Below are 40918 nucleotides of genomic sequence, written 5' to 3' on the forward strand. Positions count from 1 at the left end.
TCTAATGAGAACCTAAAATAACAAAGCAAATCATGTTCATTTACTAGTGTAGGGTATTTAATGTATGAATTTAAATTGATACTGTAAAAACGATTTCTTTTATTTTATAATTAGAGTAAAGTTATAAGTCTTAAGTGTATTGGAAAGGATTTTGTCTCATGTACGATGTTGTTCAATTTATTTCAATAGATGAATTAACGTTATCTGAAGATAGGTATCGTCAGTTTGCTAGTGCACCGAAAAAGAAAGTAGACTACAAACATACACCAGGATTTTGGCCTCCTCCAGATGATGGTTTAGATGGATTGGATGGACATGAAGGAAAAAAAGGTCGTTCTGGACGTGAGGGACGACAGGGTAGAAAAGGGACTGGTGGCGATGTAGGTCATATGGGTAAGACTGGAAAACAGATTAATCTAGTTGATTTTTTTATCCCAGACAATAAAACATCTAAAATTAATAAATTACTTGAAGAAAAGTTAGAAATAGAATTTACATTATCCTTTTTCGTATTAGCAATAACAATAGCAGGTGTTTCGATATCAATGATTAAGAAAAAACCACGTGGGCATATTATTCATAAAGGACAAAAAAAGAGACGGTAATTTTATCGTCTCTTTTTTTGTGAAATAATAGAATGAAAGCCTTTACTCATGATAGTGAATTAGGTTCACATAGTATTTATAAAAGTTAAAAATTAATGATAAAAATGTCTGATAACTTATTTTTTTGCCATTAAATTGCTTGACTTTTAAAAAAAAGAGTCTATACTCGTAATCAAGCAAGACATTTGGATTAGTAAAGGACAACACACACAGAGATGAGATTGAGTGCTGAGAAATCTCAAGACGGACCTTGAACCTACCAAATTTTAAAACGTGTGTAATGCATGTTCGGTTTGATACCGTTAAGATCGTATGAGACGTAAAGCAATGCTTTGAAAAAGGGTGGTACCGCCGGTTATTCCGGTCCCTTATCAAAGTGTTGCTTTTTTGTTTTTATAAAATAAAAAATGATTAAGGATGTGGCAGTATGTCAAAAGAATTTGTTAAAGAAATTACAACACGCGATGAAGATTTCGCCCAATGGTATACGGATATTGTATTAAAAGCAGAACTATGTGACTACTCTAGTGTAAAGGGCTGTATGGTTCTTCGTCCTACTGGATATGCCTTATGGGAAAACATTCAAAAAATTGTAGATGAAAGACTTAAAAAAACAGAACATGAAAATGTGATGATGCCAATGCTGATTCCTGAGCATTTATTATTAAAAGAAGCAGAACACGTGGAAGGCTTCGCACCAGAAGTTGCTTGGGTAACGCATGGTGGTAACAACGAACTTCAAGAACGTCTAGCGATTCGTCCGACTTCAGAAGTGATGTTTGCAGAACACTTCAAAAACGTGATTCATTCATATAGAGATCTACCTAAATTATATAACCAATGGGTGAGTGTTGTTCGTTGGGAAAAAAATACACGTCCGTTCCTTAGAACGACAGAATTTTTCTGGCAAGAAGGTCATACATGCCATAACGGGTATGAAGATGCTGACCGAGAGGCACGTGAGATTTTAGAAATGTATAAAGATGTTTGCGAAAACATCCTAGCAATCCCAGTTGTACGTGGGGTGAAAACTGAAAGTGAGCGTTTTGCTGGTGCAGTTCATACTTACACAAATGAAACACTTATGTATGATGGAAAGGCACTGCAAATCACGACTTCTCACCATTTAGGTCAAAACTTCAGTTCAGCTTTTGATATCACGTTCTTAAATAAAGAAGGTAAAAAAGAAGCTGTACATCAGACATCTTGGGCAATTACAACCCGCTCTATTGGTGGAATGATTATGGTTCACGGTGATGATCGTGGATTAGTAATGCCTCCTCGTATTGCACCAACACAAATTATGATTGTGCCAATTGCTCAACATAAAGAGGGTGTGTTAGATAAAGCTTTTGATTTAAAAGAACAGCTATTAGCTGATTTCAAAGTTAAAGTAGATGATTCAGATAAACAACCTGGGTGGAAATTTAACGATTGCGAAATGAAAGGTATTCCAGTTCGTATTGAAATTGGTCCTCGTGATATCGAAAATGGTGAAGTTGTAGTTGTTCGTCGCGATACGCTAGAAAAAGTGACAATGGCATTAGATGAGTCACTAAACGAAAATATTGCTACTCTTATGGATAAGATCCATGACAATATGTTTGAACAAGCTAAAAAACGTGCCGATGATAAAACACTCGAAACAGAAGATAAAGACGAGTTTGCTGCACATATTAAAGAAGGTGGTTTTGCAATCTCACCTTGGTGTGGCGAAGAAAGTTGTGAAGAGAAAATTAAAGAAGATACAATGGCAACGTCTCGCTGTATGAGTTTTGAAAACTTAGATAAAGACATGTCAGGCAAAAAATGTATCTGCTGTGGTGGTCAAGCGAAACACTTGGTTCACTGGGCAAGAGCATATTAATAAAACGTGTGTGTCATAACCTTAATAGCGAGTTGTCGAATTCTTGCTTCTAATTGGTGATACTATATATGTTGGCTAATATAGCAACGAAAACACCTTCCCAAATACGGGAGGGTGTTTTTTTATATACTATAGTAGAAACTCATTAATCTGTTATTTTTCATGAAACATATTGTTAATGTTTGCACAACATATATGTATATATTGTGAAATGTTTCTATAACAAAAGAAAGCTTTCATGATAAAAGAAAAAAGCTACTGAAAATTTTCAGTAGCTTTTTGATAGTTTAATTGGCGGGAAAGTGTGGGAATCGAACCCACCCAAGAAGCTCTTAACTCCTCATACTGGTTTTGAAGACCAGAGGGAACACCAGAACCCATCCATTCCCAAATGTTTTAACACATAAAAATATAACATAGCTCTAAACACAATGCAAGAAAATAATGGGATATTTTTTTGATGAATTTATCTCACAAAAAGATTGTGAAATGTATTGCAATTATATTGTGAAGATGTTATCATTCTGTTGTAGTGAGGGAGATATTCTAATTGAACTTACTTTGAAAGTCACTCTATATATAAGGAGGTGAAAAAAATGACAAGTCTAATGATTTCATTAAAACAACACGTTGGAGCCCCGTGCGAACCGATTGTATCAGTTGGTGACGAGGTAAAAAGAGGACAATTAATTGCTAAACCGCAAGGATTAGGTGCTAATATTCACGCAAGTGTTAACGGAAAAGTTGTAGCAATCACAGATCAAGGTGTTCAAATTGAACAAATTGGTGAATTTACAACAGATTTCATGAAAATCCCTGAGACAGCAACAAAACTTGAAGCAATTGAAGCAGCAGGTATTGTAGGAGCTGGTGGTGCAGGTTTCCCGACACATGTAAAATTAAGTACTAAAATTCCTGGTGGTTATATTTTAGCCAATGCAGCTGAATGTGAACCATTACTTTCGCATAACGTGGAACAAATGGAAACTCATCCTGAAACTGTTATTGACGGTTTGATTCATTGTTTAGATATTACAGAAGCAAAAGCAGCATATATCGCAATCAAACCTAAAAATAAAAAAGCAATGATCGCCTTGAGTAAAGCAGCTAAAAAAGATGACCGTATTCAACTTAAGTATTTATCAGATATGTACCCTGCTGGTGATGAACGAGTGATTGTACGTGAAATCCTAGGTATTACGCTTGAACCTGGTGAATTACCACTTAAAGCTAATGCTGTAGTTGTCAACGTGGAAACACTTAAACACATTTCAGAAGCGATTGACCTTAGAAAACCCGTAATTGATAAAGATTTAACAGTAGGTGGCCGTGTGGTAGATGAATTAAAAGTATTCATGAATCAACCGATTGGCTTACCATTAAAACACTTTATCGATGAAGCTGGTGGGTACATTCATCCCCACGGTGAGATCGTTGTTGGCGGACCATTCACTGGTCAAAGTGGCTCAGAAGACACACCTGTTACTAAAACAACTGGTGGTGCTTTAGTTGCTATGCCATATCCAAACGACAAACGTAAAGTAGGTATCCTAATTTGCGAATGTGGTGCTGGTAGAGAACGATTACACGAAATTGCTGAAGGTATGGGCGCAGAGGTAGTCTCTGAACAAATGTGTAAACGTATGGTTGAAGTAAATGGAAGATATAGATGTAGCTTACCAGGCATTTGCCCGGGACAAGCTGAGAAAGTACTCGCTATGAAGAAAGACGGCGCAGAAACTGTTCTTGCTGGTACATGCCAGGATTGAACAAACACCGTCATGGGTGTAGCTCCTAGGTTAGGAGTTCCAGTTTATCACAGTACCGATCACGTTTTACGCGGAGCAAGCCACAAGCTATACAGAAGACTTCCATCGAACTAAGATTAATCAATTAGAAACAAAAAAATTCGATAAAAACTAATAGGAGGTTTTGACAATATGTCAATTACTGTAGAAACAGCTAAAGAGCATGCGAAAGATCCAGCGGTATTGTGTTGTCGCGCAGAAGGTGGTATCGTAATCGAACCATCAAACTTAGAAGATCCAGCTTTATTCGATGATTTAATCGATTCAGGTTTACTAACATTACCTGAAGATACATTAACAATTGAGGAAGTTTTAGGTGCTAAATTAACTAAAACAACGGACGCTCTTGTTCCGTTAACTCCATCAATCGTAGACGGCATTGTAAAAGCAGAAACTGAAGAGACAGTTGAAGTTAAAGAAAAAGCAGTTAGTGAAGCAGTAGCGACACCAGCAGCTCCAGTTGCACCAGTAGCAGTAGCTAACGGTCAAGTTCTTAAAATTCAAATTGCTGAAGGTAAAGGAATTAACTTAGAAATTCCAATGCCACAAGCAGCACCAGTCGCTCCAGTTGCAAGCGGAGTTGTACCTGCTCAAGCAGCCGCAGAAGTACAAACAACAACAGCTCCAATGGCTACAGAACCTGAAGTTAAAGAAACAGTAGTTCGTAGCTTAATCAAGAAATATTACAAAATCAACAAAGTAGAGTTTGCTGAAGAAACTAAAATCGAAGGGAATACATTATATTTACGTAACCCTAAAGAAATTTGTGACGAAGCAATTGCTTTACACGAACTTGTTGAAGACATGAGCATGGAAATCATCACACCTGATAACTATAATACTTATAGTGAAACAGTAATGGATGTTCAACCAATTGCTACTAAAGAAGAAGGCGACTTAGGCCATGGTGTTACACGTGTGGTTGATGGCGTTGTTATGATCTTAACTGGTACTGACGCAAACGGCGTTCAAATCGGTGAGTTCGGTTCATCTGAAGGTGAATTAGACAAAAACATCATGTGGAACCGTCCAGGTGCTCCAGATAAAGGCGATATCTTTATCAAAACACAAGTAACAATCAAAGCTGGTACTAACATGGAACGTGTTGGACCATTAGCCGCTCATAAAGCATCAGACTATGTGACTGAAGAAATCCGTAAAGTATTAAAAACAATTGATGATTCAATCGTAGTAAATACTGAAGAAATCGTTCAAAAACGTCGTCATGGTAACAAAAAAGTCCTTATTGTTAAAGAAATTATGGGACAAGGCGCAATGCATGATAACTTAATCATGCCAGTTGAGCCAGTTGGTACTTTAGGCGCGAAACCAAACGTTGACTTAGGTAACTTACCAGTTATCTTAGCACCAACAGAAGTATTAGATGGTGGTATCCATGCGTTAACATGTATTGGACCTGCATCTAAAGAATGTTCTCGTCATTACTTCAGAGAACCTTTAGTTATTGAAGCAATGAATGACCCTGAAATTGATTTAGTAGGTGTGGCATTTGTCGGATCTCCTCAAGCTAACTCAGAGAAATTCTACGTATCAAAACGCTTAGGTATGATGATTGAAGCAATGGACTTAGATGGTGCTATCGTAACAACTGAAGGATTTGGTAATAACCATATCGACTTCGCTTCACATATCGAACAAATCGGTAGTCGTGGCGTTAGTGTTGTAGGTGTTACATATTCAGCAGTCCAAGGTGCATTAGTAGTTGGTAACAAATACATGAACTGTATGGTGGATAATAATAAATCAATGCAAGGTATTGAAAATGAAATTTTAGAAAACAATACATTGTGTGAAGAAGATGCAGTCCGTTCAATGGCTATGTTAAAAACATCAATGGCTGGCGGAGAAATCAAAAAACCTGAACGTAAATGGAATGCAAATGTTAAACAAAATAACATCGATGCAATCGAAAAAGCAACAGGTAGAAAAATTGAATTAGTAGACAATGAACAATCATTACCTAAGAGTAAAAAACGTTTAGAAGTTTACGAAAAAGAATAATAGACGAAGGTAGCTGACAGAACAATGGAAAGATTAAAATATATCTCAACAGAACGAATGTTTGAAGGGATTCTTGTTGAAATCACTGATGGTGGCGTTACAATCGACTTAAAAGGTCGCTTGGGCCAATTCAAAATTCCTAAACGAATGATTATTTCAGAACATGAACTACAAATAGGTCAAGAAGTTGGATTTATGTTATCTTATCCAGAAGTTCTTGATGAAAAACCTAATCAAGAGTATGTAAATGCCCTTGAAGAAAACCAAAGACGTCAAAAAGAAATGCAAGAAAAAAATAAAGAACAACATGTGGAAGGAGAAATTTAGATGACTTTAACATCAATTGAAGGCTTACAATCAGAAATTTTTGTTCCGATTACGCCTAACCCAGTCTTCACTCCAGTAACTAAAGAGTTGAAAGAAATGCGCGTTGCTTTAGCGACAGCTGCAGGGGTTCACTTAAAATCAGACGAACGTTTTAACTTAGCAGGGGATACAGGTTACCGCGAAATTCCAGGTAACGCTCCTAGCGATGATTTAATGGTATCACACGGAGGATATGATAACGGAGACGTAAATAAAGACGTTAACTGCATGTTCCCAATCGACCGTTTAAATGAATTAGCAGCAGAAGGATTTATTAAAGAAGTTGCTCCAATGCACTTTGGCTTTATGGGAGGCGGGGGAGACCAAGATGCGTTTACTAACGTAACTGGTCCAGAAATCGCTGAAAAACTTAAGGCTGAAGAAGTTGACGCAGTTGTCTTAACCGCTGGTTGAGGGACTTGTCATAGAACTGCCGTGATCGTGCAGAGAGCCATTGAAGAAGCTGGAATTCCTACAATTTTAATTGCAGCGTTACCTCCAGTAGTAAGACAAAACGGAACACCTAGATCTGTTGCACCACTTGTACCAATGGGTGCCAACGCTGGGGAACCAAATAACATTGAAATGCAAACTGGTATCTTAAAAGATACTTTAACTCAATTAGTTGAAATTCCAAGTGCAGGTAAAATCGTTTCATTACCATACGAATATATTGCGCACGTGTAATAAAATAACTATCTAATGATGAAAATAAGAGTGGAGAATGTAAGTTGTTACTTCACCACTCTTATTTTTTATAAGGTGAGGATTATGAAAAAAGTTCAAAGAGAATTACGTATTAAAGCGTATCATATGACGTCAGTCGAATTCTCTGAAACAAGTGCAATCAATGAACACACTCTTTCAATACCAACGTCGGTTGACTATGATGACTCACTCTTTGAAGATGTTTCGATTAATATCATTCGTCCAAGAGAGCATGATGTCAAGATCAATACGATTATGGATATTGTTCCTATTTCCACTAAGGTTCTGGGACGTTTAGGTGAAGGAATTACTCACACCTTAACAGGGGCGTATGTCATGATTACAGGTGCAGATACTGACGGTGTCCAAATGCATGAATTTGGTTCTTCAGAAGGTATTTTATCTGAGCAGTTAGTTTTAAATCGAGCTGGCTCACCAGGATCAGATGATTATATTATTCACGTCGACATGATCTTAAAGCCAAATCAAAGCTATACCAGAGAGTTAGCAACTACTATGTTTAAAGTTTCAGATGACTATATTCAACCAATTAGAGAAAAATTAAAACTATTAAATGGTCGAGAAGCCGATGAAGTTCATATTTTTGAAGATAAAGTAAGAGATGGAAAACCTAAAGTTGCTATTGTTAAACAGATAGCAGGCCAAGGTGCGATGTATGATAACCTTTTATTCCCTGGTGAACCAAGCGGGTTTGCAGGAGGGTTATCAATTATTGATTTAAATAACATGCCTGTTTTACTTTCTCCAAATGAATACCGAGACGGTGCCATTCGAGCAATGGTTTAATTTTTTAGAAAGAAGTGAGTTTATGGGAATCGGACCTTCAACAAAAGAAACCTCTTTGCATCATTTTAGAGACCCATTATTAGATGTGGTTGGAAATGATCCAGATGTTGATTTACAAGGGGTCATGTTAATCGGAACACCTCAAGATAATCGTATGAAACACCTTGTGGGCCACCGCGCAGCGGTTTGGTTGGAAGGCATGCGTACAGATGGTGCAATTGTATCAGCTGATGGATGGGGAAATTCAGACGTTGATTTTGCTAATACCCTAGAAGAAATAGGGACAAGAGGCATCAGCGTGGTTGGCATGAAATTTATTGGACAGCAAGCCAAATTTGTCGTCACTAATAAGCATACAGAATTGATGGTAGACATTAATAAGTCTGAAAAAGGGATTGAAACTGAGGTTGTTTGTGAAAACAATCTCAATGTTTTGGATGCTAGAAAAGCTCTAGCATTTTTAAAACTTAAAATCCGAAAAGATCACAGTGAAACTAAATAACCTAAACAATGGGAGGAAAAACTAATGAAATTTTCTAGAATGTTACAAGCGATTGACACACATACAGCAGGGGAAGCAGCTCGTTTAATTACAGGTGGTATTCCATTTATTCCTGGTAAATCAATGGCTGAAAAGAAACAATATTTACTTGACCATAACGATGTTTTAAGAACATCTTTAATGTTAGAGCCACGTGGACATAACGATATGTTTGGGGCATTTATCTTAGCACCAACAATTGATGATGCTGATTTCGGAATTATCTTTATGGATGCAGGAGGTTACTTAAACATGTGTGGACATAACAGTATTGCCGCTGTAACTGCTGCAGTAGAAACTGGTATGGTTAAACCAAGTGGTGAAGAAATCACACCTGTTAACTTAGATACGCCAGCAGGACTTGTTCGTGCTAAAGCCTTTATGAAAGATGATTACAAAGTTGAAAAAGTATCATTTGAAAACGTAGAGTCATTCCTTTATAAAGAAAATCAAACACTTGACGTTGAAGGTGTTGGAACAGTTAAATTCGATATTTCATTCGGTGGTAGTTTCTTCGTTATTATTCATGCAAGTGAATTAGGCTTAGAAATCAAACCTGAAAACGGAACTAAAATTTCTGAAATCGGCATGAAAGTCTTAAATGCTGTTAACGAAAATATTGAAATTCAACATCCAACATTAGAACATATTAAATCAGCTGATTTAATTGAAATTTATGACAAACCAACACATCCAGAAGCGACTCATAAAAATGTTGTAGTCTTCGGTGATGGCCAAATTGACCGTTCACCATGTGGAACTGGTACGTCAGCTAAAGTCGCAACATTATTTGCTAAAGGTGAATTAAAAGTTGGCGAAAGTATTGTTTATGAAAGTATCTTAGGAACATTATTCACTGGTAAAGTAGTGCGTGAAGCTGAATTAGCTGGTTACAATGCAATTATTCCTGAAATTTCTGGTTCTGCTTATATTACTGGATTCAATACGTTCTTATTTGACCCAGAAGATCCATTGTCAGATGGTTTCGTACTAGCATAGGCAGACACATAGAAGAAGGAGTGATTACACATGGTTTTAGCTATTCAAATTATATTAATCGCCTTAGTTGCGTACTTTGCTGCAATCTTTATTAAAGATATTATTGCACATAAAGACAATCTAGGTAGTGGAAATTGGGCAGTAGCCTTTGTTATTGGATTTATTACAGATGCACTTGATACACTAGGAATTGGTAGTTTTGCCCCAACAACATTATTACTAGATGCAACTAAGCAATTAGAAAATGATAGACAGTTACCAGGGACACTTAATGTTGCCCACTCTATTCCGGTTATTGTTGAAGCATTATTATTCTTAACTGTTGTTGAAGTTCAACCTGTGACATTATTTTCATTAGTTATCGCTGCGGCAGTGGGGTCATTATTAGGCTCTAAAATTATCGCTAAAATGCCTGAACGTAAAATTCAGTTCATCATGGGTATTGCGTTAATCGTTACAGCTGTTTTAATGGGTATGAAACAAGTAGGTTGGTTAGACATGTTAGGTACTGATAATACAGCAACAGGTTTGACTGGTATTAAATTAATCATCGGTATTGTAGGTAATGCAGTATTTGGCGCTCTTATGACAGCAGGTGTTGGTCTGTATGCTCCTTGTATGGCTATGGTTTACATGCTAGGTGTTAGCCCAATCGTTGCAATGCCTATTATGATGACAAGTTGTGCGGCTTTAATGCCCGTAGCAAGTCGTGAATTCATTAAAACTGGTAACTACGCACGTAAAGTATCTTTAGGTATTACACTTGGTGGTGTTATCGGGGTTGTCTTAGCAGTTAACTTTGTTAAAGGCTTAGATATGAACATCTTGACTTGGGTTATTATCGCAGTTGTTATCTACACAGGTATCAATATGTTACTTAAATCAAAAAAAGCGCCTAGTGCTGCTTAATTTGGTATAATAATAATTGTTATGGCTCGTCTTGATGGCTTTAATCAAGGCGAGCCATCTAGAGTTATTATTTTGTTTTGAAGGAGAGGACTAATATGTCAGAAGAACAGCTATTTATATGTGGTGGATGTAATGCCAAAATTGGACCAGGTGATTTAAGTAAAATACTTAAAGATATTCCAAAAACATCATCGGATAAATTATTAGTCGGCTTTGATACGGCAGATGATGCTGCCGTTTTAAAAATAAATGATGATACAGCTATTATTCAAACCTTAGACTTTTTTCCAACAATGGTTGCTGATCCTTACTTATATGGAAAAATTGCAGCTGCAAATGCATTAAGCGATGTGTATGCTATGGGTGGTGAGGTTATGTCAGCTATGAATATTGTGTGCTTCCCAGAAGAAAAAAATATCGAAATTTTAGGTGAGATTTTAAAAGGTGGTGCAGAGAAGGTCAAAGAGGCAGGTGGCGTTCTAGTCGGTGGCCATTCTATCCATGACAGTACACCTAAATATGGTCTATCTGTAACAGGCACTATTCACCCTGATAAGATTTTACAAAATAATAATTGTAAAGAAGATGATGTTTTAATTTTGACTAAACCGATAGGAGTTGGAATTATTACAACAGCCTATAGTGTCGGAGAAGTTGATGAAGCATCATTTAGTGAAGCCACAGATGCTATGCAGACTCTAAATAAATATGCAGCAGAAGTCTTCACTAAGTATCCGGTTAACAGTTGTACAGACGTAACTGGTTTTGGTTTAATCGGTCATTTATTAGAAATGTTAGATGACAACTACAGTGCCGAACTTATTTTTGAGGATATTCCTTACATTAAGGCAGCATATGACTGTGCGAAAGAATTTTTAATCACTGCTGGTGGCCAGCGTAATCGTAATCAGTTTGAGCAATTTGTTGATAATAAAACAAATGATTTCGCTGTCGAAGAATTAATTTTTGACCCACAAACATCAGGTGGATTGCTTATCAGTGTACCTCAAGCAATCGCAAATGACCTATTAACTGAGTTGAAAGAGAATAATGTGACAGCTTCTATCATCGGGAAAGTTACAGCAGCAAAACCAACAAAAATCACAATTAACTAATTAAAATTTAAGGGAGTGTTTTATCATGGAAATGATTAACTGCATCGGAGAAGCGTGTCCATTACCCGTTATTAAAACAAAGAAAGCCTTAAGAGAAAATAATCAAGTAACCGTTCTTGTTGATAATGAAATAGCGACACAAAACTTGGCTAAAATGTCAAAACAATTGGGGTTTACATGTCAAACCACTCAATTAGATGAAAAAAAATACAACGTTGTGATTTCGAAAGATGGCACTATCGAAGAGGAAGCGTGTGAGGTTATGACATCACCATTATCTGAAACAGGAGAATATATTGTTGCAGTTTCTTCAAATCAGATGGGTGGCGGTGAAGAAGAATTGGGTAAAATCTTAATCAAAGGATTCTTATATGCTTTAACTGAGCAAGACGTTTTACCTAAAAAGATTTTATTCTACAATTCAGGTGTCTATTTAGCAACGAAAGACTCTGAATCTTTAGAAGACTTACGTCAATTAGCTGATAAAGGTGTGGAAATAGAGTCATGCGGTTTATGTGCTGATTATTATCAAGTTAAAGACAAGTTAGCAGTAGGGTCAGTTACAAATATGTACAGCATTTTAGAAACAATGCGTCAGTACCATACTGTAAAACCCTCATAAGGAGAAAAGCAATGGATGAGTATTATTTACTATCATTTGATTCAACCCATCAGGCTATTAAGTCTGAAACCTTATTAAAAGGAACAGATTATACGTTTCGATTAATCCCAACTCCGGGAGAAATTACGGCAGGATGCGGTTTAACCTTAAAAACAGAACAAGACGTACACGATATTGTAGCCTTCCTAAAAGAACGCTCTATCACGTGGCACGGCCTTTATCAGGTAATAAGTGAATCGGGAACAAAAATTTATAAAGAAATTAAGTAAGCAAGAGGTAAGGAGAAATTATGTCTAATATCGTAATCGGAACAGCTGGTCATATTGACCACGGAAAATCAACCTTAATCAAAACTCTGACAGGGATTGAAACAGATAAAACAAAAGAAGAAAAACTAAGAGGGATGTCGATTAATCTAGGGTTCGCTTATTTTGATTTACCAAATGGAGAGCGTGTCGGTGTTGTTGATGTTCCGGGTCATGAAAAATTTATCAAAAATATGTTAGCAGGGTCTGCTGGTCTCAATCTTGTATTACTGGTCATTGATGCTAATGAAGGGATTATGCCACAAACACGTGAGCATATGGATATATTAACCTTACTAGGTGTAAAAGATTTTATTATCGTGTTAACAAAAATAGATACTGTAGATGAAGAGTTAATGATGCTTGTAAAAGAAGATATTGAGCAACAATTAGAAGGCACAGTCTTAGAGGACGCCCCTGTAGTTGAGGTGGATTCTATTAGTGGGACGGGTATTCCGACTTTACTTGATACAATCGAAAAAAAATGTGAAACAATCGAACCGACGAAAGCGACTGGACAACCTCGTTTAAATATCGACCGTTCGTTCTCTTTAAAAGGATTCGGAACAATCGTTACGGGAACGCTACTTGAAGGGGAGTTGCATGTCGGCGATGATGTGATTATCTATCCTCAAGAAATCAAAACTCGTGTTCGTAGCTTGCAAGTTCATGAACAGGATGAAGAGATGTCTGGACCAGGAAAACGTACGGCCATTAACTTAACCAATGTTACTCTTGAAGATGTTGGCCGCGGTGATGTTCTTACAACAAAAGATAACGTTACAGTATCATGGATGCTAAACGTTAAAATCAACTTACTGCCAAGTGCTACTGAAGGTCTTAAATTATGGGACAGAGTTCGATTAGGAATTGGAACAACGGAAACATTTGCTCGCGTGGTTCCGCTTGGTGTCGAACAATTAGAGGCTGGGGAAGAGGGATTTGTACAACTCCGATTAGAAGAGCAAGTCGTTGCTCGTGACGGCGACCGTTTTATTATCCGTTCGTACTCACCTGTCCATACAATCGGTGGTGGTGTTATTTTAGATAGCCAACCTAAGAAAAATAAACGTTATGATGACTCTGTTTTAGCTAGTCTTGCGATTAAAGAAGAAGGATCTATTCAAGATATCTTAGTTGAGTTACTCGATCAACAAGGAAAAGGACTGTCTCCTAAAGGCTTTATCGCAACAAATATTGGTAAGAGTGAAGCCGAAGTGGCAGACATTCTAGTCGATTTGATAGCTGAGGGGACTATTAAAGAGATTAATGGTAAGTTCATCAGTATCAATCAGTACAATCGTATTGCAAACGATTTAGTAGCTGTATTAGATAAATACCACAAGAACTTCCGACTCCGTCAAGGAATGCCAAAGGAAGAACTTAAGTCTCGTAGTGAATTAGAGATGAAAGGGAAAGAGTTTGATACGTTACTGGGCTATTATTTAGCTGATAATCTGTTAAAAGAAACAAACGGATCGCTGTCACTTAAAGACTTTGAAGTTGTGTATAATAAATACAATCAGGCACACCGAGATAAAATCGAAAGTACACTTTTAAAAGCTAAATTTACACCTCCTTCAGATGAGGATTTGACTAAAGGAGACGAACAAATTCAGGAAGTGATTAATTCTTTAGTCGGTATTAGTGTTATTAGATTAGATCATACAACTGTTATTCATAAAAACTATTACGATGAAGCGGTTAACAGCGCACGAGATTTTATTACTAAAAATGGTAGTATGACTTTAGCAGATTTCCGTGACATGACTGGTTCAAGTCGTAAATATTCAATGCTGATTTTAGAGTATATGGATAAAATGCATGTCACAAAACGTGTTGAAAATACACGTGAACTATACTAGATGAAAGCAGATAAAAGAGAGGGGAATAGAGATGGTTTATTATTTTGATAATGCAGCAACAACCTTAAAAAAACCTGCTAGTGTAGCGACTGCTGTATTTGAAGCTATACAGTCAGAGACATTAGGAAACCCGTCTAGAGGTGCTCACGAACCCTCTCTTAATGCTTTTAGAAGCTTGTATCAAACTCGACTTAAAGTAGCAGAACTGTTCCACGTATCTAATGAGTTAAATATAGGCTTTACAATGAATGCGACAATGGCTTTAAATATCGCGATTAAAGGATTAATACCAGACAATAGTCATGTTATTTCGACCGTATTAGAACACAATTCAGTCTTACGCCCCCTTTATCAGTTAGAAGCTAAAGGTGTTACGACATCTTTTGTAAGCTATGATAGAGAAGCCAATCAGTTGAACTATGATGATTTTGAAAAGTTGCTAACACCTGAAACTAAAGCGGTCGTTTGTACTCATGGTTCAAATGTATTGGGAGATATTCTTGATTTGACTTTTATTTCAGAATTTTGTCAAAAGCATGAGTTGATGTTACTAGTAGATGCTTCACAAACAGCTGGTGTTTGCGACATTAATTTTGATGAATTAAATTTAACTGTGTTATGTTTCACTGGTCATAAATCACTGTATGGGCCTCAAGGAACGGGTGGTTTAATTGTAAATGATGACGCTGCGGTAACACCGTTACTTGTCGGCGGCAGTGGGTCACACTCTTTTTCAAAAACACAACCATCTGAACTACCAGACTTGTTAGAAGCGGGTACAGCAAATATCCATAGTTTAATGGGTCTTAATGCAGGACTTGATTATGTCACTGATAATACAGTGACCAAGTTACATCATACGCAAAAAGAGTTAGCTAGAACATTTTATGAGAGCTTATGTCTTATTCCTGAACTTATCTTTTACGGGACAACTAATTTCGACAATAAGACAGGAATAGTGTCATTAAATATCAAAGATATTTCCGCTGCAACTGTAGCAAATGATCTTTCAGAATATTATAATATAGCCGTAAGGCCAGGAGCACACTGTGCACCTCTTGTTCATCAGACCTTCGGCACTGAAGAACAAGGTATGGTTCGATTTTCTTTCTCTAGTTTTAATACAGTAGAAGAAGTTAACTATGCCGTGAATGCGATGAAGGAATTGGTTGAAAAATATAAATAAAACACTTAAAACCGATTCTCAAAATAAGCGAGTATCGGTTTTAAGTGTTTTATAAGCTATACGTCTAGTGTATGCTAATGGTGTTGTATAATTAAATGAAAGATTATGTTTCATTATTATGGTAATCCCTTCTTTTATTTGGTAATCTATTAGATAGTAAAGATAGGGTTGGAAAGGATAGCTAAATGACTAGATCAAAATATCAAGTAATTGCTGATGATATTAGAGATAGAATTATATCTGATAAATATCAAATTGATAAAGCAATTCCGCCAGAGTTACAGCTACAAAAAGATTACAATGTTAGCAGACACACGGTTCGTCAAGCTATTGCCCAATTAGTTAATGAAGGCTATTTACGGAAAGAAAAGGGTTCTGGAACATACGTTGACTCAAAGTATAAAAGTGATAATGATAGTTCTCAGCAAATGAAAACGATAGGGGTAGTAACCACCTATTTATCAGACTATATTTTTCCATCTATTATTAGGGGGATTGAAAATAAACTTAGAGAGAAAGGGTATTCATTATTACTTGCTAGCACAAATAATGACTATGAGCTTGAAAAGCATTGTTTAGAAAAAATGGTAGATTATCACGTTGATGGTTTGATTATAGAACCTACCAAAAGTAATCAATACAACCCCAATCTAGGTTTATATGTTAACTTACGTGAAAAGGGGATTCCTATGGTGATGATTGATGCTGTATATGAAGAACTTAATGCCTCATATATCTGTGTAGATGATGTCAAAAGTGGGTTTTTAGCTACCGAATATCTTATTAAGAATAATCATAAAAATTTACTTTTTATAACTAAAATTGATGATCTCCAAGGAAAATACCGTATGAAAGGTTTTATAAAAGCCTGTGAGGAACATGATGTTACATTCTCTTCAGATACGATTATTACTTATACTACCGAGACTCGAAAAGAAGTAGTGGCTCAAGCTATTGACTGTATTAAGAAAAACAACTCTATAACAGGAATTGTTTGTTACAATGATCAAATTGCAAACTCGTTAGCTCTCTCATTAACAGAGTTAGGCTATAGTATTCCGGATGATTATTCAATTGTTGGAAATGATGATTCTTCGTTAAGTCGTTTTGGTAATATAAAATTGACTACTCTAAATCATCCGAAAGAAGTTATGGGAAAAGATGCTGCTAACTGGATTATTCAAACTATTGAACAAGGAAAACCGTCAGAAAATATTTTGTATGACCCGGAATTAATAATTCGAGAATCTGTAAAAGAAATATAAAAAGCATGTAGAATTCATAATTCTACATGCTTTTTCATTAGTTTAGATTTTTTGCAGCTTCTGTTTCGATTTCTTCTAATGTACGTCCACGTGTTTCAGGAACAAAGAAGTGAACAAATAGAACACCTAGAATACAAATAATTCCAAAAATTGCGAAAACCATTTCTTGAGACATTGATGCGATCATAACTGGGAATAAAAGACCTACCAGGAATGAACCTATCCAGTTGAATGAAGAAGCAAGTCCCGATGCGCGACCTCGAATTGCTAGCGGGAAAATCTCTCCAACAAGAACCCATGTTAATGGTGCCCATGTACATGAATAGAAAGCGACATATATACATAAGAAGACGACAATTAACATAGGATTTGTTTCGGTTTTTATAACACTGTTCAAAATTGCAGGAAGTATAAAAGAAAGACCCATGACAGTCCCACCAATTTTTAAGAGTGTTTTTCTGTTAAATTTATCAGCAATAACTAAGAAGAACAATGCTCCGATAACAAGGATAATTCCTTGGATAATAGGCCACATAAGTGCTTCACTTGCAGCATGTCCCGTAGCATTCTCAATAATTAATGGAATATAATAGAAAATTGCATTAGCTCCTTGAAATTGTTGAAAGGCAGCAACGCCAATTCCAGCAATCACTAATGGGCGGTATTTACCGGTAGTCAATGTTTTCCAACTTGTTATTTCCATAGCATGTTCTTCTTGTTTAGCAGTCGCTATTATTTGTTTTAATTCTGATTCAACTTCTTCAGGTTTTCTAATATAACTAAGTACTCTTTTAGCTTCATCTAATTTATTCATTTTAACTAAGAATCTAGGAGATTCTGGAAGAGCGAGTACACCAAAAACTAAAATTATTGCTGGAACTGCAGCTAAACCTAACATCAAACGCCATGCTAATGTTTCAGGGAGACCTTTGAGTAAATAGTCAACAATATAAGATAAAAGCATTCCTGATACAATCATAACTTGGTTTATTCCTGATAACCGTCCACGCATATGAGCTGGAGCCATCTCAGACATATAAGATGGGACAAGTGCTGATGCAGCACCAACTGCTAATCCTAGTAAAACCCTTACAATAATTAAATACATTTGACCATTGTGAGGGGAAAGTGCAGATAATACAGATCCTATAATAAAAAGGACTGCTGCTATTAATATCATCTTTCGACGTCCCAATTTATCAGATAAAAGACCAGCCAAAGCGCCACCAGCAATAGCCCCTAACATTAGCGAAGAGGTTATCCATCCAATTATTAAAGCATTTCCTTCTAATCCCCAGTCACTCTGTAGAAAAGGTAGAGCACCTGTCATTACACCAATATCATATCCGAATAAAATACCACCAAATGCTCCAAAAAAGTAAATAAATGAAGCAGAGATTTTTTTTTCTTGTTCCATAGTAGATTTACAACTCCTTAAATTTTTACTTTCAATTTGATCGTCTTTCGTAAGCGCTTTAATCATACAATATTTGTACGTACAAAACAATGCTTTTTAAGATATTTTTGAAATAAAATAGATTATATGTTGACATGTACGTACAAAAGTTGTAAATTAACGTTGTGAGCGTTTCACAAAAAAACAATTTGATCGTTGTATTAATACATAAGGGGGGGCGTTATTATCAATAAAAATGAGTTGAAAGCACAAACGATGTTAGATATCATAGATGGCCGTACATCTTTAGGCGTTGAGTTTGGATCAACAAGAATAAAAGCCGTTTTGATAGATTCTAACTTCAATACTATTGCAACAGGTAGCTATGATTGGGAAAACCGCTTAGAGGATGGTATTTGGACCTACAGCCTTGAAGATATTTGGAAGGGCTTACGAATTAGTTATAGAAAAATGGTTGCTCATGTTTTTGAAGAATATGGTGAGACATTAACAACGATTGGTTCTATAGGTTTCAGTGCTATGATGCATGGTTATTTACCATTTGATTCATCCGATAAACTATTAGTTCCATTTAGAACATGGCGTAATGCAATAACCCAAGAAGCTGAAACTATTTTGACCAAGGAGTTCGAGTTTAATATTCCGCAACGTTGGAGTATTGCACATCTTTATCAAGCCATACTCAACAAAGAAGAACATGTTAAGTCCATTCATTTTTTAACAACATTATCTGGATACGTTCATTGGCAGCTTACTGGCGAGAAAGTGTTAGGTATTGGTGATGCATCTGGGATGTTTCCTATTGATACAACAACTAAAACGTATGATTCAACTATGAAAAAAACATTTGATTATTTAATCGAAAAAGAAAATGTTTCTTTAGATTTAAATTCAATTTTACCAAAAGTACTTTTAGCTGGTGATAAGGCAGGAACTTTAACAAAAGAAGGAGCTTATCTTATTGATCCTACAGGGAACTTGAAACCTGGAATTCCGTTGTGTCCGCCTGAAGGTGATGCAGGTACCGATATGGTCGCTACTAATAGTGTGGCCGTAAGAACGGGTAATATTTCAGCAGGAACATCAGCATTTGCAATGTTTGTTTTAGAATCTGATTTAAAAGAAGTTCATCCGGAAATAGATATTGTAACAACACCATCCGGAGATTTAGTAGGCATGGTTCATACTAATAATTGCTCATCTGATATCAATGCTTGGATGTCTATTTTTGAAGAGTTTAGCCAAAGCTTAGGGCTTGATATAAGTAGAGAAAAATTATTCACTATTCTATTCCAAAAAGCTCTTGAGGCTAATTTAGATTGCGGTGGTTTATTATCATATGGTTATTTTTCAGGTGAAAATATAACGGGTATGAATGAAGGTCGTCCTTTATTTGTCAGAAACCCTGATAGTCACTTTAATTTAGCTAATTTTATGAGAACACATCTAGCAACGGCTTTTGGTGCTATGAGAATAGGAATTGATATTTTGAAACAAGAAAATATTCAAATTGATAGTCTTGTAGGTCATGGTGGAATTTTTAAAACACCAGAAGTTGCACAACGTATTTTAGCGTCAGCGATGGAAGCACCTGTCACTGTACTTAAAACAGCTGGCGAGGGCGGTGCCTGGGGCATAGCTTTATTGGCTTCTTATTTATTAGAGGATTCTGAAATACCTCTACAAGAATTCTTAACTGAAGGTGCGTTCGGTTCTGATACAGGTGTGACTATTACACCAACTACGGAAGAAATACAAGGATATGATCATTTTATGAGTCGTTATAAAAAGGGACTAAGTATTGAAAAACAAGCTATAGATAGTTTGTAAGTAAAGGTGGGAATTAGTTTTATGTTAGAAGCATTAAAAGAAGAAGTATTTCAAGCCAACTTAGAACTCCCAAAACAAGGTTTAATTAAGTATACTTGGGGAAATGTAAGTGCTTTCGATAAAGAATCAGGTTATTTTATTATTAAGCCAAGTGGGGTTAGTTATGAAAATATGAAAGCCTCTGACATGGTTGTGGTTGATTTAGATAATAATGTGATAGAAGGAGCTTTAAATCCCTCTTCAGATACGTCCACTCATGCTGTAATCTATAAAGAATTTCCTGAAATAGGGGGTATTGTCCATACACATTCAACCTGGGCAACAATTTGGGCACAAGCTGGGTTAGATGTCCCAGCCATGGGAACGACACATGCCGATACATTTTATGGACCAGTTCCGTGTGCACGCTTCTTGACTCAAGAAGAAATTGATAATGGTTATGAGCACGAAACAGGAAATGTGATCATTGAAACATTTAAGCAACGAAACTTAGATCCGATGGAAATTCCTGGAGTCTTACTCCATGGTCATGGTCCATTCACTTGGGGAAAAGATGCTAGTAGTGCTGTTATGAATGCTGTTGTTTTGGATGAAATTTGTAAAATGAATTTATATTCACGTCAATTAAATACATTTTCAGAAGAACTCCCGCAACGAGTTCTAGACAAACATTATTTACGAAAACATGGTAAAAATGCGTATTATGGTCAAAAAAAATAACTATAAATTATAAGGAGTGTATTCAATATGTTAACAGTCGATAAAAAAGAATTTTGGTTTGTAGTAGGGTCGCAACATCTTTATGGTGAGGAAGCATTGAAAAAAGTTAAAGATAACGCCGACAAAGTAGTAAACGGTTTAAATCAAAGTGGTAAATTTGCATATCCTATTGTTTTAAAAGAATTAGCTGTTACTGCAGATACAATTACATCATTGATGAAAGAAGTAAATTATCGAGATGAGGTTGCTGGAGTTATCACTTGGATGCATACATTCTCTCCTGCTAAAATGTGGATTCGTGGGACTAAATTATTACAAAAACCTTTATTACATTTAGCAACACAATTCAACGAAAGTATCCCTTGGGAAACTATTGATATGGATTTTATGAATTTAAACCAATCTGCTCATGGTGATAGAGAATATGGATTTATCAATGCTCGTTTGAATAAAAATAATAAAATTGTAGTTGGACATTGGGAATCTGAAGCTGTTCAAAAACAAATCACTGAGTGGATGGATGTTGCTGTTGCCTATAACGAAAGTTTTAATATTAGAGTAGCCCGTTTTGGTGATAATATGAGAAATGTCGGTGTAACTGAAGGAGATAAAGTAGAAGCTCAAATTCAATTTGGATGGATAGTTGATTACTTTGGCATTGGTGATTTAGTTCAAGAAATTGACGCCGTTTCTGATGAAGAAGTTGAAAAATTATTTAAAGAATATCAAACACTTTATGATTTTGACTACGGAGAATATGATCAAGATGTTTGGGCCAAACATGTGAAAGTTCAAGCTAAACAAGAAATTGGAATGAGAAACTTCTTAGAAAAAGGGAATTACAATGCCTTTACTTCTAACTTTGAAGATTTATACGGTATGCAACAACTTCCAGGCTTAGCAGTTCAACGTCTTATGGCTGAAGGCTATGGTTTCGCTGGCGAAGGTGATTGGAAAACAGCAGCGATTGACCGTTTGATGAAAGTTATGGCTCATAATAAAAATACTGGGTTTATGGAAGACTATACTTATGAGTTAGCACCAGGTAAAGAATCTATCTTACAATCTCATATGATGGAAGTTGATCCAACTCTTGCTTCAACTAAGCCAAAAATTGTTGTATCGCCACTATCAATGGGCGATCGTGAAGATCCTGCTCGTTTAGTATTTGATGGTAAAGCTGGCGATGGTGTAGTTGTTTCAATGGTAGACTTTGGAACTCACTATAAATTATTAATTAATGAAGTTACAGCATTTGAACCGACTGAAGCAGCTCCTAACTTACCTGTAGCACGTGTTCTATGGGATGTAAAACCAAACTTCCATGAAGGCGTTAAATCATGGATTGAAGCGGGTGGAGGTCACCATACTGTCGTATCATTAAACTTAACAACAGACCAAATCGTAACATGGGCAAAATTAGTTGATCTAGAAACAATTATTATCAAATAAAACGTATAAAATAAAGCAGGCATAGATAATGGTGACTATACCAGTTCTATAGTCTGCTTTTAATCTATGATGAGAGTGAGAGTTAAACATGAGTAAAGTGAATGAGCTTTTTTTGAATAATGGTAAACCTGTTAACTGTATTACTCTTGAAAATAGAGCAGGGATGAAAGTATCTCTTTGTGATTTAGGTGCTTCCTTACTAAGCGTATGGGTACCTGATATCAAAGGAAAGCTATTGGATGTCGTATTAGGTTATGCTGATATCAATGATTACTTAGAATCTAATCATGCTTTTTTTGGAGCAACAATCGGAAGAAATGCTAATAGAATTGAGGATGCTCGCTTCCAATTGGGTGATGAGTGTATACAACTTGACGCAAATGAAGGAATGACGAGTTTGCATAGCGGTCCTAACGGTTATCATACAAGAATTTGGGAAATAAAAACTGTCACTGATAACAGTGTAACATTTAGGTTAGATAGTCCAGATGGTGATCAGGGATTTCCTGGCCACCTTATAATGGAAGCTATGTACGAATTAGGAGAGGATAATAAATTAAGATTGACTTATCGAGGCTTATCAGATAAGGAGACGATATTTAATCCAACAAATCACACCTATTTTAATTTAAATGGGCAGGGTTCTGGCGATATTCTTAAACATATCTTAAAATTGAATTGTAAAGCCTATACACCAATTGTTGATTACCGTTCTATTCCGAAAGGGGATTGCTCGTCTGTTACTAACACCCCTTTCGATTTTACGAGTGAAAAAATGATAAGTGAAAATATAAAGTCTGACTTTAAACAAGTGAGATTAGCGAAAGGCTATGACCATAATTTTTGTATTTCTAAAGAGAAAGAGCACACTGATTTCGCGCTTTTAATGGGTGATAATTCAGGAATTAAGCTGTCAGTTGCTACTAATTTGCCAGGTGTACAATTATATAGTGGCAATTTTTTAGAAAATATCCCTGGTAAAATGAAGTCAGTTTATCAGAAGTACTCAGGTGTTTGTTTAGAAACTCAATATTTCCCTAATGCTATCAATACCCCAACATTTGACTCTCCTATTTTGAGAGCACATGAAACGAAAGAATATGTTACAGTTTATTCTTTTTCGGTATAGATTAAATAAAAAGACGCGTAATCATAAGATTACGCGTCTTTTTGATTGAGTATGTTCACATGAACAACTGTCGGAGCATCTGGTATAGAAAAGATATTAGTAAAAATCATGTCATTATTTTTTGTTTCCAAGCCTAAGTCTGTCATCATTGATTTCAGTAGGGTAATTAAATCATCTTTTACTCGACCGTCTAATGTTTTAACATCATCAAGTGAGGCATACAATTTATTGGTATTGTCTAAAATGACTTTTGATTCGCAAAAGGTCCCCGTGATTGAATTAAGTGCTGCTTTAAATTCTTTGGATTCTAATTCGTGACGGTAGCTCATCAACTTAATAAAGGTCTTGTATTTAGTTTGCCAAATCATCTCTTCTTTAAACGACCTCTCTTTACTATTTGAACCTGTACTCTTAGCTTGGTTAAGACTTAACGAAAGTAACTCTTTTTGAAAAAGATGTTGTTCTTCATTTAATTCTTTTTGAAATTTTTGAGTATCAATTTTAGTTTTATAATTGAAATAGAGCGCAATCGCTACACCTACCATACCAACTAATCCGCCAATGACCGCACTCATCAAAGTACCCATATTCGATTCAAACATTCATTATCACTCCTAAATAGTCTTATATAATTCATATTATACACTATATATACCTTAGTCAAAACATTATTAGGAAATTGAGTTTTTTTATATAGTATCAGACCTCTTACTTTAAATTCTATCCATTTATAGACATACTTATGCAAGTATGTTAGTATTTGGATAGATTTTAAAGTAAGTAAGAAAGGAATGATTGACTTGAAAAAGAATTTAATATATTTTTTCATTGATCTCAAAGGCAGTAGGCAAGTCTTTTCTAATCAAGGTGAGGCAAATGAGCTTCTTAACTTATTAGCACAGCAGTTAAATCAGCATTACACTGATGATTTAATTACACCTTTTGATGTGAGACAAGGTGATGCCATTATCGGAGGGGTAGAAGATGCAAGGTTAATGGTAGATATTTACCAAAGTTGTATTTCGTTTGGCTTTTCGGAAGAGTTTTTATCCTTTTCAAGCCACTATCAAATTAATCCTGAAAGTATTAAGTATTACTTTGGTGTAGGTGTAGGAGATATAACAACGCCTGACAGTGTTTTAAAAAATATTGAAGCGGTGAATGGTACTGCAATTAGCCGAGCAAAAGAAGCAGCTGACTTAGCAAAAGAAGCTAGTCATTCAAAAGAAGACTATGCGTTTAAGTTACAGTCATTTCAATTCTACGCTAAAACAGATTCAACTGAGGCAACCAGTACGATCTTAAATCCAATGTTTTATTTGATTTTTGAAAAATTAATTGCAAATAATCGTCAAAATGAACTATTCAATTTAAAAGAGCGATTTCCCAAGGCTAAGAATTATGAGCTAGCTGAGATTATGGGCTATGAATTCGACCAGGATGATGTCGATGATCGTAGACGAATTTCTAGTCAGATTAGTAACCTAACGACTAAGTCTCAATATGACCTGTATAAAAAATCGAGTGATGATTTAAAACTTTTCTTACACCATCACTATAATCTAGGGGGATATTAATGCTTAAATTATTTTGTTTACTCATGATTTCTCAACTCATAAGTAATTTTACAATTTTCAAAAGAAGAGAAAGTTTATCAGATGTGTCGAATAAAGCTAATGTACTTGTTTTTTATTTTAAAATAAGATTTCTCATAAGTTTAGTTATAACGCTGTTACTGATTGTACTGGGACTAGATATAAAATGGAAGAGTTGGGTCCTTTCAAATGTACTTGTCCTTATTATTAATAGCACTATAGATTATATTTTGACTTATGCATATGTAAAAACTAAGTTTGCGAAATGGTTTCCAAAATACAAGGCACTGGTTATGTATCTTATCGAGCATATTGTACGTTTTATAGGAATTTATATTAGTGTCTGTGTTGTTAGTGGTCGTTCGCTGCTAACATTTAGGATGATTAGTGGCCTAGATTTCACATCAGTTCCTAGAGAAACCATGACTTTCATTAGTCTCACTTTTTTTCTACTTGGGACACTATCAGCCGCACAAATCATAAAACTATTTTTATCAGCGTTAAGCCTATCGAATGATAATGGAACAGCAACTGCTAATCAAAGTATTGGGATTATTATTGGAATTATCGAGCGAAGTATTATTACACTATTTGTAGTAGGAGAGGCTTATTCTGGAGTGGCAACTGTCATTGCTCTTAAAACACTTTCACGATTTAAAAGTATCGAGGAAGATAAAGAGTTTGCCGAGTATTATTTGGTAGGAAATCTTTTGAGTTTATCTTTTTCAGTTGGAACGGGGTTACTTATCAGATATTTGTTTAAATTATAACCTAATAATAATGATCCAACGATATTATGTCAGATCATTTTTTTGTTTAATAAAGAAATAAAATAACCTTAAAGAGATAAATACTACTCACAATAAGTAATAAACCATTAGTGAACATCAACATAAGTTTAGTTAAACAATTCACAATACGTTGTAATCCCTTGACTATCAAGGGATTACAACGTAATATAAGACACGAACCTAGACGGAATCATTGGAGGAATATAACGTGATAGATAAGAGTAAATTAGCATGTCTACCATCAATTAACGATTTAATGAAACAAGATGAAATAAAAGAACTTATTACGAGCCACGGACAAGACGTTATCACAACATCTGCACGAGTACTATTGGCTGATAAGCGTCAACGTTTTTTGGCAGGTGACGATACGGTAATTTCAAACAATAAACAAGAGAATACTACTGTTCTTTTAAACGAACTTGAAAAAGAAGTCTCAATTAAGACGAAGCCAAGCTTACAGAAAGTGATTAATGCTACTGGGACCGTTCTACATACTAATTTAGGACGGTCTAACCTCTCACCGCTTGTTATGGAGCATTTAACAACAATTGCAGGTGGTTATTCCAATTTAGAGTATGACGTGGCTAACGGTAAACGTGGGTCTCGTTATGACCATTTGATTGAAGTGGTTAGAGAATTAACTGGTGCAGAAGACGCCTTAGTTGTTAATAATAATGCGGCTGCTGTCTTACTTGTATTAGATACCCTTACAAAAGAAAAAGAAGTAGTCGTATCACGTGGAGAATTAGTTGAAATAGGTGGCTCATTCCGTATTCCGAGTGTTATAGAAGCGAGTGGGTGTTATTTAAAAGAAGTTGGTACAACGAATAAAACACACCTATATGATTACGAGGATGCGATCAATGAGAATACAGGAGCTTTACTTAAAGTGCACACAAGTAACTTCAAAGTGGTAGGCTTTACAGATTCTGTACCTGGTTATGATGTGTGTGATTTAGCTAAGAAGCATGAGATTCCTTATATAGAAGACTTAGGCAGTGGCTTACTTGTTGATTTAAGTAAATATGGATTCAGTTATGAGCCAACTGTTATGGATGTCCTTCAAAATGGCGCAGATGTAGTGACGTTTAGTGGGGATAAAATCTTAGGGGGACCACAGGCAGGAATCATCGTAGGGAAAAAAGAATACATTGACCGCATGAAACGAAACCAATTAACACGTGTATTACGTGTCGATAAAATGGTTATCGCCTCACTTGAAGCCACAATGTCTCTTTATCGTGATGAAAAACAAGCTTTAGAGCATATCCCAACACTTCAAATGCTAACTATGACAAAAGAAGAGGCTGATACACGTGCTACTTTGTATGCTGAAAAATTAGAAGCATTAGACTTAGATCTTACCATCACTAAAAAAGAAGCTTTTTCTCAAGTCGGGGGAGGCTCATATCCTGGCGAAGAAATCCCAAGCGTTGTCTTAAGTCTTCGTTCAGACGCGTTGTCTACAAGTCAGTTAGAAATGAAGCTTCGACAAGTTGAGGTGCCTGTGGTGGCACGTATTAAAGATGATGAGTTGATTTTAGATGTTAGAACTATCTCAGAAACGGATTTTGATTATGTTTTAACAGCATTTAAAGATGTTTTAAAATAAAAATAGAGTCTATTGCCGTCAGACAATAGACTCTATTTTTTTAAACTGTTTTTACTTTAACCGGAAGACCGGTTTCTAATGATTCCTTAGCAGCTTGGGCTATTCGTTGTGCCATAATACCATCTAAGAACGTACAAGACGGTTCGCTATTTTGTTCAATAGAATTGAAAAAACCTTTCAATTCTGCTTGGTAAGCATTTTCATAACGTTCTAGGAAAAAATGTAAGGGTGGATTACTAATAACACCGGCTTCATTGGTTAAATGAACTTGTGTTTTAGTATCATTATCACTTTCAGCACTACCATTAGAGCCAAATGCTTCGATCCGTTGATCATAACCATACTTCGCTTGGCGACTGTTATCAATAACACCTAATGCTCCATTCTCAAATTTTAATTGAATAATTGCAGTATCAACGTCACCAAATTCCTTAATACTTGGATCAATCAATGCGGCCCCTGTGGCATAGACTTCTGTTACTTCACATCCTGATATAAATCGTGCCATATCAAAATCATGGATACTCATATCCATAAAAAGACCGCCAGAGTGTTTCACATAGTCATGGTTTGGTGGTTCTGGATCACGAGAAGTAATACGCAGTAGATGTAGGTCTCCAATTTGTTTTTGTAAGACCAATTCTTTTACTTGATCATAATTATGATCAAATCGTCTATTAAAACCAATTTGAACCTTTAAATTACTATTTTTTATAGCATTATAAGCAGTCAGCGTTTCGTCATCAAAGAAACTAATAGGTTTCTCACAGAAGATATGCATGTTATTTTCTATAGCTAAATTAATATAGGTAATATGTGTATCTGTAGGTGAACAGATAAGCACGGCATTAATCTCTTTATCTGAAAATAGTAATGAATGATCAGTAGAGTATGACGTGATATGACGTTCTTCTAGCCAGTCAGCCGCTTGATCAATATAAGGATCCACGACACATTTTATTTCTACTTGTTTCATTGCTAGAATATTATCAATATGCAACTTGCCGATTCTGCCAATTCCAATGACACCAACTGTTATTTTATTTGTCATAGTAGTTCCTCCGATAGTTTTGGTTAAATTCCCCAAATATTTTTTATATAATGACGTGCTTTCAGTGCATATTCAAAAGGATTAGCACGTGATGGATCTTGTTCCGCTTCGACCACAACCCAACCTTTGTAGTGATGTGATGTTATGATCTCAACAATGGGTTTGAAATCAATCAAGCCATCACCAGGGACCGTAAAGACACCTTTTTTTACGCCAGTCAAGAAACTATCTTTAGATGCTAATACGTCAGATAAGACTTCTTGTCTAATATCTTTAAAATGAATATGATGGATTCTATCATGGTACTGTTTATAAATTTCAATCGGGTCTTCACCAGAGAAAACAAGATGGCCTGTATCAAAGAGTAAAGAGACTAATTCAGGATCAGTTTCTGTCATCAATCGGTCAATCTCAGCAGTAGTTTGTACACCTGTTCCCATATGGTGGTGGTAAACAATTTTCATGTTTTTTTCAGCAGCAAGATGGCCTAATTTTTCCAGACCAGTTGTTAAACTTGCCCATTCGTTTTCCGTAAAGATTGGTTTTTCTGTAAATAAATCAACTGCTTGACCTTGAATACTGTGTCCTTGCTCAGACACAACAATAACGCCGGCACCCATAGCATGCAAAAAATCACGGTGCTCGATAAAAGCAGCTTGTGTATCCTCATAAGGTTCAGTTGTTAGATAAGCACTGAACCAAGCACTTGCTACTTCAAGTTTTCTAGGTTGTAAATACGATTTTAAAACGATAGGATCTTTTGGATATTTATTACCAATTTCGGTTCCAGTAAAGCCAGATAGTGCCATCTCGCTAATGCATTGTTCAAACGTATTTTCTTTACCTAATTCAGGTAAATCATCGTTAGTCCATGCAATGGGGGCAATACCTAATTTGATTTCAATAGTATCAGTCATAAGAGACCTCCTAATTTAGTGTGATAAGTTGACCTTTTTTCATGGAACGTTGACACGCTATCGCTACTTTTAGTGAATTAAGTCCATCCTCAACAGATATAGGTGAGGCCTCACCTTGTTGAACAGCTTGAATAAACGCTTTAATTTCTTCGACATAGGCGATTTCAAATCGTTCACTGAAACTTTGGCTACATGGTCTTAGAACACCATTTAAAGTAAATACAGAGACTAGATTTTTTTCAGGAACACTTCCGATACGAATTATTCCGTTTGTCCCAATTAATTCAGTTTCTACATGATAGCCATGCACTGAATTTCGACCAAGTAATAAGCTTGCACCAATTCCATTCTTTAACGTCAAAGACCCCATAGCCGTTTCAGATTCATTTAAAGAAGAAAAGGTGGGAACCGATGACGGAAGCTCATGACACCAAACTCGAGAAAATTCTTGTTGGGTAAACCAGCGGATTAAGTCGATATCATGGATTCCCATATCTAGAAAAATACCACCACTATTATGATTTTTCGCAAATCGGATAAAATCAGTTAATTGATTGGCTGGGTCAATGGAATAATTTCTAATATATGTTAGTTCTCCAATTTGACCAGTATCAACTAATTCCTTAGCATAGCGATAAGAGGGATCATAGCGTCTCATCATTCCTAACATTACAAAAGCATTAGGGGTATCATCCACTTGTTTTTTGACTGTTAAGACCTCATCTATATTTAAACCAATCGGTTTTTCACAAAAAACAGGATAGCCAAGAGCAACTGCTTCGCTGAGTTGTTGGCAATGATAAGAAGAGGGTGAACATATTACGATAGCATCCATTAGAGAGCTGGATAAAAATTCCTCATAATCAGAAAAAAAAGGAACCGTCTCATGCTCTAAAGTTAAAAAGTCTAAGGCGACTTCTTCTGGAGAAAATATAGCTGTAACGCTAGCATTAGGTAACTTTTCAACGAGTGTTTGAGTGTGAATTTTACCGAGGCGTCCTAATCCAACAATCCCGATACGTGTCAATGTGTGAGTCATATTCAGTCACTTCTTTCTACTAGTAATAACGAGCCTTTTCTTTTTCTTTAAGATGAGTAGTATAGGCGTTTTGAATAGTAGGAGAGTCTGATACTGCTGATACACCGACATGCCACCACGCATCATAACCGTCACTCATCGTTTTTGGTAATACTTTTATATGGATGAGGGTACTCTTGGTTTCTTTTTCAGCTTGATTTAAAGCAGTTGTTAATTCATCTAGAGTCGTTGCACTATAACTTGCAGCACCGTATCCTTCTGCAATCTTTTGATAGTCAACAGTCATAATGGCATCGGTTTTACTATCTCTAAATTCAGTTTCAAAGCTAGGACTCCCGTTTGACATTTGTAAATTGTTAATACAGCCAAAACCACTATTGTCAAAGAGAAGAATAATAATTTTTTTGTGGTACTGAAGACTCGTTACTAATTCAGTATGAAGCATCAAAAAGCTGCCATCACCAACAAATGCGTAAACAGGTCGATCTGGGCTTGCTAGTTTAGCACCTAACGCTGCACCAATTTCATATCCCATACAAGAATAGCCATACTCTAAGTGATACCCGTTAGGAGAGTTTGTCTGCCACAAACGATGCATATCACCCGGCAAGGATCCAGCAGCTGCCACAACAATACTATTAGAAGGTAAGATGTCATTAACCTTGAGTAAAGCCGTTGTTTGGCATAGTTTTGTTTTTAGAACGTTAGAATAATCGAGTAGGGTTTCATGGGTAAAATGAGGCCCGACCTCTGGTGAAAACGAGGTATCATCAAACGTGATAGTAGCCAGTCTATTACGTTCTGTCTGCCATTCTTTTCTTAATTTAGCCATTTCTATTGGCTCATGCTCCAAAACTGAGAGGCGAGTGACAAGTTCATAAAGCGTCAATTTGGCATCACCAATAACTTGGAACCCATCTAATTTATAACTTTGACTTCTACTAATAGTCAGGTTAATAACTCTGGCATTAGGAGATTGAGAAAGAGACTTAGACGCTGTTGTAAAGTCGGTATAACGTGTTCCAACCCCAATGATTAAATCAGCATGTTCCACCAAACGATTTGCAGCTAAATTACCCGTAACACCAACACCACCAAAATTATTCTTAAAAGATGCGGGGACAAGTCCTTTTCCCGCCTGTGTTTCAACTAACGGGAGATGACGTTTTTCTGACAGGGCAATTAGTTCCTCACATGCACCTGAATACTTTGCTCCTCCCCCAACTATAATGACAGGACGTTTACTAGTTTCTATAGCGACTAGCATCTCTGTTAATTCACGTTCGGTAGGTAGGTGACGGTTGATATAGTGCACTCTTTTATTAAAGAAAGATAGGGGATAATCATAAGCTTCGCTTGCTACATCTTGTGGTAAACATATGGTGACAGGCCCTGTATTTTCTGAATCTGTTAAAACATCAAATCCTTTAATTAAACTCGACATCACTTGTTCAGGGCGTGAGATTCTATCCCAGTACCTTGAAACAGGTTTTAAAGCATCATTTGTTGTCGTTAATTGACTATGCGGGACTTCAATTTGTTGTAGAACGGGGTCAGGCTGATGACTCGCAAAGGTATCCCCAGGTAATAGTAATACAGGAATATTATTCGCCAACGCAGTTCCTGCAGCCGTTACTAAATTAGCCGCACCAGGTCCGACAGAGGTAGTGACTGCATAGATTTTTTTTCGTAAAGATTGCTTAGCAAACCCAACCGCAGCAAAGGCCATTCCTTGCTCATTCTTTCCTTGAATAACAGTTAAGTGTCCAGGATTTTGTTCTAGGGCTTGTCCTATACCTAAGACATTACCATGTCCAAATATATCAAAAATACCTTCAACAAAAAGAGACTCCTTACCGTCATAAGATAGGTACTGATGGTTTAAAAATTTAACAATTGCTTGTGCAGTCGTTAAGCGGACCGTTTTTTCCATATAGTCGCTCCTTTATATCTAGAATAGGTTAGTTCGCTGTTTTTATAAGTTCTTGAATAGCCTCAATTGTTGGCATCGCATCAGATGAGCTGTGTTTACTGACAACAATAGCCGCAGCCGCAGCTCCATAATCCAAAGCTGTCGAGATAGACTCCCCATTAAATAAGCCGTACAAAAAGCCGGATGCATATGAATCACCCGCACCAAAGGTTTTTAAGACATTGGATTTGAAAATACGTCCATCAAATCGTTCCCCACATTTTGTGTAGGCATGAGATCCCTCGCTACCATGCTTAATTACAATCAATTCCGCTTCATGTTTAAAGAAAACATCTACTGTTTCCTGATTGTTTTTATTGCTAGTATCTCCTGTTAAACCATGGTTCTCTAAATAATTAAATTCTTCTCGAGTTCCAATGATTATAGTAGACAGTTGTGCAAGAAGAGTGTAGTAGATATGTGTTTCTTCTGTATTTAGCCATGTATATGGACGATAATCTAACTCAAAAATTAATTTAACATTATGTTTCTTTGCTAAAAAGCGGCATGAAGAGCAGCTTCACGAGTAGGGGCTTGAGCTAATGCCGTGCCAGAAATTAAGAGGGCTTGGCTATTTTTTATATAATCTTCATCTATTTCTGCATATTGTAAATATAAATCGGCTACATTTTCTCGGTACATTAAGATACTACACTCATCGGAACTTAATATTTCTGTAAAAGTTAAGCCTGATTTTCGACCGTCTAAATCTAGAGAGAGTGTAGAAATATCAACATGTGCTTGCTTTAAGTATTCTGTAATAAAACGGCCATGTTGATCATCTGAAACTTTTCCGATAAATCCAACTTTTAGGCCTAGTTTAGCCGTTCCTATTGCGATGTTGGCAGGGGATCCACCAACATACTTAGAAAATGTTTTCGTTTCTTCCATAGGGCAATTAAATTCATTGGCATTTAAATCAATGCAGGCGCGTCCTAGTGTAATCAAATCTAATTTTTCATTTGTCATTTAAAAACCTCCTTTTATTTTCTATCAAGTATCCACTCATGATCAGTATCATTAACAAATGCCCATTTTTTAGTAGGGCCAGCCATAACATTTAAATAATAACCCTCATAACCATCAGGTACACCTACTGGATGATAGCCTTTGGGAACAACGACCACATCACCTGATTCTACAGACATCGTTTCATCTAGTTCACGGTCATCAGTATAGATGCGTTGAAAAACAAAACCTTGTGGTGGGTTAATTTCATGATAATAGGTTTCCTCAAGCAATGATTCTACTGGTAAGTTATCTTGATCGTGTTTATGAGGTGGGTAGCTCGAAAAGTTGCCTCCATTTGTATAAACCTCAACAACTAACAATGAGTCAGAAATAGACGAGGTATCAGGTAAAATATTATGAACCAAACGTTTATTATTGTAGTGACCACGGTGTTCGATACTATTTTGAGAGGCCTTAATTAATTTGGGTGATAGTTTTTTAGTTGTAGGTGAATAACAAAAAGCGACTTTAGCAGTTGGGGTAGTAGCATGTAAACTGAAGGTACTGTCAAGTGGGATATAAAAAGAGTCGGTAGGTTTTTTTTCGAAAATAGACTGACGTGTTCCAATGTTTTCAACTATCAAATCAGATGTTTGAACGGTAACTTTGCCTTCCAAAACAACAAGGCAAAGCTCTAGTCCATCTAAGGTTTCTTTCTGAATGTCATCTTGTATGAGATGCATCACTTTAAATTCAATGTAGTCAAGGGTGCAATTACTACGTGTTATAGATTGAAGAGTCATCGTCGTATCAGTTTTTAATACTTTTGTTTTATGAAGTAAATAGCTCATAATACCACCTTTCTAATTCTTAGATATTAGATAACGGATAACGGGCAGTTACCACTTTTTTACGTGTATAGAAATCCACACTATCTTTGCCATTGGCATGCAATGTGCCATAAAAAGATGATTTCCAGCCAGAGAAGGGGAAGATAGCCATTGGAGCAGGAACACCTAAGTTAATTCCAAGCATACCAGCGTCAATATTTTCTCTAAAATAACGTATAGCAGATGCATTGTTGGTAAATAAACAAGCGCCATTGGCAAATTCAGATTGATTAGCTAACGCAACACCTTCCATTAAATCTTTAACACGTATAATTGATAATACTGGTCCGAATAATTCTTTTTGCCATAAGCTCATCTCTGTAGTGACATTATCGAAAATGGTTGGTCCTACAAAATAGCCTTCTTCTGGAAGCGATGTACGTCCATCACAAACTAGAGTGGCACCGGCTGACAAACCTTCTTCTATATCTGAAAACAATCGAGCTTGCGCATCCGCTCTAATAACAGGTCCAAGGAAATGTTTCCCATCAAGTCCCTCACCAATTGTTATGTTTTCAGTAGCTGTTACAAGAGCAGCCATAAAGTCATCTGCGATACTATCTTCAACCGCTATAACTGTAGCAGCCATGCAGCGTTCACCTGCAGAGCCAAATGCTGCTCCAATGATATTAGGGATAGTTTCATCTAAATTAGCATCTTTTAATACGATACTGTGATTTTTAGCTCCAGCTAATACTTGTACACGTTTAAGATGGTCTGATCCTTTTTTGAAGACATGCTCTCCAACAGGTTTAGAGCCAACGAAAGAAATAGCTTTAACAGTTGGATGTTCTAGTAAACCATCTACAATTTCATGAGCACCATAGACAACGTTTAATACACCTTCAGGTAAACCTGCTTCAGAAAACAGACTAACTAGTTTCTCAGCCAAAAGAGGCGTCTTTTCTGAAGGTTTTAAAATAAAGCTATTCCCACAAGCAATCGCCATCGGAAACATCCAACAAGGAACCACCATAGGAAAATTGAATGGGGTAATCCCTCCTACAACACCAATGGGATAACGGTAGTTAACAGCTTCTACATGTGTTGCTATAGAAGAAAGAGAGTCACCCATCATAAGACTTGGAACAGATGTTGCAAACTCAATATTTTCAATCCCACGTTGTACTTCACCTAAAGCTTCTTTAATATTTTTACCATTCTCTTTAGTAATTAATTCGGCCAATTCTTGTTTATGTGAGACAACTAATTGCTGAAACTTGAATAAAATAGCAACGCGTTTAGTAACAGGAACTAATTTCCATAACTCAAACGCTTTTTCACTTGATTGAACGGCAAAATCCAAATCCTTTAAGTTAGATAAGGGAACGCTACAAAGTATGTCACCTGTAGCTGGATTAAAAACCGGTTCTGATGTGGTAGAATGACTAGTCACCCATTCACCATTGATATAGTTTTTTAAAAGTCTTTCTGTGGTCATCTAATACCTCCTAATATTTTTTAAACTTTTGGGTAAGTCTTGGGTAAATGATAGCGCTTAAATCAGACAGAGTCAATCAATTTTACCGTCAATATTTGATTAACTTTTGGGTATGTGTTATATTTTTTATCGTAAATAAGTCTTTTGAACGATAGAAATGGAGAAGCTAGATGAAAATTCAAAGAATTCATGAAATTGAGGAATATTTAAAGATAAAGGAGACCGCTACGCTAGATGAGTTATGCCAAGCATTCAACGTTTCAAAGAATACGATAAGACGAGATACCAAATATTTAATCGATAAAGGCATCCTTGAAAAAGTTTACGGAGGTGTTATTTTAAAAAATAATTCTTTAGTTTCATTTGAGCATAGAGAAGTTACTAAACTAAATGAAAAAACACTTATAGCAAAAAAATCAGCAGAGTTCATTGAACCAAATGATTATATTTATATTGACTCCGGGACGACAACGATGAATATTCTGGATTACATTGATCAAACTTTACCACTTACTGTCATTACCAATAATTTAGATGTTATAAATTTTGCTGTTGAGTTAGAGAATGTCCAGCTCATCACTATTGGTAATAAGTATAAAAAGGAAACACGTTCGTTCTTAGAATTAAATAATAGTGACATTTTAAAGAGTCTAAACGTCAATAAAGCTTTTATGGCCTCAACGGGCGTATCACTAAAAAGCGGCTTAACAAATTCTGATATTCTCGAGACTCGAATAAAAAAAGCAGTCTCGGATAAGGCAGAGACCTTATTTTTACTTGCAGATGACAGTAAATTTGATCATGCGACATTAAGTACGTATGCGGATTTAAAAGAGGTTGATCACATCATTTCCGGTGGAGAATTACCGTCAAAATATATAGAGTATTTTTCACAAAATAAAATTAATCTTGAACTCGTTTATTAAAACCGCTCGCTTTAGCACGCGGTTTTTTTTAATATTCTGTGAAATATCTTGACTAACTTGTTAAACAGAATTAAGATATAACCAAGACTTAACCAACAGATAACTATTTATAGCCATCGAAATGATAGCGCTTTCTGTTGAGCTTGGTGTTGGTTTGTTGTCGTTGCCCCTTTTTACCTTATAGGAGGAAGAAAATGAAAAAATATGTATTATTGACAGTCGTCATAACAATTGTCTTGTCACTCGCAGCCTGTAGTAAATCAAATGATAAATCTAAAGACGATGGTAAAAAAGAAGAAAAAATTGGTTATGCCATTAACAATTTAAATGATACTTTTCAAACGTATATCCTTGAAGCCGCAGAGGCAGAAGCTAAAAAACAAAATATTGAAGTTAAAGTAGAAAATGCAAAAGAAGATTTAATTTCCCAACAAGATCAAGTAAATACCTTGATACAGAATGGCGTAATAGGTTTAATTGTTGTCCCTGTTGATACAAGTGCTATGGCTCCTATTACTAAAGCAGCACAGGATGCTAAAATTCCGTTGGTTTATGTTAATCGTAATCCTTATGCAGGAAAAGAAAAAGAAATGCCTGAGGGAGTTTACTACGTAGGTTCTGAAGAAGTAACAGCAGGAATTATGCAAACTGAAAATATTGGTGATAAATTAAAAGGCAAAGGAAAAATAGCCATTCTAATGGGAATTTTAGGCAATGAGGGAACGATGAAACGAACAGAGGGTGTTGAGCAAACTATTAAAGAAAAATACCCTGATATGGAAGTTCTAAATAAAGAAACAGCAGAATGGCAACGAGATAAGGCGTTAACAATAGCTGAAAACTGGATTTCTACATATGGTGATGATTTGAAAGCTATTATTTCTAATAATGATGAAATGGCATTAGGTGCTGTTCAAGCGGTGAAGAAAAATAAACGTTCAGATATTCTTATCACAGGTATTGATGCGATTCCTGATGCGTTAGAAGCTGTAGAGAATGGGGATATGGCTAGTACAATATTCCAAGATGCGGTGGGGCAAGGTGGCGGTGCTATGGAGACAGTTACAGCTTTGCTAAATGACAAAGCGCCAGAAGAACACGTTAAGTATGTGCCATTCAAGTTGATTACAAAAGAAAATATTAATGAGTTTAAATAACTAATAAAATAATCAGAATGGAGAGCGAGTCAGTATGGAAAATGATTTAGACTGTATCTTACGATTAGAGCATATCACTAAAGAATTTCCTGGAGTTAAAGCTTTAGATGATGTTCATCTGTCAGTAAAAAAAGGTGAAGTACATGCTCTCATTGGTGAGAACGGTGCTGGAAAATCAACATTAATGAAATGTATTATCGGCATGTATAAACCAACCTCTGGAAAAATTTGGTTTGATGGTAATTACATTGAAGATTATTCCATTATTAAAGCGTTACACCTTGGAATATCGATGATTCATCAAGAGCTCAGCCCAGTGTCAGAAAAAAGTATTATGGAAAATATTTGGTTAGGTCGCGAACCGAAGAATAAATTTGGATTTATCGATCATAAAAAAATGGAAGATATGACCAAAGCTGTATTAGATAAAATTAATTTAGAAATTAGCCCACGAATTCTTATGAAAGAACTTACGGTTGCGACGACACAGATGATTGAGATTGCAAAAGCCTTATCTTTTAATGCAAAAGTTATCATTATGGATGAACCAACATCATCTCTTACTGAAAAAGAAGTGAAGCAACTCTATAAGATTATTCGTGATCTAAAAAAAGAGAACGTTAGTATTATTTATATCTCTCATAAGTTAGATGAAATTATGGAAATTTGTGATGAATTAACCGTATTTAGAGATGGGCAGTATATTACTCAACGACCTGTCAGTGAAATAAATGAACAAGAGCTTATCAATTTAATGGTAGGCCGGGATGTCACCCAACTTTTTCCTAAGACAAAAGTAGAATTAGGACCTGTAAAGTTATCTGTAAAGAACTTTAGCAATGAAAAAGACTTTAAAAATATTTCCTTCGAAGTGAGAGAAGGAGAAATTCTTGGTTTTGCTGGTCTTGTTGGAGCAGGTCGTTCCGAAGTTATGGAAGCTCTATTTGGTGTCAGGCATAAATTATCCGGAGAAGTAACTCTCAATGGTAAAGAATTACATATAACCAATGCTTCATCCGCTGTAAAATCAAAATTAGCATTTTTAACAGAAAACAGACGTAAAACAGGTATATTCCCAATGCTATCTGTCAATTACAATATTGTCTCAAGTTCTATAGGTTCTTTTAAAAATAAAATCGGCTTACTTAACAACAAACGTTTATCCGAAGAGTCACAAGCTTATATTGATTTACTTAATGTAAAAACACCTACTGCTGAAACAGCTATCGAAAACTTGAGTGGTGGCAATCAGCAAAAAGTTCTCATCGCCAAGTGGTTACTGACGCGCCCAGAAATTTTAATACTAGATGAACCAACTCGTGGAATTGATGTTGGAGCCAAAGCAGAAATACATCGTAATATTTCAACAATGGCCGCTACTGGTAAAGGAATTATCATGGTCTCATCCGAACTACCTGAAATTTTAGGTATGAGCGATAGGGTTATTGTTATGCATGAAGGAAAAATAACAGGGAATCTTATTAATAAAAACTTAACCCAAGAAGATGTTATTGCATATGCCAGTGGGTTGAAAAATGATTTTTCATAACAAATTGTATGTGGAGGGAATAGCGTGAATAGTATTATTAAAGGGAATAAGAAGAAGTTTTTTCAAAATTACTTAATCATTTTTGTGCTCATTGTCATGTTTATTATGTTATCAGGTTTAAATCCTAATTTTTTGACGGTTAATAATATTTTGAATTTATTAACACAAACCTCTATTTATGGGATTTTAGCGCTCGGGCTATTCATTGTCCTTATTTCCAAAGGTATTGATATTTCAGTGGGTTCTACATTAGCGTTTGCTGGGATAATGGTAGGTACTATTAGCCAAACAACAGATGCTGTTGGAAAGATTTTTCCTAGTGTCGGTCAAGCACCACTAATTGTAACCTTACTACTGTCATTAGTTATTGGTGGCTTAGTTGGGTTTGGTAACGGCTGGTTAATAGCTTATACAGGTATTCCACCCTTTATCGCAACTTTAGGGTCCCAAATTGCAGTTAGAGGGGCAGCCTTAATGATTACTAAAGGAAAACCTATCAGTAATATTAATCCTCAAGTTAATTTCTTAGGAGATCGACTATTTGGGATATTACCTGTACCTGTTTTGATTTATATTCTTGTTATTATTTTTATGTGGGTTCTTATGAACTACACGTCATTTGGTAAGAGTATCTATGCCATTGGTGGGAACATCGAGGCAGCTGAAATATCAGGGATTAAAGTTAAACGTAACTTAGTTTGGGTTTATGTTATTTCAGGAGTATTAGCTGGTATTACCGCTCTTATCTATATTGGAAGAACAGGTGGTTCTATTCAACCAGCAGCTGGAACAATGTTTGAAACGACAGCCATCGCTGCAGCAACAATTGGTGGGACCAGTCATGGTGGTGGGATTGGTAAAGTTTCTGGTGTTGTGGTTGGGGCACTTATATTAGGGACACTTACAAATGGTTTTACTCTACTAGGGATTGATGCTTATGTTCAACAAATTATTCAGGGGTTAATTATCATCGGAGCCGTTGTTTTGGATATGAGAAAACATAAGAAAGCCTAAGTCAAAACAAAGGAGACGCTCTATGCCCTTAGTTAAATTAGATATACAACGAGGTAAAAGTGAAGTAGAACTAAGACTTCTCTTAGATACGGTACATAATAGTTTGGTTAAAGTCTTCAAAATACCCGAACGTGATCGCTATCAAATTATTAATCAACATGAGCCGTATGAAATGATTATTCAAGATTCAGGATTAGAGTATAAACGTTCTGAAACTAACATAGTAATTACGATATTAAGTAAAGAACGTGATAACAACAAAAAGATAGCGTTATATCAAACTTTAGTTGATGATCTAAACCAGTTCTGTGGTATAAATCCCGTAGATATTATGATTGCAATCCATGAAAATTCTAATAGTGATTGGAGTTTTGGGTATGGTCGAGCACAGTTTTTAACTAAAGATTTAATATAATACTAGGTTATTTAATAAAACTGCACGGAATAAATTAATAATTTATTCCTGTCTCTT

Annotated in this window: 37 protein-coding genes, 1 tRNA gene and 1 pseudogene; 29 read left to right on the forward strand and 10 right to left on the reverse strand. The window is 35.9% G+C overall.

Annotated elements, in window-relative coordinates; genetic code table 11:
* The first annotated feature begins 158 nt into the window (after positions 1 to 158).
* Positions 159 to 605 (forward strand): hypothetical protein, encoded by a 447-nt coding sequence (locus OL233_RS06960; RefSeq protein ID WP_275471617.1) that lies wholly within the window; start codon positions 159 to 161, stop codon positions 603 to 605.
* A gap of 427 nt (positions 606 to 1032) precedes the next feature.
* A complete protein-coding gene (proS, locus tag OL233_RS06965) occupies positions 1033 to 2472 on the forward strand; it encodes a proline--tRNA ligase (protein WP_275471618.1) in 1440 nt (479 codons plus the stop codon).
* A gap of 292 nt (positions 2473 to 2764) precedes the next feature.
* Here the strand turns inward: proS and OL233_RS06970 are convergent.
* A tRNA-Sec gene (locus tag OL233_RS06970) sits at positions 2765 to 2861 on the reverse strand.
* Positions 2862 to 3068: 207 nt separating this feature from the next.
* Between OL233_RS06970 and prdC the strand changes: the two genes are divergently transcribed.
* The 15 genes from prdC (at position 3069) to OL233_RS07040 (ending at position 16990) form a co-directional block, all read left to right on the forward strand.
* On the forward strand, positions 3069 to 4355 hold the full coding sequence (gene prdC / locus OL233_RS06975) for a proline reductase-associated electron transfer protein PrdC (protein WP_275471619.1): 1287 nt from the start codon (positions 3069 to 3071) through the stop codon (positions 4353 to 4355).
* Between the two features lie 57 nt (positions 4356 to 4412).
* Positions 4413 to 6302, forward strand: coding sequence for a D-proline reductase (dithiol) proprotein PrdA (gene prdA / locus OL233_RS06980; RefSeq protein WP_275471620.1), 1890 nt, complete (start codon positions 4413 to 4415; stop codon positions 6300 to 6302).
* Positions 6303 to 6326: 24 nt separating this feature from the next.
* Positions 6327 to 6629, forward strand: a complete 303-nt coding sequence (locus OL233_RS06985; RefSeq protein WP_126830311.1) for a CBO2463/CBO2479 domain-containing protein — start codon at positions 6327 to 6329, stop codon at positions 6627 to 6629.
* Positions 6630 to 7082: a glycine/sarcosine/betaine reductase selenoprotein B family protein gene (locus OL233_RS11470; RefSeq protein WP_245977897.1), complete on the forward strand. Its 453-nt coding sequence runs from the start codon at positions 6630 to 6632 to the stop codon at positions 7080 to 7082.
* Positions 7083 to 7103: 21 nt separating this feature from the next.
* Positions 7104 to 7355: a hypothetical protein gene (locus OL233_RS11475; protein ID WP_496197725.1), complete on the forward strand. Its 252-nt coding sequence runs from the start codon at positions 7104 to 7106 to the stop codon at positions 7353 to 7355.
* Positions 7356 to 7439: 84 nt separating this feature from the next.
* The gene (gene prdD / locus OL233_RS06995) at positions 7440 to 8183 is read left to right on the forward strand and encodes a proline reductase cluster protein PrdD (protein WP_275471622.1); all 744 of its coding nucleotides are present in this window, start codon (positions 7440 to 7442) and stop codon (positions 8181 to 8183) included.
* Positions 8184 to 8205: 22 nt separating this feature from the next.
* Positions 8206 to 8685, forward strand: coding sequence for a glycine/sarcosine/betaine reductase component B subunit (locus OL233_RS07000; protein ID WP_275471623.1), 480 nt, complete (start codon positions 8206 to 8208; stop codon positions 8683 to 8685).
* 24 nt (positions 8686 to 8709) lie between these two features.
* Positions 8710 to 9723, forward strand: a complete 1014-nt coding sequence (locus tag OL233_RS07005; RefSeq protein WP_275471624.1) for a proline racemase family protein — start codon at positions 8710 to 8712, stop codon at positions 9721 to 9723.
* A gap of 30 nt (positions 9724 to 9753) precedes the next feature.
* Positions 9754 to 10632 (forward strand): sulfite exporter TauE/SafE family protein, encoded by an 879-nt coding sequence (locus OL233_RS07010; protein ID WP_275471625.1) that lies wholly within the window; start codon positions 9754 to 9756, stop codon positions 10630 to 10632.
* Positions 10633 to 10727: 95 nt separating this feature from the next.
* The gene (gene selD / locus OL233_RS07015) at positions 10728 to 11747 is read left to right on the forward strand and encodes a selenide, water dikinase SelD (RefSeq protein ID WP_275471626.1); all 1020 of its coding nucleotides are present in this window, start codon (positions 10728 to 10730) and stop codon (positions 11745 to 11747) included.
* Positions 11748 to 11772: 25 nt separating this feature from the next.
* Complete coding sequence (yedF, locus tag OL233_RS07020; RefSeq protein WP_275471627.1) at positions 11773 to 12369, forward strand: sulfurtransferase-like selenium metabolism protein YedF; 597 nt, start codon at positions 11773 to 11775, stop codon at positions 12367 to 12369.
* An 11-nt stretch (positions 12370 to 12380) separates the two neighbouring features.
* The gene (locus OL233_RS07025; protein ID WP_275471628.1) at positions 12381 to 12638 is read left to right on the forward strand and encodes a putative Se/S carrier protein; all 258 of its coding nucleotides are present in this window, start codon (positions 12381 to 12383) and stop codon (positions 12636 to 12638) included.
* Positions 12639 to 12658: 20 nt separating this feature from the next.
* Positions 12659 to 14539, forward strand: a complete 1881-nt coding sequence (gene selB, locus OL233_RS07030) for a selenocysteine-specific translation elongation factor (protein ID WP_275471629.1) — start codon at positions 12659 to 12661, stop codon at positions 14537 to 14539.
* 31 nt (positions 14540 to 14570) lie between these two features.
* Positions 14571 to 15725: an aminotransferase class V-fold PLP-dependent enzyme gene (locus OL233_RS07035; RefSeq protein ID WP_275471630.1), complete on the forward strand. Its 1155-nt coding sequence runs from the start codon at positions 14571 to 14573 to the stop codon at positions 15723 to 15725.
* Positions 15726 to 15910: 185 nt separating this feature from the next.
* A complete protein-coding gene (locus tag OL233_RS07040; protein WP_275471631.1) occupies positions 15911 to 16990 on the forward strand; it encodes a GntR family transcriptional regulator in 1080 nt (359 codons plus the stop codon).
* A gap of 37 nt (positions 16991 to 17027) precedes the next feature.
* On the opposite strand, the gene OL233_RS07045 is transcribed toward OL233_RS07040, so the two are convergent.
* Positions 17028 to 18473 carry a sugar porter family MFS transporter gene (locus OL233_RS07045; RefSeq protein WP_275471632.1) on the reverse strand — a complete coding sequence of 482 codons (1446 nt, stop codon included), beginning with the start codon at positions 18471 to 18473 and terminating at the stop codon, positions 17028 to 17030.
* A gap of 189 nt (positions 18474 to 18662) precedes the next feature.
* On the opposite strand from OL233_RS07045, the gene OL233_RS07050 reads away from it, so the two are divergent.
* The 4 genes from OL233_RS07050 to OL233_RS07065 all read left to right on the forward strand — a co-directional run bounded on the left by OL233_RS07050 (position 18663) and on the right by OL233_RS07065 (position 23538).
* Positions 18663 to 20237: a xylulokinase gene (locus tag OL233_RS07050; protein WP_275471655.1), complete on the forward strand. Its 1575-nt coding sequence runs from the start codon at positions 18663 to 18665 to the stop codon at positions 20235 to 20237.
* 21 nt (positions 20238 to 20258) lie between these two features.
* Complete coding sequence (locus OL233_RS07055; protein WP_275471633.1) at positions 20259 to 20957, forward strand: L-ribulose-5-phosphate 4-epimerase; 699 nt, start codon at positions 20259 to 20261, stop codon at positions 20955 to 20957.
* A gap of 27 nt (positions 20958 to 20984) precedes the next feature.
* The gene (gene araA, locus OL233_RS07060) at positions 20985 to 22409 is read left to right on the forward strand and encodes an L-arabinose isomerase (protein WP_275471634.1); all 1425 of its coding nucleotides are present in this window, start codon (positions 20985 to 20987) and stop codon (positions 22407 to 22409) included.
* An 88-nt stretch (positions 22410 to 22497) separates the two neighbouring features.
* Positions 22498 to 23538, forward strand: a complete 1041-nt coding sequence (locus OL233_RS07065) for an aldose epimerase family protein (protein WP_275471635.1) — start codon at positions 22498 to 22500, stop codon at positions 23536 to 23538.
* A 29-nt stretch (positions 23539 to 23567) separates the two neighbouring features.
* On the opposite strand, the gene OL233_RS07070 is transcribed toward OL233_RS07065, so the two are convergent.
* Positions 23568 to 24140 carry a DUF6680 family protein gene (locus OL233_RS07070; protein ID WP_275471636.1) on the reverse strand — a complete coding sequence of 191 codons (573 nt, stop codon included), beginning with the start codon at positions 24138 to 24140 and terminating at the stop codon, positions 23568 to 23570.
* A gap of 189 nt (positions 24141 to 24329) precedes the next feature.
* Between OL233_RS07070 and OL233_RS07075 the strand changes: the two genes are divergently transcribed.
* The 3 genes from OL233_RS07075 (at position 24330) to selA (ending at position 27539) form a co-directional block, all read left to right on the forward strand.
* Entirely contained in the window at positions 24330 to 25115 is a 786-nt protein-coding gene (locus OL233_RS07075) for a hypothetical protein (protein ID WP_275471637.1), read from the forward strand.
* A 311-nt stretch (positions 25116 to 25426) separates the two neighbouring features.
* Positions 25427 to 25903 (forward strand): hypothetical protein, encoded by a 477-nt coding sequence (locus OL233_RS07080; protein WP_275471638.1) that lies wholly within the window; start codon positions 25427 to 25429, stop codon positions 25901 to 25903.
* Between the two features lie 229 nt (positions 25904 to 26132).
* Positions 26133 to 27539, forward strand: coding sequence for an L-seryl-tRNA(Sec) selenium transferase (selA, locus tag OL233_RS07085; protein ID WP_275471639.1), 1407 nt, complete (start codon positions 26133 to 26135; stop codon positions 27537 to 27539).
* 40 nt (positions 27540 to 27579) lie between these two features.
* On the opposite strand, the gene iolG is transcribed toward selA, so the two are convergent.
* The 7 genes and pseudogenes from iolG to OL233_RS07120 form a co-directional block, all read right to left on the reverse strand.
* On the reverse strand, positions 27580 to 28590 hold the full coding sequence (iolG, locus tag OL233_RS07090) for an inositol 2-dehydrogenase (protein ID WP_275471640.1): 1011 nt from the start codon (positions 28588 to 28590) through the stop codon (positions 27580 to 27582).
* A gap of 23 nt (positions 28591 to 28613) precedes the next feature.
* Positions 28614 to 29507: a myo-inosose-2 dehydratase gene (iolE, locus tag OL233_RS07095; protein WP_275471641.1), complete on the reverse strand. Its 894-nt coding sequence runs from the start codon at positions 29505 to 29507 to the stop codon at positions 28614 to 28616.
* A gap of 10 nt (positions 29508 to 29517) precedes the next feature.
* Positions 29518 to 30546, reverse strand: a complete 1029-nt coding sequence (locus OL233_RS07100; protein ID WP_275471642.1) for a Gfo/Idh/MocA family protein — start codon at positions 30544 to 30546, stop codon at positions 29518 to 29520.
* Between the two features lie 19 nt (positions 30547 to 30565).
* Positions 30566 to 32479 carry a 3D-(3,5/4)-trihydroxycyclohexane-1,2-dione acylhydrolase (decyclizing) gene (iolD, locus tag OL233_RS07105; protein WP_275471643.1) on the reverse strand — a complete coding sequence of 638 codons (1914 nt, stop codon included), beginning with the start codon at positions 32477 to 32479 and terminating at the stop codon, positions 30566 to 30568.
* A 28-nt stretch (positions 32480 to 32507) separates the two neighbouring features.
* Positions 32508 to 33487, reverse strand: a pseudogene (gene iolC / locus OL233_RS07110) (5-dehydro-2-deoxygluconokinase).
* Positions 33488 to 33501: 14 nt separating this feature from the next.
* Positions 33502 to 34320 (reverse strand): 5-deoxy-glucuronate isomerase, encoded by an 819-nt coding sequence (gene iolB / locus OL233_RS07115; RefSeq protein ID WP_275471644.1) that lies wholly within the window; start codon positions 34318 to 34320, stop codon positions 33502 to 33504.
* A gap of 19 nt (positions 34321 to 34339) precedes the next feature.
* A complete protein-coding gene (locus OL233_RS07120; protein WP_275471645.1) occupies positions 34340 to 35800 on the reverse strand; it encodes a CoA-acylating methylmalonate-semialdehyde dehydrogenase in 1461 nt (486 codons plus the stop codon).
* Positions 35801 to 35970: 170 nt separating this feature from the next.
* On the opposite strand from OL233_RS07120, the gene OL233_RS07125 reads away from it, so the two are divergent.
* From OL233_RS07125 to OL233_RS07145, 5 genes are all read left to right on the forward strand, one after another.
* Positions 35971 to 36726, forward strand: coding sequence for a DeoR/GlpR family DNA-binding transcription regulator (locus OL233_RS07125; protein ID WP_275471646.1), 756 nt, complete (start codon positions 35971 to 35973; stop codon positions 36724 to 36726).
* A 194-nt stretch (positions 36727 to 36920) separates the two neighbouring features.
* Positions 36921 to 37883, forward strand: coding sequence for a substrate-binding domain-containing protein (locus OL233_RS07130; protein ID WP_275471647.1), 963 nt, complete (start codon positions 36921 to 36923; stop codon positions 37881 to 37883).
* Between the two features lie 34 nt (positions 37884 to 37917).
* The gene (locus OL233_RS07135; RefSeq protein ID WP_275471648.1) at positions 37918 to 39432 is read left to right on the forward strand and encodes a sugar ABC transporter ATP-binding protein; all 1515 of its coding nucleotides are present in this window, start codon (positions 37918 to 37920) and stop codon (positions 39430 to 39432) included.
* Between the two features lie 24 nt (positions 39433 to 39456).
* A complete protein-coding gene (locus OL233_RS07140; protein WP_275471649.1) occupies positions 39457 to 40446 on the forward strand; it encodes an ABC transporter permease in 990 nt (329 codons plus the stop codon).
* 22 nt (positions 40447 to 40468) lie between these two features.
* Positions 40469 to 40861 carry a tautomerase family protein gene (locus OL233_RS07145; protein WP_275471650.1) on the forward strand — a complete coding sequence of 131 codons (393 nt, stop codon included), beginning with the start codon at positions 40469 to 40471 and terminating at the stop codon, positions 40859 to 40861.
* The last annotated feature ends 57 nt before the right edge of the window (positions 40862 to 40918 follow it).

The organism is Vagococcus proximus, from assembly GCF_029143285.1.
Lineage (GTDB): Bacteria > Bacillota > Bacilli > Lactobacillales > Vagococcaceae > Vagococcus_D > Vagococcus_D proximus.

What these genes read in the sequence shown, in the direction of transcription:
- OL233_RS06960 (WP_275471617.1), top strand. Translation starts at nt 159, where the DNA reads ATGTACGATGTTGTTCAATTTATTTCAATAGATGAATTAACGTTATCT.
- proS (WP_275471618.1), top strand. Translation starts at nt 1,033, where the DNA reads ATGTCAAAAGAATTTGTTAAAGAAATTACAACACGCGATGAAGATTTC.
- prdA (WP_275471620.1), top strand. Translation starts at nt 4,413, where the DNA reads ATGTCAATTACTGTAGAAACAGCTAAAGAGCATGCGAAAGATCCAGCG.
- OL233_RS06985 (WP_126830311.1), top strand. Translation starts at nt 6,327, where the DNA reads ATGGAAAGATTAAAATATATCTCAACAGAACGAATGTTTGAAGGGATT.
- OL233_RS11470 (WP_245977897.1), top strand. Translation starts at nt 6,630, where the DNA reads ATGACTTTAACATCAATTGAAGGCTTACAATCAGAAATTTTTGTTCCG.
- prdD (WP_275471622.1), top strand. Translation starts at nt 7,440, where the DNA reads ATGAAAAAAGTTCAAAGAGAATTACGTATTAAAGCGTATCATATGACG.
- OL233_RS07000 (WP_275471623.1), top strand. Translation starts at nt 8,206, where the DNA reads ATGGGAATCGGACCTTCAACAAAAGAAACCTCTTTGCATCATTTTAGA.
- OL233_RS07005 (WP_275471624.1), top strand. Translation starts at nt 8,710, where the DNA reads ATGAAATTTTCTAGAATGTTACAAGCGATTGACACACATACAGCAGGG.
- OL233_RS07010 (WP_275471625.1), top strand. Translation starts at nt 9,754, where the DNA reads ATGGTTTTAGCTATTCAAATTATATTAATCGCCTTAGTTGCGTACTTT.
- selD (WP_275471626.1), top strand. Translation starts at nt 10,728, where the DNA reads ATGTCAGAAGAACAGCTATTTATATGTGGTGGATGTAATGCCAAAATT.
- yedF (WP_275471627.1), top strand. Translation starts at nt 11,773, where the DNA reads ATGGAAATGATTAACTGCATCGGAGAAGCGTGTCCATTACCCGTTATT.
- OL233_RS07025 (WP_275471628.1), top strand. Translation starts at nt 12,381, where the DNA reads ATGGATGAGTATTATTTACTATCATTTGATTCAACCCATCAGGCTATT.
- selB (WP_275471629.1), top strand. Translation starts at nt 12,659, where the DNA reads ATGTCTAATATCGTAATCGGAACAGCTGGTCATATTGACCACGGAAAA.
- OL233_RS07035 (WP_275471630.1), top strand. Translation starts at nt 14,571, where the DNA reads ATGGTTTATTATTTTGATAATGCAGCAACAACCTTAAAAAAACCTGCT.
- OL233_RS07040 (WP_275471631.1), top strand. Translation starts at nt 15,911, where the DNA reads ATGACTAGATCAAAATATCAAGTAATTGCTGATGATATTAGAGATAGA.
- OL233_RS07045 (WP_275471632.1), bottom strand. Translation starts at nt 18,473, where the DNA reads ATGATTAAAGCGCTTACGAAAGACGATCAAATTGAAAGTAAAAATTTA.
- OL233_RS07050 (WP_275471655.1), top strand. Translation starts at nt 18,663, where the DNA reads ATGTTAGATATCATAGATGGCCGTACATCTTTAGGCGTTGAGTTTGGA.
- OL233_RS07055 (WP_275471633.1), top strand. Translation starts at nt 20,259, where the DNA reads ATGTTAGAAGCATTAAAAGAAGAAGTATTTCAAGCCAACTTAGAACTC.
- araA (WP_275471634.1), top strand. Translation starts at nt 20,985, where the DNA reads ATGTTAACAGTCGATAAAAAAGAATTTTGGTTTGTAGTAGGGTCGCAA.
- OL233_RS07065 (WP_275471635.1), top strand. Translation starts at nt 22,498, where the DNA reads ATGAGTAAAGTGAATGAGCTTTTTTTGAATAATGGTAAACCTGTTAAC.
- OL233_RS07070 (WP_275471636.1), bottom strand. Translation starts at nt 24,140, where the DNA reads ATGTTTGAATCGAATATGGGTACTTTGATGAGTGCGGTCATTGGCGGA.
- OL233_RS07075 (WP_275471637.1), top strand. Translation starts at nt 24,330, where the DNA reads ATGATTGACTTGAAAAAGAATTTAATATATTTTTTCATTGATCTCAAA.
- OL233_RS07080 (WP_275471638.1), top strand. Translation starts at nt 25,427, where the DNA reads ATGTATCTTATCGAGCATATTGTACGTTTTATAGGAATTTATATTAGT.
- iolG (WP_275471640.1), bottom strand. Translation starts at nt 28,590, where the DNA reads ATGACAAATAAAATAACAGTTGGTGTCATTGGAATTGGCAGAATCGGC.
- iolE (WP_275471641.1), bottom strand. Translation starts at nt 29,507, where the DNA reads ATGACTGATACTATTGAAATCAAATTAGGTATTGCCCCCATTGCATGG.
- OL233_RS07100 (WP_275471642.1), bottom strand. Translation starts at nt 30,546, where the DNA reads ATGACTCACACATTGACACGTATCGGGATTGTTGGATTAGGACGCCTC.
- iolD (WP_275471643.1), bottom strand. Translation starts at nt 32,479, where the DNA reads ATGGAAAAAACGGTCCGCTTAACGACTGCACAAGCAATTGTTAAATTT.
- iolB (WP_275471644.1), bottom strand. Translation starts at nt 34,320, where the DNA reads ATGAGCTATTTACTTCATAAAACAAAAGTATTAAAAACTGATACGACG.
- OL233_RS07120 (WP_275471645.1), bottom strand. Translation starts at nt 35,800, where the DNA reads ATGACCACAGAAAGACTTTTAAAAAACTATATCAATGGTGAATGGGTG.
- OL233_RS07125 (WP_275471646.1), top strand. Translation starts at nt 35,971, where the DNA reads ATGAAAATTCAAAGAATTCATGAAATTGAGGAATATTTAAAGATAAAG.
- OL233_RS07130 (WP_275471647.1), top strand. Translation starts at nt 36,921, where the DNA reads ATGAAAAAATATGTATTATTGACAGTCGTCATAACAATTGTCTTGTCA.
- OL233_RS07135 (WP_275471648.1), top strand. Translation starts at nt 37,918, where the DNA reads ATGGAAAATGATTTAGACTGTATCTTACGATTAGAGCATATCACTAAA.
- OL233_RS07145 (WP_275471650.1), top strand. Translation starts at nt 40,469, where the DNA reads ATGCCCTTAGTTAAATTAGATATACAACGAGGTAAAAGTGAAGTAGAA.